This is a genomic window from Bacillus songklensis (genome assembly GCF_042649685.1).
Classification (GTDB): Bacteria; Bacillota; Bacilli; order Bacillales; family Bacillaceae_H; genus Bacillus_BA; species Bacillus_BA songklensis.
This window is the reverse complement of the sequence record NZ_JBHRZT010000052.1, coordinates 343,815-401,485: the sequence shown is the minus strand read 5'-3', so window position 1 is coordinate 401,485 and position 57,671 is coordinate 343,815. Positions and strand designations below refer to the sequence as shown.

Below are 57,671 nucleotides of genomic sequence, written 5' to 3'. Positions count from 1 at the left end.
GCGTCTCCTACAAAGGCTGATCATAAAATGCCCAATAAACAGCCTGTCCTCCCCATTACCTTCATCAGTGACGGACAGCTATTAAAGGAAAACTTAAAAGAAAGCGGGTTTGATGAAACATGGCTGCAAAAAGAGCTGCACAAAAAAGGAATCCGTAACTACTCCCAGGTCATGTACGCCGAATGGGAGGATGGAGATTCCTTGCATGTAGAGAAATATTAGAGAGGATTTACCCATAGGGGGGCAGTTTGCTTCACTTCCAAAACAGCTGCACGGCATACGCACTAATCGCTGTTCAAAACAACAATAATGCCGTGCATCTCGCAAACTATATGTATGAATGTTTCTTTGCTGTATCCTTCAGGCTGTTCACGAAGGATACTTTTTATTTTCCCAAGATTCCTACTAAATCGTTTCATTGATTAACCGGCCTTTTCCGGTCAGTTGCGCAAACATTTCTTCTACTTTTTCCCTTGTGTAAGCTTTTCGCTTCGATAACGTTTTTTCCACTTTTACACCATGATCGCGAGCAAAGTCAAAAGGTGTATGCGGACTGTTTAACTTAGACTCGATTTTTGTCTTCATGACACTTGAAAACTTTTGATATTGATGCTTAACAGGAACCGTTCGATTAGCATATTGAGTATATTGTTCATGATGAATCGGTAAGATATAACCCATGTTTTTCTCCTCCTTTATGCTCTCTTCAACTTCTTTACCTTTTATATCTTGATTTTCAAACAATTTTTCGAGGTCTTTTACTATAAGATACGTTTTGATATGATAGTTTTTGACTGTTTAACGAAAAAATTTTTACGTTCATGATAGGGAAAACCACTTTTATCTCTCAATTTTTCACATTTTGTCTACTCAATAGAGGAAAGGAGGGGGACATCATTGATGAAACATGCAGTATATAAAAAGAAGAAAATAGATTTGGCTCTTCTTGGACGCGAGCAATACCAATTTATCTATGAAACCGGTCTAAGGGGAGAGGTAACCTGTGAACAGTGTGGTGAACAGGTGCGTTTATACCTGGGTATTGAACAGCCTCCTCATTTTTATCATGCGACAATTCCGCATATTCGAATAGAATGTGAAGGACATGAGGTTACGGAAATACGTTCGCAAACGGATATGAATACGCAAGAGGAGTATGTGGAACGAAACGGATTTCGTCTTCCTAAATCACGTAACATTCAGGCGCAATCTCATAAAAATTCCATGCAATGGAAAAATTCAATTTCCATTGAGCTTCTTCCTTCTTTTAAAAAGCGGGTTTTTACGACAATGCCCGATACGTCTTCCTATATCCAATCTCTTCAAGAAAGAGGGATTACGTTAGATACCCATCAGTGGGAAGCGGTCACCACCACAGAAGGACCGCTGCTTATTTTAGCGGGTGCGGGAAGCGGAAAAACGAGAGTGTTGACCGCCCGTACCGCTTATATGATTCAAGAACAACAAATTGATCCCGGTTCTATTATGCTTGTGACCTTTACAGCCAAAGCAGCAAAAGAAATGAAACAGCGTTTGCTTCATTATCCATTTATGTCGGGAGCCATTATCAAAAAGCTCATTGCAGGTACCTTCCATAGTATTTTTTATAAAATGATCGCCCATTTCCAGCCGCAGGTTTGGAACATGGACCGTCTTCTTAAATGGGAGTGGCAAAAAGAACAAATCGTCAAAGAAGCAGGCCGAGAGCTGCATTTGGAGGAGCGTGAGTTTGCTTATGATCAGGCTCTGCAGCAAATCAGCTATTGGAAAAATACATTGACAGGTGTACGCGATGTAAGACCTTCCAGTCAGTGGGAAGAACAAGTCCATTATTTATACAAGCATTATGAAGAGAGAAAACGAAAAGAAAAGATGTTTGATTTTGATGACATGCTGTATGGATGCTATACGATGTTAAAAGAGAACCCTTCTCTTCTTGCACGCTATCAAGAACGGCTGGGTTATTTCTTGATCGATGAATTTCAGGATATTAATAAGGTGCAATATGAAATCATGAAAATGCTGAGTGCGGAATCGAAAAATTTATGCGCAGTCGGGGACGATGATCAATCCATCTATGCGTTCCGCGGTAGTGATCCCTCATTTATTTTAAATTTTGAACACGACTTTCCCGGCACAAAGGTCGTCACATTAAGTGAAAACTACCGTTCTGCTCATAACATTGTGGCTTCCGCCAATAAAGTCATTGCCGGCAACAAAGAACGGCGGAACAAAAAAATGTTCGCCCAATTCGATAATAATGCTTATCCTATCGTGTTCTTCCCTTACGATGAAGAGGAAGAGGCAACGATGATCGTAACGGATATTAAACAAAAGATTCAGCAAGGTGCCCACCCTTCTGATTTTGCGATTTTATACAGAACCCATTCCGCTTCACGGGCCGTGTTTGAACGATTGACACAGTCGAATTTACCGTTTACAGTCGAACAAGATGCTGAATCTTTTTATCAACGCCGCATGGTGCGCAGCATGCTGGCCTTCCTGCGGCTAAGCATCAACCCAAATGACACGAAAGCCATTCAGGATTTACTTATGTCGCTATTTTTGAAACAATCAGCCTTAAACGATATAAAAGCCTTGAGCATTTTGAATGACGTCTCCCTTGTTGAGGCACTAAAGTTTCTCGAGAACTTGCAGCCGTTTCAACAGAAAAAGCTCAAGAAGATTGTTCCGCTGTTTGCCTCTCTTCAAAATTTATCACCGCTTACGGCACTCGAAACGATCGAAAAAGACATGGGCTTTGACGATTTTGTGAAAAAGCGCGGCAACGAAGGAAACATCATGGAAAAAGGATCAGATGATGTACGCGACTTGAAAGTGGTAGCCAAAAAATTTCAGACGGTGACAGAGCTTTTAGACCATGCAGACCATATGACGGCCATGAATAAAGAAATGAAACAGCTCAGCAGGCAGTTTCATGATAGTGTACAACTTTCCACGATCCATCGAGCAAAAGGATTGGAATATAAACATGTATACGTGTTAAGCTGTGTCGATGGAGGCCTGCCTCATGATTATGCACTCGAAGCTTATCGCAACGAGGATGAAGCCCCTCTTGAGGAGGAACGGCGCTTATTATATGTCGCCATGACGCGTGCCCAGCAGTCCTTATACTTATCCGTTTTGGAAACAAGGCGCGGCAAAACCGCGTATCCGTCCCGGTTTATTAAGCCGTTTTTGTCCAAATCGCTTAAACGCCCAGTTGTCACAACATAAGTTCGCTAAATCGCTTTATGAAATAAAAGCCATCAGCAGAAGGAACTGCTGATGGCTGTTTGGAAAACAGATTTATTTGTTATTCAACATTTTAGCAATTGTGCCAAAGTCCAGTGAATCTCCATTTTTTGTAATGGCTTTAACAATTTTATCTTCTTTTTCCTGCGACACCCGCTTTTTGGCGATTTCAGATACACGTTTTACAATACCGCGTACCGTATTTTCATCTTTGAAGTTGGCATGTTGTAAAGAGTTCGCCAGATCCAAAATGTCTTTCATATTGACACCTGTTTTTTTCTCAATGTTTTTAAATAAGTTGTTATCCATGGTGACACCCTCCTTTTTTGCTTATATATCGTATGTGCTCACCCCTGAACTGGTGATACATTTACTTGCATTTCTATTCCCCTATGTCCAAAAATGAGAAAAGCAAAATGAGCCAAGTTGCCGCTAAGAATGCTCATGTCCTGTGAGCAACGTCGACGCTTGAACACCCTATTCTGCGAAAATAACCGCAGGAGCTGAATCGCACAGCTGACTAACAAAGAAAGTACGAATGACAAGCACTCGTACTCTTTAGCTCGTTCTACACTTCAGGAGGGAATGATTCCAGGGTATTAGCAAACGAAAGCTGCACCAACGATAATCAGTAAAATGAACAATACTACGATTAACGCAAAACCACTTCCATAACCAGTGCCACCGTAACCGTAAGGACCATAACCGTATCCGCAATATCCGTAACCCATGCTTTTGCACCTCCTCTAACCTTCTTCTCTAATACAATATGATAAAGTCCCTCTAATGGTATGGGCGCATGCATATTTCTTCCGCATATTTCTCTTATCCCGGAAGACCAATTCGCCCCATTACCATCAATCAAACGGATCAGGCAGATCAAAATCATCGACATTTGGAATCATTTTTTCTTGATCTTCCAGTCGCTCCAGCTCCTTCGAAATCCTTCGAAAATTTTGTTCCTCCTGCTTCATAAGCTCCCTATGCTTTCCCATGATGTGAGTTTCAATAAATTTTTCAAATTCGTTCCCAAACCTCGGCATCCTCATCACCTCTCTTACAATCTATTCCCTTTTGAAAAAACAGTGCTTATACTTCAGAAAAGCGGAGCGAGCCAAGTTACGGCTAAGAACGCTCACGTCCTGTGACCAACGTCGACGCTTGAACATCCTGTTCTTCGAAAATGACCGTAGAGGCTGGCTCGTACAGCCGGACAATTTCAACGTGTAATGTATATTTTTTATAGACAAAAAAGACCCGCCGGAACAAAAAACCGGCAGGTCCTTTTTTATGCGATGAAAAATAAAAGTACAATCGCAATGATAAAACGATAAATGGCAAATGGAATAAGTTTTAGACGTGACACAAGCTTTAAAAATGAAACAATGGCAATAAGCGCAACGACAAACGCCGTAATCATTCCCGTTAAAAAGACAGGCAGCAAGTCCATTGTTAAGAAGTGGGCACTTTTATATAAATCCAATGCCGTCGCTCCAAACATAATCGGCACGGCCACAATAAAGGAAAACTCTGCGGCTACCGAATGGGAAGCACGGACAAACAATCCGCCCGAAATCGTTGAACCAGAACGGGAAAATCCAGGCCATAAAGCCAGGCATTGAAACAACCCGATGACAAATGCCTGCTTATATGTAAGCTGATCCAAGGTCACGGTTGCAGGAGTCGTTTTACGGCTGTACAACTCTGCTACAAGCATTAAAATACCCCCGACAATCAATGCATAAATAACGGTTGTGGGGCCAAACAGCTTTTCTTTGATATCACTCTGAAACAACACTCCCAATACACCCGCAGGCAAAATCCCAATGATAATGTGAAAAATGTTCAGCTTGTTTCGAGCTTTTCCTTCACGGAAATCAATCGTTGACCAAAGACGTTTCCAAAAAAAGACGACGACTGCTAAAATGGATCCCAGCTGTATGACAACTTCAAACGTCGCCGCTATTTCAGGAGTAATCGGCCCCTGACGAAAATGTAAAAAGTGATCTGCCAAAATTAAATGCCCTGTTGATGACACAGGAAGAAACTCCGTTAAACCTTCTACTAATCCTAAAATAAATGCTTTAATCATTACAAGAATATCAATCATATGATCTTCCCCAATTTAAATGATAGTTTGACTTAAACATCTTAGCTTATAAAATAGAAAATGACAAGTTTCATTTATATAACAAAACCGTCACAAAGCAGAAGAATCATTTATAATGGGAGATACTAATCGTACCTTTTAATATGACATTCATCTTGTTCATAACAGAACTGTTTGCTGCTGTTATGAAAGAATTGGTACAAAAGGCACAATAAAAAACAAGGAAGGACAGCTGGTTAAATTCAGCTGTCCTTCCTTATGGGATAGTAGACACCCTCAACGTAATTATTCCGGTTGTGTTAAAAAGGGAGTCAACGTTTTTAATATGTTCCTTACTTTACGCGCTTGTTTCTCAAAGACAAAGCTTCGCTCTCCCTTGAAGTTGAGGGACAGCCACTCCAGCTCTGCCTCGCACTTTTTTAATGAAATGAGCAAAAGCTGGGCATCTTTCACTTCCGGAAGCGGCAACTGGTCATCGTATAAATCGAGAAACAGTTCTCCCTTGCTGTCAATCTGCGCTAAAAATACATCACTGATGCCATAGCCCTTTTGTTCGATGGTCGTTTTTAACCATTGCCTTGTGTAACCCGACTTCTGCAGCGGCTCATCCAAGATTTCCCCATCCATAATGACTGTCTGCGGCTCTTTTTCACGTGTATACTTTGTAAATAATTGTTCGACTGTTACGGGCTGCTTCTCCGTTTTCAACAATACGCTCAAGTCTCCGTTTGCTTCTAAAGTAGCAAATTCCACATCGGCCAAACGGAAGACATCTTTTTTACGAAGCTGCTCAAGCAGCTCATCTATTGTATACTTTTCTTTTCTTAAATTCTTCTCCAGCACACGGCCATCTTGAATGAATATCGTTGAATTCCCTTCCACAAAGTTACGAAATCCTTTACTTTTTAGGGAAATCTGAGCGATAATGAGCGGAACCATTGTCCATACTAAAATACTTGTCATACCGTTTATTATATTCAGTTCAATATCCATCGAAAGTGTACCGGCAATGTCTCCAACTGTAATGCCGACAATATATTCAAAAAAAGACAACTTGGACAGTTGCTTTTTCCCTAGCAGCTTTGTAATGACAAATAGTCCGGCAATGAGTGATACTGAACGAATTGCGATTTGCATCCATTCCGACATAGCATAACTCCTTGTTCTTAATGAAAACGTACCCCTCTTGTAAGTTCATGTTCCAATTCAAGCAGCTGCTTTTTTAATTCCTGTATGATGTCTTCCGTCTCCGTTACCGCTTCATGAAAAGCCGCCTTTGTGTCGTCTCCATCGGCTTGTAAGTCGTATTGCTGAAGCATGGCATGAATATTTTTTACATTTACAAAACATTGTTTCACCTGTCCAAACATCGTCATTCTTATTCATCCTTTCGGTTTAAACAGCAGTGCGCCCAAAAACCCAAACACAATGGCGGCTGAAATTCCCGAGCTCGTTACTTCGAACATACCCGTCAATACACCGACAAGGCCATGCTTCTCCGCTTCCTGCAAGGCGCCATGAACAAGAGAATTTCCAAAACTTGTGATAGGAACAGTCGCTCCAGCCCCCGCAAATGCGATGAGAGGCTCATATAATCCAAACCCATCCAATATGGCACCTGCTACCACAAGACCAGCAAGCATATGGGCAGGTGTTAATTTAAACACATCCAATAAGAGCTGGCCGATGACACAAATGAGCCCGCCAACGACAAATGCCCAAAAAAATGTAGCCGCCATGTTACATCCCTCCTGCTTCAATTGATACAGCATGTGCAATACATGGAATCGTTTCTTTCTGCTGAAACGAAAGCGGAGATAATAAGGCGCCCGTCGCAACGACTAACAAACGCTGAATCTCCCCTTTTTTCATTTTGTTGAGCAAATGTCCATACAAGACCGTTGCTGAACAGCCCGCGCCGCTTGCTCCTGCTAAAACAGGCTGACCCTCTCTATAAATCATCAAACCGCAGTCCTGGTATTTCTCTTCACTTACCGGATACCCTTTCTCGTTTAAAAGCTCAAGGGAGACTTCCCGTCCAATTTTTCCTAAATCCCCGGTTACGATAAGATCATAATAATCCGGGGACACTCCTCGATCATGCAAGTGGGTAATAATTGTATCTACCGCTGCAGGCGCCATCGCTCCTCCCATGTTAAAAGGGTCGGATAGTCCCATATCCACCACACGCCCGATGGTGGCACTTGTGACAACAGGACCCAAACCTTGCTGGGCCACAACCGCAACCCCTGCTCCGGTTACTGTCCACTGAGCGGTCGGAGGCTTTTGCCCTCCGTATTCGGTTGGATAGCGAAATTGCTTTTCTACCGCTGCGTTATGACTGGATGCTCCGGTGAGAATGCGTTTTGCTCCCTGGTAATTGACCAAGAAAGAACCAAGAGCAAGTCCTTCCATGGACGTCGAACAGGCACCAAAAAGCCCCAAGTAAGGAATTTGATTAGTCCGAGCAGCAAAACTCGATGGAGTTATTTGATTGACTAAATCCCCCGCCAGGAAAAATTGAATGTCCTCTTTTTTGAGTGCAGCTTTTGTCAAAGCTTTATCCACTGCATTTTCGAGCAACATCTGGTGCGCTTGCTCATATGAATCTTTTCCCAACCATAAATCTTCATGTAAAATGTCAAAATCATCCGCAATGTTTCCATTAGCTTCAAATGGCCCTCCTGCGGTTCCTGTTGAAATAATCACTGGTTTTTGCTGAAATACCCATGTTTGTTGTCCTTTTAACATCACAAACCGCCCCATTGAGTTAAAATCGTTTTAACAAGTGCTATAACAAATGCTGAGAATACACCGAATATAATAACTGTACCGGCCAGTTTAAAGATATTTCCTCCCACTCCAAGTACGAACCCTTCTGTTCTATGTTCGATAGCGGCCGAAATGACCGCATTTCCGAAACCCGTGACCGGAACGGCACTGCCCGCTCCTGCAAATTGCGCCAGGCGGTCATACACCCCAAATCCCGTTAAGAGCATGGAGATAAAGACCATTGTCGCTACGGTTGGATTTCCGGCCGTTTGTTCTGTAAAATTAAAGAAGTACATATACGCATAGGAAATGGCTTGCCCGATCACACAAATAAGGCCGCCTACCCAAAAAGCGCGAATACAATTTTTTAAAACAGGACGTTTCGTTTCATACTTTTGCTGCAATTGTTGGTATTGTTGTTGTGTAGGTGTAAATTGACTGTCTTTGTTCATCGCTCTACCTCTTTATGTTTGTTCATCTTTTAGCTTTTTCAGATTCAAAATCTTTTTTTTCATCTCTCGTTCGGATAAATCCTTCTCTTTGCGTGCAATCTTTTGGGCTTCCCAAAAGATTTTCAAATCACCCGACGCGACGATCGTATAGTTTGGGAATTCTTTTTCCAGCTTTTTGTTCACTTCACCTTCAATCTTCTTGGAACGAAAACGTTTAAGCTGTTTGATTTGATATGCCACTAGTAAATGCTTTTCCCCTTTAACAGCGACTACATCCCTGATTTCCGGAAAGGACGTCCTCATTTTCTCTTCTGCCTTTGTTTCAATTCGTTGATGATTTTGATGGGAAGCATTAATTTGCAGGACATTCTTTGGGGCTAAACTTTCAGCTTCTTGCTGACAGCCGTACAATAAAAGGGACGCTGACACTGCCCACATCACTGATCTTTTCATGAAAAACGCATCCTTTTCTTTAAATGATCCTTCTTCTTTTATGTTGTACATTGTCTGCCATTTTATGAGCGGGAAACAAAAGAACATGCAAGGCGATTAAAAGGAGGTTTATTGATAAGATGGATTCGCCTTTTGTACGTCTCATTTTCAAAACGGTCTAATATCAGAAAAGTGGAACGGGCCAAGTTACCGCTAAAAACGCTCACGCCCTGTGACCAACGCCGGCGTTTGAACATCCTGTTCTTCGAAAACTCAGGAAGAGCCAGGGGCCGCAGCTGGACAACTTTAACACGAAATTTATGCTTTTCTATACGTTAAAAAATCGTTTTTCCTCTTACCATCATGATTGGGAGGAGAAACGATTGTTTCTGTTTTTTCTTATATCATTTTTACCGTTTTATACTGAAGCAGTTTAGATGAATGAGAGTCCTCTTAGAATTCTCATCCATCTAAACTCCCATTCTTTTTAGCGCTTCGGCAGTTTTGAGCTGCAGCCGCAGCCTCTTGATTGAGCTTTTCTTGGAGCGGGATACGATTGATACACAGTTGGATGGGATGGTGACTTTTTTTGGAAATGTTTTCTTTTTTTAGGTTTATCCTCAGATACGTTTGATGAATGTTTAGAGGAATCATGGGAAGTCATGTAAGTTCCACCTCTTTTCTAAAAAACGACACCCTACTCCATCATATTCACATCCTGGCAGGTACGTGCTCTATTATCTGTACTATTAATGAATATGAGTACTTTATTTATGAGGATGATGACGTTTGCTAATTGCATTTTGTTCCTGTAATACCCTCATGAACCAGGAGTCATTCCCAGCTCGATTTCTATTCCTATGATGGTTCTCTTGTTCGAATACAGTCTCTTTGACTAAAGTCTCCTCCACTTGTGCCCTTGTTTTTTCCACCTCTTCTATTTCTTTGTTTCTCCTTCCATCTTTAATAGCGGAGACATCATTGATAAATGATTTCAGGAGATCGATTTGCTCTAGAAGTTCAACCTTTTCTTGTTTATGTCTTTCCAATGATTCCTTCATTTCTTCAATCAATTCTTGTTCTCTCCATTCTCTTTGCTGGAATTCCAAACACCTGTCTCGATAAAAGGAAAGTTGGGATTTTAAGGCGGCAATATATTTCTTCAAACTTTCTTCACTCAGTTTTTTATCACTCACATGCCTCACTCCTTTCGGATTCTATCATTAGCTTATGAAGGAAAATTCCCCATGTGACAGCTAACATTTTGTCAATGCTTGAATATGATATGACTAAGCTTTTTTCCTTTTGTTCAGTGCCCTGCTTGTCGGTTACGGGCTAAGAAATTCCGCTCCTGTCACGGCACATAAATAATAGTCATTCATACAATATATTAGTCCGATACCTAGATTTAGGGCTCAGAACAAGGACAATTATGATTAGGAGGTAAAACCATGCATGATCTAGAAAATCTTTGTATCCGCGTGCCTAAAGTTTATGATTGGGTAAACCGTCAAGTCGATTTACCTTTAATGAGCTTCATAGGCAACAGAGGTTTAGCTAAGCTAAATTTCGATTGTGAAGGAGCCTCAGGCTCAAAAGATGATCCATGTAAAGTTCTTGGCAAGCATACTGTTGCAAGGTGTTTCTTAAGTGATTCCGAAGGAAATCCTATCGACTCTCTTACATCTCCTGCGGTTGATATCGAAGAAATTGCTCAGCCAGATGGCCGTTTAAGCGTTACTTCCACTTTACCAAACGGTGAAAGAGTAACTCTTCAAAAAGTAAAAGTATTAGTAAAAGGATTCATTGTCATCGAAGTGTCTGATGCACATGGAGATACTTGTATCTCTGATCCTCAGCCATTTGCTGTAGCTCAAACGTTCTTCTTGTGTGCCCCTCCAGGAACCGAAGTAGTCGGTCATATCACATTCTTTGAATGCGATTCACACTTAATTTGTGACAATTATGAATTCCAGCAATTAGATGTCTCACTTACATTCTGCTTAGATGTTCAAATGGAGGCAACTGTAAAAGTAGAAGTGGAGGGACGCTTCTGCCGCCCTCGCCAAGAGCTTCCAATCAACATTTGCGATGTTCGTCAAATCCCTCCACAATGTCCGGATGTATTCCCTGGAGAAGACGACGATTTCTAAGATCTTCACTTATAGAGGAGAACTTTCTCCTCTATTTTTTATTATTTTCTTTCCGTTTCTATGCCTGTTCCATTCCACTTTCCTTTCATATTTGTTAACCAAATTTCCCCTGAACGGTTTGCGGCATTTTAGGTAATCGAATCAACCATCACTTAAAAAGGACAAAAAAACCCCCTTCATAACCTGAGAGAAAGGAAATGAAAGGTTGGCTTTTGGTAAGTTTATTGTTGGATGGTCGGTGTTTTGAGTCGCTTCTGTTGAAGAACATACATGAGGGAGGGGATGAGTAAAAATAAGCTGTAGGCAAAAGACATCCATATTGTAAAAGACATCATTTGGTCGTGGGCTAATCGGGAAAACAAAGCAGAGTGGTTCCATAAGGAGAATGTGTCAAGAAAAAGTCCTACTGCCGAACCGGCAATGCCGCATTTTAAAACAGCCTTTTTCGACCGATCTATTTTTATATAGAAAAACACAGCGAGAAAAATAAGAAGTGCCGTCACCGCTTCTAATGCGACAAATATCAAGAAAAATCGGGGAGAGCTAGTTGCTACTAAAACATAAGGACCGGCATAAACAAAAAACAAGGTTGCTCCTGCCCAAATGATCATGGACCAAGCAATCACTAGAAACCACTCTAGTAAAACTTTCATTTCGTTATTCTCCCTTCTCTTTTTGTAGATAATGGACTAAAGCTTCAACCGCTTCATACGTTCGTTCCGGAGAAAAATCAGGATTCATTAATGCCTGCAGCGCCAAGCCGTCTATAAGTGCATTCATTAAGGTTCCCCAGTCCCGGAATGAAATGCCTTTGATTGGAGACCTTTTCCATGATTCACTTAGCTGATTTGTTAAAACTTCATTTTCTTCCTGAAGGAGCTTTCCGATTCGTTCCCTAATCTTATCCTGGGTTAAACCGGCCGCTACGAGAGAGAAGAATAAAGAGTGATATATAGCGTCTTTTGTGCACCTTGCTTTAGCACCATTCAAGGCTTTTTCCAGCCTTTGATCCGTTGGTGACTGCTGAACGTTCTGCCATGATTCTTGACAAACGTCCTCAACAATTTGCAGCAGCAGCTGCTCTTTTGTACGAAAATGATAATAGACGGTTCCTTGTGTTACCTTTGCTCCTTCAGCTACCGCTTTTAACGTCAGTTTGTCGATTCCCTTTTCAGCAATACACTTCTTCGCCGATTGAATGAGTTCTTTCTTAGAAACCACACCGGGTTTTGCCAATCCTTTCCCCCCTTTCAGTTAGTTATTTAACTAACTGAACTTTATTATATATCCTTTTTTTGGTAAACACAATCCCATTTTCTTCATACATATAAGTAGGCAGAAAGGAGACTGAATAATGAAAAATAACTCCATTCCTCCGTCAGACAATATCCTTCAACTAAAACAAAAACTGATTTACTATAAATCAGAACTCAACCATTATGAGCAAAAAATAAAACACTATGAAAAAGCCTTGCAACAGGAAAAAGAAAATACAGCTTTCTGGCGTGATAAACATACTTCTATGATTGATTATTGGGAAAAAGAGGTCGATACCGAAGAGTTAGAACGAAAAATCAATTTATTAACAAACGAGCTGACAGAACAAAAGCTCATGAATAAGCATCTTAAGAAAAAGATGGCCCACCAAGAGCCACCAAAGCCCATCATTCAGATAAAAGAAAGACAGTTTGCCAAAAGTGATCTCATCGCTTTCTTTATGTATTCAGTTGTCATTCCGGCTGAAAAAGAAGAAGACACAGTAATTGTCGGGAATGCGGTCATCAAAAATCAAACGGACAAAGAACTCCATTCGCCGCTGCTTTGCTTAAAAATCACACCTCCTTTAAGTGCGAATTTAAGCGGAAAGATTGCCGGAGCTGGTAAAATGAATGCCGACTCCTTGTATGAGCAAGAATCTGGTGCCGAACAATGGGAATATGCTCATCCCAATTGGAAAGAAAAGATTCGAAAAGACGGGGAGTACTGGTTGAAGCCCATTCATACCACTGTTCTTCAACCAAATCGTATACTATCGTTTGATTCCTTTCAAATTGGTATTCATCAAGGTGACCATCTTCCCTCGTTTTTAATGGAGGGCTATCTTTATACAAATGAATGGCGTGACGGGGTTCCATTCTTAAATAAATTAGTGGTAAACTTTTCGCCATGACACGTTTACTTTATGTTTCGTCCGGTCATAGACGGATTTATACTTTTTTTGATAAGTGGATTGTTCAGTCATGCCATAATCTAAGTATTCCTATTAAAGTTGTTCCCCCCTTGCAAAGCATGGAGATTCTTAAGCAAACTATCTCTACGTTCCAGCCTGATACAATGCTCACCATGATTGGGGATCGATTCTCTCTTGAGAAGCTTCATTATATTCAAAAACAAGGGATTAAAACATTGGTATGGTTGACTGAAGATCCTTATTATATTGATTGCACCAAAACATATGCTCCTTGGTATGATTATATTTTTACCATCGAGAAACAGGCCGTTTCTGTGTATGAAGAACTCGGCCATCATCGCGTATACTACCTCCCGCTCGGAACAAATGATGGGGTGTTCCACTCAAGAAATATGGCCCCAAAATACGATATTTCTCTTATCGGCTTTCCTTACAGGAACCGAATCGCTCTCATTGAGCGTATTTTAAAAGACACCCCTTTTACCGTTGCTGTTGTAGGGCGCTGGAAAGGTATGATTAAAAACACACCCCGTCTTTATCTTTTTAACGGTTGGTTCCCTCCATATAAAACGGCTCATTTTTATAACGGTTCAAAAGTGAATTTAAATACACTTCGGGATGCAAAAGAAGAAATGAATGAGAATTCCTTGAATATTCCAAATGGCAGCATCAATAATCGAACCTTTGACATCGCTGCCTGTGAGGCTTTTCAAATCGTTCAACATTCTGAAGGAATCACGCCATTCTTCGAGCCTGACCGGGACATTGTCACCTTTCACGATGAAGAAGATTTATTGAAAAAGCTTTTTTACTATATGGATCTTGATCAAGAAAGGAACGCTATTGCCAGGAGAGCGGCTGACAAAACCAAACACTATCATACCTTCTTACATCGGCTTGCTTATATGATAGAAACGGTTCAAAGTGATCTCCATTAAGCATATGACTAACCGCCCAGCCAAAAAACGCGGCTGGCTCAAAAGCCTCTGGGGAAGGACAATCATCTATTTTTTCCTAAAAACTCCTCTCCATCATACCCAAATTGATTTTTCAGCTTCTTTCAACATTCTTCTATGCGCGCCTTTCTGTTCTCTCATCTTGAACGAGATTACAAGAGTTCCCTAAAAAAATTGACATGGGCGTTTTTTGCCCATGTCAATTTTTTATGCGGGTTTATTTACTCGTGGAAATCTGCCCCCCCCCGTATAAAACAAATTATATTGATGCGCTAATTTCATATATTGCCGTTCATTATCAATGTTATGAAGAGGGTGATACACTTCGATTCCGTCAAACCCCATTTTTAACAATTCTTCAATGATAGCTTGGTTAGAAATGACCGCTGGATGGGCTAATACTGCTGCTCCGCCACTGCTTCCTCTATTCCAGCCATTGTATCGTGGTCGGTAATGGCAATCGTCCTTTTTCCCAATTGCTTCATTTTATGTACAACTTCTCTCAGTGATAGTGCTCCATCCGAAGCCGTCGTATGCATATGTAAATCATAGGCACCGCCTTTTACTGCTTGGCGAATATCCATATCAATTCTCCCCTTAGACGATTGCATTTTGTGTGGATTGAACACTTCCACACGTTTTTAGTCTATTGTAAATGATGCAATGGCAGAAGAAAAGCTTCGAAGTTGACCTGCAAACATCAAAAAGACTGCTTGCAGATCAACCTCATCACAAAGCCTCATGTATATACTCGTTTAAAGCTTCTTTCCAGGAACGCATTTGAAAATCGGCATTTCCTCCTAAAGCAGAATAGGCAGGTCTTCTAGCGGGAAGTTTACCTGGCTCGGATGGAACGGGAACCACTAAACTTTGGTCAACCCCTGCTTTTTTATAAATGTATTGGGCAAGTTCAAACCAGCTGCAGCAGCCTTCATTCGAAATATGATAGATTCCGTATGGATACTTTGTAACAGTCGTTAACGTTTCAGCCAGATCTTGGATATTAGTAGGAGAGCCGAATTGATCATTAATCACCCGAATTTCTTCTTCTTGTTTTGCCTTTTCCAATACCATGTTAACAAAATTGTGACTGGATTTCCCATACAGCCAGGATGTTCGGATCACATAGCTTTCCGGATGGACAAGCAGTACAAAACGCTCTCCAAGCCGTTTACTCTCCCCGTACACATTAATTGGATTGGGTTTATCCTTTTCTAGATAAGGCGACTTTTTCATACCGTCAAATACATGGCCTGTACTTATATAAACAAGATCGGCAAAAGCCTCTTTGGCTGCCTTTGCAATGTTTAAAGTACCGAAGCTGTTGATTTCAAAAGCTCTTTCATATTCATCTTCACAAACGTCTACATCTGTATAGGCTGCGCAATGAAAAATGCAAGCCGGTTTTAACTTGTGTAAAAGATTATGCACATTTTCTTTATTGGTGACATCGAGTTCCTTTTTTGTAAGTGCATACACTTCATAACATTCTCGTAATCGTGAAACAAGCTCTTTTCCCAGCCGGCCGCTTGCCCCCGTGACCATTACACTCATGCTTTTCCCCTGCCTTTGGTATGTCTTTGATGGTTTTGTGATATCAAGCAATAACGAATTTCTTTTCCCCTAAGCTATGCTGGCTGTGAACTTATTCAAGCAAAGCTTCATTCCAAACGGGACTCAAGAATACCCGCTACGCCTGCGATCGCAAGGATCGTGACAACAGGCAACGTAAGATGAGGAATATAGACAAATCCAAGATAAAGGAAAATGGCACACCACATCCCCGTACACCAATAACAGCTGAGTAATTCTCCAATCCACTTGCGTATCCCTGTTCCGCGGACGTTCAAATACGTCACAACGCTTCCATCTTCTTGTGTTTCTTCCACCACTTCATGAAAAGGCTTACGTAAAAACAAGGTAATCTTGTCAAAGACAATGAGTCTTGTTAAACGAAATGTCGCTAGAACAAACAAGATAAGCTCAAACCATGTCATATCCATTTTTGCACCACCCTTTGGTTTGTAGGCAAAACAAACGAATAAAAAGGATGATATCAGCCTTATCTGCTATACAATATGTTCTCCACCCTTTTTCTGAAACTCGTTCATTGAATTTCTTTCATGACCGTTGGTGTTTTCCAACATAAAAAAGCTAACGCAATGATTAAACATCGTGTTAGCTTTCAACTCAGTTTTATCATCTCTCAAATTTTGATAATGGCAATTTGTGTGACGGCTTGCAGCGGAACCGAAACGGGTTCCTTTTGAGGCGGAGTGATGATGGAAAGCTTTTCTGGATTCACTTCAATGATCGTTCCCCGATACGTTTTTTCTTTTGTCATCACATCACAAATAGGCTGGGACATGTGTTTGGGAAACTGCACGAGAAATGAAGCCTTTTCTTTAATTGACATCTCCTGGAACATTTTATGAGGCTTTTTCGGCTCCTCTTTTTCGAATTCCTCTTCTTTCACGGAAGAAATAATAGAAAAATTGGGTTCCTCTTTTGTTTCCGGCTTCTTGCTTACGGTCTCCCCCGGCACTTCTTCTTGTTGATCCTTTTTAGCATTAGAACTAAAAAAGGACTGCATCGGCCGCGTCGACTGTTTAATGTCCGGCTGTACAATATACATTAACGGGGCATTTGCTTCCGTTTTTGTTCTTGAGCTTTTCATTGAAGCATCCCTCCATAGATCAGATAGCACTCTCTTAAAAATGTATGCCCCTTATACAGCAAACTTGTTCTTTTTTTTACTTTTATAGAAATAAATGCATCTATTACAAAAAAAGTCGGCCGGTCACTGATCCAGCATATTATCTCCAAAAGGCCTTAACAATCACGGAGCACGATGAACCGATTATTTTAAAAGATGGACAGCTGCACACAGGAACACGTCCTGCTCTTCATCAATGATTATGTTTCATAAAAGAATCGTTCCTTTCTGGTTTGGGTCGTTGTGGCGGCTTCCCTTACACCAGTTTGGACCGATTCTTTTATTTTTTTACACCAAATAAAAAAAAGCTTGACCCAAAAGGCACGTTACGTACCTTTCGGGTCAGCTCCCTGTTTTTAGCGTGCGATAATGTGGAATCCGGAATCCACGTGGATATTTTCACCCGTAATGCCGCGGGCAAAATCACTGAATAAGAAGACAGCTGTGTCTCCCACTTCTTCCGGAGTTGTTGTACGACGAAGAGGTGAACGCTCTTCAATTTCTTTTAAAATCGAATTGAAGTCACTGATGCCTTTAGCGGAAAGAGTACGGATCGGTCCAGCTGAAATTGAGTTTACACGAATACCATATTTTCCTAAATCAGCCGCTAAATACTTTACACTTGCGTCAAGCGATGCTTTCGCTACCCCCATTACATTATAGTTAGTAACAACACGCTCTCCGCCAAGATACGTCAACGTAACAATGCTTCCCCCTTCTGCCATTAAATCTTTACTTGCTTTTGCCACAGCCGTTAAAGAATAAGAACTAATGTTATGAGCAAGCAAGAACCCTTCACGGTTCGTATTCATATACTCACCTTGCAGTTCTTCTTTGTTTGCAAATGCGATGCAGTGAGCGATTCCATGAATAACGCCTACTTCTTCTTTAATGGTCGCAAAACATTTTTCAATGTCCTCGTCACTTGTCACATCACAAGGAAGCACAAGCGAATCTTCGCGTTCTAAGCTTTCAGCAAGATCACGTACACTCTTTTCTAAACGCTCTCCGACGTATGTAAAAATCAATCTCGCCCCTGCTTCATGAAGAGAACGGGCAATCCCCCAAGCGATGCTGCGTTTATTTGCCACTCCCATTACCACATATGTGCGGTTTTCCAAGGATAAACTTTTCATTTTTTCATACCCTCCTATTTAACACAAGTTATTAGTACCTAGTCTTAAAACTAGTATATCATAAATAGTCTACAGTTTGTAAAGATTAATTCGCAGCAATCATCTTAAATAAAAAAGGAGCTATGTCTCATAAGCTCCCAATAAGTCTTCAATCAATCATAAAACTTGATTTCTATTGAAAGGACCCGTCACTGAATCCGTTGATTTTGCCGGATTTTCATGATGGGTCCTTTCAGGAGGATAAGTCAAAAGGGATGCTTTTTATCTCTTTTGACTTATCCTCTTTAGCATTCTTCACAAAACTCCATTGCCCTTCTTAATTCACTTACATATTCCTGGGAACCAGTCACAATAAGCTTATCGCCGAGCTGCAGCTCCGTATCTCCATGCGGAACGATGGAGTCTTTCCCGCGGAAAATTCGTACAAAGATAATGTCTCCGGTAAATGGGAAATTTCGTAAAGCTAAGCCGTCATATTTGCTGTTTTCAAGATCAATCTCATAAAGAGCGCTGTCTTGATTCGTTAAAATATTGATGACTTTTGGTGATTCAATTAAAGCCTTCATCAGTGCTTTCGTCGATAAGAGAACCGAAAAGACTTCGATATTGGCTTCTCTTAGCCGCTCTTCTAACTCGGGTGTTTCCACACGGGCAATAACGCGTTCTATTCCATACTCCTTTGCCGCCAAGGCAATGGCGGCATTTCGCTTTTCTTCACCTGATGTAATAACAAGAACGTCCGTATCAAATGCACCATTTTTCTTTAATAAATCAAGTTCATAGCTTTCAATTTCTTTAATATGAAAAACCGGGTCTGCAATCACTTCTTCTACTTTGTCCTGCTTTGGATGAAAAATGGTGTAGTCATACATTTTTTCATTCAATTCACGGACAACCGGCAGGGTAAACTGATTGGCCCCGATAAAGTTCACTGTAATTTTCGTATCCTCGGCCGTTTTTTTCGGGAAGAGTTTTTTAAATACAATTGGAGTAATAATACAGCTTATGATTGCTACTAAAATAAGAGCACCTGACATTTGGGCATCAATGACACCCAGCTTTTCGCCAATTGTGGCTGCGGCAATCACAAGTGAAAGAGTCGATGTTAACAAGAAGCCAGAAGCAAGCACAGTTTTCGTATCATACCAAGCTTTCAATATCATGGCCGGGATTGCTTTTGATATGAATAGTGCGAGAAGCAATAATGGAATTAAAATAAGAATCCTGTCATCCGTAAATAGTGACCAGACATCCAACTTGACTCCGACCATTACAAAAAAGATAGGGATAAGAAAGCCGTAGCCAAATGAGTCCAGTTTATGAACCAAATCGGGATTAGGAGATAATAAAGACACAAGTACGCCCGCAAGGAACGCACCTAAAATGTTCTCAGCTCCAATGGATTCCGAAACCGCTACTAACACGATAATGAGGGTAAACACAGCCCGCGTACCAATTTGGATCGTTCCTTTCGACATCGTCTCAAGGAATGAACGGTGCTTAAATGATTTACCGAAAAAGTAGATGATGACACCTGCCCCAAATAAAATGAGAAGCAGCCATGTGTTCCCGCCGCCTTTTTCATATAAAGAAGCAAAAACAGCGAGTAAGATCATGGTGACAAGGTCAGCGATAACGGCTACAAGCAAAATGATCTGTCCAATCGTACTTTTCATGATTTGCGCTTCTTTAAGAGTTGGCACTACAACGCCAAGTGAAATGGTCGAAATGATTAATGTCATTAAAAAGGCATTATCAATAAATCCTGTCCAAACAAAAAGATAAGAAAGGAAAAGAGAAATAGCAAAAACAGCCAAAAAAATCAGCGTTGATATCGTAAACGGATTAGGGGCATTGTTTCCATTGGGGAGTTTTTCTTTTTTCTTGCTCCCTGCAAAAGCGGAAAAGTCAATTTCCAATCCACTCAAAAACATTAAAAAGATAAAGCCAAGCGTTGACAATGTTTCCAGCCACATATCTTGCTCTACAAGATTCAAACCGCTTTGTCCAATAATCAATCCCATAATGATTTCCGCCACTACGACAGGAATGACTCTCAACCTGAGACGGTGCAGCAAAATAGGGGTCAAAAAGGCAACAATAATTACAATCAGCAGTGATGTCACTGAAGCATGATGTTCCATACTAATCCCCTCCTTTATCTCAATACTACTGTAGATAACTCATGAATAATGTCGCTAAACCAAAATAAATTAAAATGCTAATAATATCATTAATCGTGGTAATAAACGGACCAGACGCAACAGCAGGGTCAATGTTCAATCGGTGCATAATGAGCGGGACAAGCGAACCGGCCAGTGTTGCGACAGTCAAGGTCGCAAAGATGGAAGCTCCTACAAGCAAACCGAGAAAAACATCTCCATGCCATATATATACGACACCTGTAACGAGAATTCCGCACGTACCACCGGTAATAAGACCGGTTCCCGCTTCTCGTGCAATTAGCTTCCATTTACTTTCGTTTCCTACCTCCCCTGTTGCGAGACCACGGATTGCAACAGCCAATGCCTGTGTTCCTGTATTTCCTGCCATTCCTGCAATAAGGGGAATAAACACAGCCAGAATCGCCACCTTATTTAAGGTTTCCTCGAATCTTCCGATCAGGCTTGCTGTCAGCATTCCCAAGAACAATAAAATGATAAGCCACGGCAACCGCTTGCGTGCAGCATTGAACGGCCCCTTGTCGACGGCATCGACATCACTTATTGCCGCCAGCTTGGAATAATCGTCAGATGCTTCTTCATCAATAACGTCGATGACATCATCTACTGTGATGATTCCAAGCAAGTGATTTTGAAAATCGACAACAGGCAGAGCCAGAAAGTTATAGTCCCTCATGGTTTGGGCTACCTCTTCCTGGTCTTGTGCAACTGACGCGGAAACTACTCGGTCATACATAATGTCTGAAATCATGGTCTCATCATCAGATACAATCAAATCACGAAGGGACACAACCCCTACCAGCTTTTTTTCATCGTCAATTACATACACATAATAAATCGTCTCTGCTTCCAGGGCTTCTCTCTTCAAGATTCGCATGGCAGATCGTACGGTTTGATTCGCTTGAATAGAGATGAACTCCGTTGTCATGATACTGCCAGCTGTATACTCTTCGTAATGAAGCAGTTCTTTAATCTCCTGGGCTGCCTCATCATCCATAATCGTTAAATAGCTGGCTGCCTGCTCCTTATCAAGTTCATTTAAGACGTCCACTGCATCGTCAGCATACATATGTGAAAGCATGTCAGCGGCAAAGGAGGGGTGCATTTCCGCTAATAATTGCTGATAATCTTCCTCCGGCACTTCTAACGTTTCAAATATATATGCTACTTCACTAGGAGATAAAAACCGGTAAAGCTGAAGCCGTTGATTCTCATCTAACTCGGCATAAAACTTAGCTTGGTCGTAGGAATGGAGGACGAGAAACTCTTCACGAAACTCCTCGATCTTTTCTTCTATCAGCAATTCTAATAATCTTTGTTCTGTTTCTTCCCGCAACTCTTTTTGCTCTGAACGGCCCATTTTTCACCACCTCAATTCGAAACTCATTTAACTTTATTATGAACCGGAAACAAAACGCAACTAATACACATAATTCTTAACAAACATGTAAAGTTAAGCGCTTTAGTGTCCGTCATGTTTATCAAACTTTAAAATAATTTTAGCTAATTTAAATCCTTAAAAGCATGATAATCAACATGATTATTGCCAAAGCCTCTCTACAATATATAGCTTTACAATCAACTTCAGCGTTTCCCGGTGGGATGATAGGGGAAAACAGGTTTTGCGTGGCCCTATCGTTCTTGTCACCGTCATACATGATAAACACTTGATATAATTGGAGTTGTTACGGTGAACAATACAGAAAGGCGAAGTTTTAATTTTTACCCGAATGGCAAAAAGATAAACCTGAAAGTTTCAACTATAGTTTGTACAAATAAGTGACTATTTTATCTTTTAGAAAGGACGATACAGATGAAGTTCGATGTCATTGGAGATATACATGGTTGTTATAAAGAGTTCGTACAGTTAACGGAAAAGCTGGGGTATGTATGGGACAAAGGATTTCCGCAACATCCGCAGGGCCGCCAATTGGCATTTGTAGGCGATTTGACAGACCGGGGGCCGCGTTCTCTAGACGTCATTCGCATTGTACATAAACTTGTCATCCAACAAAAAGATGCCTACTACTGTCCAGGCAATCACTGTAATAAGCTTTACCGTTTCTTTCTCGGGAATAAGGTACAAATTACACATGGATTGGAAACAACCGTTGCGGAATACCAAGCCCTCTCACCAAGAGAACAAAAAGCTATTCGTCACCAGTTTATAGAACTTTATGAAAAGTCCCCTCTTTATTGGCAGCTGGATCAAAATAGACTAGTCGTAGCCCATGCCGGCATTCGAGAGGACTATATCGGAAAAAATAGCAAGAAGGTCCAAACATTTGTCTTATACGGAGACATTACAGGTGAATCCCATCCAGACGGCTCTCCCGTTCGCCGTGATTGGGCCCAATATTATAAAGGGGATGCCATAATTGTTTATGGTCATACTCCCGTCAAAGAACCAAGAAAAGTGAACAATACAATCAATATCGATACCGGGGCCGTGTTCGGAGGGGCTTTAACCGGTTTTCGCTACCCTGAAAGCGAGACAATCTCCGTTCCGTCTTCCATGCCCTATGTGCCGGAAAAATTCCGATCATTTGAGGATTCATAATGTATACAATCTTTTTTGAATGTAAAACGATTGCGGCGCTCTCCCCGCTGCACTTTATATAAAGAAAAAATTCCGATGCACAGGACGTGCCAGCAAAGGCGCTGCGACAGGACGTCGCGGTTTTAGCCTTTGTTCTTTCCCTGATGGTTACGGGCTCTTATGGACAGTTACTTTTCCTCGATCCTCACCCGGGCTTACTGGCCGTTAAAGCGGGACAAACAAAAGAACCGGGATTTTTCCCGGTTCCATTGCTTTCACTCTATTATTTTCTTCATGTCCCCCGGAACTTCCGCCGTAAAGAAAAATTCCTTTTGAAGGATCGGATGGTAAAAGTGCAGTTCATGGCTATGGAGAGCTTGACGTTCAATTTTATCCCTTTTCCCCCCGTACAGCTCATCTCCTAAAAGAGGATGACCCAAATATGACATATGAACACGAATTTGATGTGTCCTGCCTGTCTCAAGCTTTAGCGCTACATATGTAAAATCCTCTGATCGTTGTAACACTTTATAATGTGTCACGGCATGCTGTCCATCTTCTCTTACTTCCCGTTCAATAATGCTCTCGCTTTTTCGCCCAATCGGTGCATCCACCGTTCCTTTATCAAAGGCAAGGGTTCCATGGACTATTGCCCGATATGTACGCTGGATCGTATGGCGTTGCTGCTCTTTTGAGAATAAGTAGTGCACGTAACGGTACTTGGCGACAATCAAAAGGCCTGATGTGTCCCGATCGAGCCGATTCACTAAATGGATGGTCGAAGCAATACCTTGCTGTTCATAATAATAGAGAAGGGCATGACTCATCGACCCTGTCGGATGCTCTCGGGATGGAATGCTTGATAAAAATGGGGGTTTATTGATGACTAAAATGTAGTCATCTTCATACACAATCTCAAGAGGGATGTTCTCCCCTGTCAATCCTTCACTTGGGATTTCAGGAGGAAATAAAACAGATAGCATATCCCCTTGCTTCAGTGAATAACGAACGGTCACATGCCCGCCATTCACTAAAATATCCCCCCCATTAAACTTAATATCTGTGAGCGCTGTCTTTGAAATATGATGTTTCTTTAAAAATTCCCGTACTAAAACTCCTTCATCCTTCTCAGTAATGGACCATGTCAATGTAAATTGCTCACTCATTCATTCCGTTCCTTTCAATATGGCTGTGTTAAAGCTTTGGTGTTGATTTTTGGCTGATTTGAATGAAACGAAAATAGTAGAAATCAACATCGCTCTTTAACAAAGTCCCCAATATAAAGGTATTGTCTCTCACACTTACCGTGAGACAGTCTTTTGCTCTTCTCTTATTTATACTCTTAATCGCAGACGAACGAATCTCTTACCCTTTGCCAGAAGGGAAATGCACGGAAACGGGCGAAGCGAATTTTTTCATTCGCAACACGGAATTGAATAGATTTAACATCTTTATGTAAAAGAGTAAGGTGGTCAACTGTAATTTGGAAGTCCACATCATTGATTGGCTTTAACATGCATGTATGATGGGACGGTAAAACAAGAGGGGAGCCAATCGTCCGGAATACCCGGTTGTTAATGGAAGCCATTTCTGCGACCTGGAGAACCTCCAACGAAGGATGCAAAATAGCGCCTCCAAGTGATTTATTATACGCTGTACTCCCAGAAGGCGTTGAAATACATAAACCGTCCCCCCGGAATGTTTCAAATAGCTGTCCCTTAATCTCCAAATTCATGACAAGCGACCCTTCAACGCTTTTTACCGTACATTCGTTCAAGGCCAAGTAACGTGATTCCCGACTGCCGTTTATATACCGAATAATCACTTCTAATAACGGATATTCCACTACCTGATAAGGTGTTTTAGCAATAGCAATCACCAATTTTTCAATTTCCTCCGGAACCCAATCTGCATAAAACCCTAAGTGACCAGTATGCACTCCAACAAAAGCCGTTTTATCAAGACGCTTGCGGTAGCGGTGAAATGCATATAAAAGAGTTCCGTCCCCTCCTACTGATATAACGATATCAGGTTGATTTTCATCGTACTCTAACTGGAAATCCAGCAAGTAGGTACGCATCTTTTGCATTAACATATTGGAGGTTTGATCACCTTTTGATGTAATCGCAAATTTCATCTTTTTCACCCCATCCCTTTTTTTCGGCGTACAGGACATGCTGACGAAGAAACAGTGATAAGACGTCGCCTTTATAACCTTTAGTCCTTTAGCCGTCTTGCACTTGGTTTCTTTTCCCTATTATTCATCCGGGTTATCTTGTTTTCGTGAGAAGATGACTTGGGCTTCTTGAATTTCTCCACGAATTTGTGACATCTCTTCGTCTAACAGAAACGCGGCTTCTGCTGCACGCTGCAAGCGCTCTTTGATATCTTGGGGAAATTTTCCGCTGTATTTATAATTTAATGAGTGTTCGATGGTTGCCCAAAAGTTCATCGCCAATGTTCGAATCTGAATTTCAACTAAAATGTTTTTTTCTCCCTTGATAGTTTGAACCGGATATCGAATGACGACGTGATAAGAGCGGTAGCCGCTTTCTTTTTTTCGCGTAATATAATCTCTCTCTTCGACAATTTCAAAATCCGTACGTTGACGAAGTAATAATACGACCGTTTTAATGTCATCAACAAATTGACACATCATTCGCAATCCGGCTATATCCTGCATTTCCTCTTCCAATTTATCAAGCGGGATGCCTTTCCTCGCAGCTTTATCCAAAATGCTTGGAATAGGTTTCACTCTTCCCGTCACAAACTCAATTGGCGAGTGCATCGATTGCATTTCAAACTGTGAACGCATCCCCTTCAGCTTCACCTTCAGCTCGTCTACCGCCTGTTTATAAGGAGCCAAAAATAAATCCCAATGCTGTACCATTGATAACATGTCCCCCAATCTGCCAGTACTAACGAAGCGAACTTTTTATCTTTTTTTATAATTCGCTTTTGCGAGTTAAGAAAACCTCTTCGACCTTTGAAACCATATGCTCGCCGTAGTTGGCGTTTCCTTCAATGTTCTCAATTAAATATGTAAGCTCACTCAAGAATCCGTCTAACTTTACAGTTCGGTCATTCAGCTTTAAGCATACATCGTAGTTATTTTCAAGCGCCCCCTTCAAGTTACCCCAAATATTAACAGGTATGCTAACATAAACAAACTCATCGTTAATGTCGATAATATAAATAAATGACACATTATCAGAATCGGTAATCATTTGAGCAGTATCACGAATTTCCTTCCCTTCTGTCTTAAATGGTTGTGCAATCAGGTATAATTGTTGCTGCTCAATATAACTTTCTAGCACTTCAATTCGTTTTTGCATATATAAACTCCTTCCAACAAACCAATTCGTTTTTATTTTAACATAAGGACTGTTTCTTTGATAAAGCGAAACTTCCATGAGAGGGAGTTCTTTTCCCTCTCATGGTTAGTTGAACTTATCGGGTACTTACGGACGGTTATTCTTCCCGATTACTCTCCATGCTTATCGTCCGGGCTCATCGCTCCTTAAAACGGGATAGCCATTGCTAGTCAAACAAGTTCATGGAATAATAAGAAAAGCGCAAGCGCCTTGGTCAGCCCTGACAAGTGCTGGCCGACTAAAAGCGCCACGTCCTGTGGCAACGTCGGCACTAGTATATCCTGTACGTCGGAGGTCTGGCAGGTGAAGTTGTTCTTTGACTTCATCAGCTGGAACGAAACGGCTCGAGGGGCTGGGCGCTGGAGCCAGACACTCTCGTAAACCAACATTTTTATACTTGCTCACCCTTTGAAAAAAGATAAAGAAGAAAGGACTGCCTCCATGAAACAGGAAGTAGAAATCGAATTTAAAAATTTATTGACCGAAGAAGAATTTCACACACTCACTTCTCATTTCTCCCTCGGAGAAGATGATTTTATGACACAAGAAAATCACTATTTTGATACAACTGATTTTCAATTAAAAACCCACGGTTCTGCCCTAAGGATTCGTAAAAAGGGAGATACATATGTCCTAACCTTAAAACAGCCGCATGAAAACGGACTGTTGGAATCCCACCAGCCTTTATCCTTTCAAGAAGCAGACTATTTAATAAACGGAAAGGGAACAGTAGCAGGCGACATCGCAGAACTAATTAAACGGCTCGGCGTGGATGTCACGAAACTCTTTTATTTCGGTACCCTCACTACAAAAAGGGCACAGCTTTTTTATAAAGACGGGCTTCTTGTGTTGGATCATAGTTTTTATTTAAACCGAGATGATTATGAGCTGGAATTTGAAGCAAAGAATTTTCAGCTTGGCCAACAGCAATTCAAGGAATTGCTGCAACAATTTCATATTCCAATACGGCAAACAGACAATAAGATCCGTCGATTCTATCAACTGAAATATTCACAAATAAGCGAGGAGTAAACATGGATGTTCAATCTTTAAAAACATTACTCGAATTACAAGCGTTGCGCAACTTTTCGACTACATCCGTTACGCAAACCGACACAACGGCCTCTTTATTTCAGGACGTATTAGAGCAATTCATCGCCGACCAGAACCAGCCGGCCAGGAAAGAAACTTCCTTGTCGCTTCCTTTTTCTCCTTCCCCCCTTCCCATCAAACAGGGGGCATTTATACCGAACACGGAAAAGCTGATTTCCTCTGCACCAGGAAACAGAGCATCTTCAAGCATAGATAGAATAATTGAAAAGGCGGCTCAAACGTATAACCTGGATCCAAAACTTCTCAAATCAGTGATTCGTCAAGAATCAAATTTCAATCCAAAGGCAAAAAGCCATGTCGGAGCGATAGGACTGATGCAGTTAATGCCAAGTACCGCTCGTGCACTTGGGGTAGACGATCCTTATGACCCGATGCAGAATGTGCTTGGCGGAGCCAAATATTTACGACAGATGCTCGATAAGTATGATGATAACCTCCATCTAGCCCTGGCGGCGTATAATGCAGGTCCAGGAAACGTAGACAAATACGGAGGGATCCCTCCTTTTAAAGAAACAGAACGATATGTCCAAAAAATCACCGATACGTACTTTGCTTAATGATCTTTTAGTTTCATCCTTTTGATCTCCTGACTTTTATTATGAAGGAATCAAAAGGATGATTTTTGGATTGAAAAACTGCGCACATACACATGCTAACATTGGATATATCTCCTCCTCCTCCCATAAAGGTTTCATAAGCGGATAGTTTGAGATATTACCTTGACGTTGATACAATAAACGTAAATTCAAGAAACTGATTGAAAAGACCGGTTATGAAAAACCCACTAAAATCATGTTTTTTATAAACGGTCCTTACAGCAGAAAAAATTTTGCCACCTATTTTTACACTTATAAGAAATCACACTACACAATTAACCAAAAAGACAAATGATGAATCGCCAATCAACAAAAAGGTATTCATTGTTGTCGTGAACAATAGGTTTAAAGGAGTTATAAACATGACGAATCAAATACACACGCCCTATGAGGCTATCGGTGGTGAGGAGATGTTAGCCAAGCTCGTGGATGCGTTTTACAACCGGGTAGGAAATCATCCTGAACTGGCTCCTATTTTTCCCGACGATTTAACGGAAACAGCTCGAAAACAAAAGCAATTTCTCACTCAATATTTGGGCGGTCCCGCCATTTATACAGAAGAACACGGACATCCCATGCTGCGTGCCCGTCATCTGCCCTTTCCTATCACACCATCCAGAGCCAAAGCTTGGCTGCACTGTATGAGTCAAGCAATGGACGAAGTGGGACTTGAAGGTGACATTCGAACTCAATTTTTCCAACGTCTTGTATTAACAGCTCAGCATATGATTAATACACCGGGAGATCAAGATGAGGAAGGAAGTTAACCTTGAGCGTTCAAGATTTCTATTCTGATCCATCTTATTCTTTATCACAGCTTTGTCAAGGATCCAATAAAAAACCGTTGGAAATTTATTTCTTCATTGATCCTTTGTGCCCTGAATGTTGGGCTCTTGAACCGATTGTCAAAAAACTTCAAATTGAGTACGGGCAATTTTTCACTTTAAAACATGTACTGAGCGGCCGCTTGGCAACCTTAAATGTGAGTCCGAAGCAAAAGTTCGAAAATATGGCCCGTGTATGGGAACGAGCAGCCAGCCGTTCCGGGATGTCATGTGATGGAAATCTTTGGCTTGAAAGCCCCATTTCCTCTCCATACTCTGCTTCTATCGCCATTAAGGCGGCAGGATTACAAGGAAAGAGACAAGGAATCCGATTTCTGCGCAAAGTGCAGGAAGTCGTATTTCTGGAAAAACAAAATATATCCGATGTAAGTGTGTTAATGCAATGTGCCCAAGAGGTTGGGTTGGATACGAATGAATTTTATAAGGATTTACATTCTGAAAGTGCCACAAAAGCCTTTCAATGTGATGTTAAAATTACAGCGGAAATGGACGTTCAGGAAATGCCTACTCTCGTCTTCTTTAATGAAAATGTCGAAGAGGAAGGAATTAAAATCACGGGATGCTACCCATATGAAATGTATGTACAAATTCTTCATGAAATGTTAGCAGATCGTCCTGAACCATCACCTCTGCCTCCATTAAATATGTTTTTGCGATACTTTAAATTTGTGGCAACAAAAGAAGTCGCGGTTGTCTACAATGTTTCGACAAAAGAAGCGGAACGGGAATTGAAGAAACTGCAACTGCAGCAAAAAGTAGAGCAAGTGCCGGTAAAGTATGGAACCTTCTGGAGATATATCGGCGAGTAAATATAAAAAAACTCCTTAATGTCAGGAACCTTGAAAGACAAAGACAGACGCGCAGTTACCCATATACTTTTTGAATAAACAAAAAAGACCCGGAAAACCGGGTCTTTTTCGTTTGTCTTAAGACAACAAGGGGATGGGAGAAATTTTTCACGGTCAAACAAAGGGGTATATGTTTGTTTTGTGATAAACTTCACCTTAATAATATAGCAAATTATGTCGACTTTTGACAAGTGCTTTTTTTCAAATTCACAATTTCGTCAAATTCTATTCATATTTTTCCTCTTCTTCTCATAGGACATATTAAAAGGAAGAATATCCAGAATGTCGAATAATGTTATTTTTTGAAAGGAGTATAGGAATGAATTTGCACCTGTTAATTTTGAGCAGTATCAGTGTTATCGCTTCTTTTCTTTTTCATCTACTCGGCTTAATGAATTTAGCCCCCCTCATTATTACGACACCTCTTCTGTTCTTTACCATTTTTATTTTCTTAATGCTTCTCAACAATCATAGACGATTTCGCGGATTCAAATGAAAAAGCCATGGATGCCCATGGCTTTTCGCTTATTTTGCTGCCAAACCGTTCATTAATAAATAAATCGTGGCATTCATTTCTTTATGATCATCCCAATCAGCATCTGTCATGATCATAAAACGTGCCAGTAAAAACCCGATAACCGTTGTCATCGTCATGCGAATAACCGTGCCGGATGGAACATCAGCAATTTCTCCATTCTCTTGAAAGTGTTCGACGATTCTCTTGAACTTTTCTAATACATTTTCGGTAAAAATGACTTGAATCTGTGACTTTATTTCATCGTGAAAGGCCAGTTCCTGCAGAAAAATCTTTATTATCGGAAGATGTTTTTTAACAAACTCATAACGATTTTCCATCAAGGCATAAACGAATTCTTCATACGAACCGTATTCGTTTTCAAATACTTTTTTGACAAAATCTTTTGTTAAAAAAGGGGCCACTACTTTCGTTAAGGTTGGGGTAACGATTGCTAACAGCAAATCTTTTTTCGTTTTATAGTGCCTAAAGATCGTGCCTTCAGCCACCCCTGCTTTCTTGGCAATCTCACTTGTAGAAGTAGCCGCATATCCTTTTTGAGAAAAAATTCCAATTGCCGCTTCTAAAATTTTTGCTTGCTTTTCACTCAGTTTGATCTCTTCGTCATTAATTCTCAATAATTCTTCCAGCCAACGTTCATTCATAAAACTAGCTCCTTATAATTTCCGATGTTTTTTTAGCGCCAATATATTAAGTACCATAAACAGCGCAGAGAATCCAAGTAAAACATATACATCGGGTGCAAAATACTCCCAGCCGTTGCCGCGAATCATAATCTCCCTAAGCGCATCGGCCCCATATGTCAATGGCATAATCACACTGAGTGAGCGGAGCCATTGCGACATGGTATCCAAGTTAAATAATCCTGAAAAGAAGATTTGCGGCACAATCACAAGCGGGATGAATTGAATCATTTGCAGTTCATTATGTGCAAATGACGATAAGAGCGTTCCAAGCGTAAGAGCAGTCATAGCCAATAAAACGGTAATCAACAACACAAATAAAAAAGAGCCCTCCATCACCATTCCGAGGATATGAATAGAGAACCATGAGATAAGCGTGGCTTGAAAAATCGTAAACACGCCAAATCCAACAACATAACCACCGACTATTTCCCATCTCCTAAGCGGGGTAGCCAAAAGACGCTGCAGCGTTCCGCCTGTTCGCTCCCTTAGAAAGGATACACCGGCAATTAGAAAAACAAAAAAGAAGATAAAAAAACCAATCAGGACAGGTCCAAAATGATCGAACAAGGCCATATCTTCTGAACCATGAAGATACGTCGTTTCCATTTTGGGCTGCTGAGTTCTCCCCTCTGCCTTCCCAAAAGCTTTTTGTACAGTAAGTAAAACGGATTTATTTACCGCCGGATCGCTTCCTTCCAGGGTAATATCTGGTCTTTTCATCTCTATATCAACAAAAGCATCGGCTTTTTGCTCTTTTAATTGTTCTATTGCCTCCTCTTTTGTCTCAATGGTCACTTTTGCCTGTTCTTTAAAGGCTTCTTCCGCTATCTGTGCAGCTTTTGGAGAAAGAATGATGGTTGGTTCATACTCATCGCTATTAAATACTAGATTCATGAGAAAAAGAACGAATAACGGGGCAATGAGCAAAAGTCCCAGCGTCCTCTTATCGCGAAAAAACTGCCGAATGATTCGAATCACAATCGCTTTGATCCTCATTTCTGCTCACCTCCAAATACTAAGAAAGCTTCTTCAATGCTGCTTGAACCCGTTTGCCGTTTCAACTCCGATGGCGATCCAACAGCGATTAGCTTTCCATCTCGAATCATTCCGAGGCGCTGACATTTATCTGCCTCATCCATCACATGTGTGGTAACAATAATAGCCGTTCCTTCCTTTCGTAAGTGTTCCAACTCTGTCCAAATGGATTTTCGCAAAACGGGATCAATTCCTACCGTCGGCTCATCCAATACTAGAACTTCCGGTTCATGAAGCAAGGCAATGGCTAACGATAATCGGCGTCTCATCCCTCCTGAATACTGATGAACCGGGACCTTTATATACTCCGCTAAATTTACGAGCCCCATCGTCTGTTGAATTCGCTCCTTTCGCTTCTGCCCCTTTAATCCATAGATGGAAGCAAAAAACTGGAGGTTCTCAAGCGCGGTTAATTCCATGTAAAGGGCATCGGCCTGGGCCATAAAACCAATATGTTTCATCACTTCAAGGTTAGGCATGTTTTCCCCTAATACTTGTATGCTCCCTTGTGACGGTATATCGATACCGGCTATCATTTTTACCAACGTTGTCTTCCCGGCTCCTGACGGCCCAAGCAAGCCTAATATTTCTCCTTTTTTAAGATGCAAGTCAATATCTTCAAGTACTCGTTTTTTCCCAAACTTCTTTGATACATGCTGTACATCTACTAAATAATCGCTTGTCATACTCATCCTCCATTCTTAAAATGAGTGATTACTCACTTATCATATATGATTTCTTTTAAAATCAATAGTGAGTAATCACTCATTTACTAAAATAATTTCTCCCCTGCCTCTTCTCTATAAACATTTAATCAATATTTTGGCCATTGAAACACATATTCTAGAAGATTTGATTCATATTATCTTTGAGCCTTATGCTCTATTTGGAGGTATAAGGCTTAGATCAAAGAAGCGAGGTGTACAATTTTGAAAAAAGGGTTTCATGTTGCAAACCTTTCAGCGGCGGAAAAGGAAAAGCTGCAGAGATTTGAAGAGGAGTTCGGGAAAGTATTAATCGCCTGGGAAAAAGATGAGCTCGATAAACCCGCTAATACCAAAATGTAACTCAAAAAAGCGAAGGTGACTGTTCAATGCAATAAGAGGTTGGCAGACTAAGATCACGACGTCCTGTCCCAATGCCTGCCTTTGTACAGCCTGTACTTTGGAGCTTCTGACCGGGAAACCGTTCTTTGGTTTCAATGGCAGAACACAACTTATACTTTCATATACGAAAAAAGAGACACCGCTCATCCTTTGAAGGTGTCTCCTTTTCATTAAAGGTTTTATGCCTATTGTGATAAGGCTTCTTTTTCGTTATACTTCGCTCAATAATTTTTCCATTTCCGTGAGCTTTTCTTCAAAAACAGCCAGTGCTTCTTTAATAGGCTGTGATGTGGTCATATCCACCCCCGCTTTTTTCAAGACGTTAATCGGATAATCAGAACTTCCCGCTTTTAAGAAACCGATGTAACGCTCTACTGCAGGCTCCCCTTCCTCCAGAATTTGCTTGCTGAGCGCCGCGGCCGCACTAAAGCCTGTGGCATATTGATACACATAATAATTGTAATAGAAATGCGGAATACGTGCCCATTCCAAGCCAATTTCTTCATCAATGTAAAGGCCGTCGCCAAAGTATTTCTTATTTAACTCATAGTAAGTGTTCGTTAATAGTTCTGGTGTTAAAGGTTCTCCATTTTGTGCACGAACATGGATATCATGTTCAAACTCTGCAAACATTGTTTGACGAAACACGGTGCCCCGGAACCCTTCTAGGTAATGGTTCAACAAATATAAACGTTTTTTCGGATCATCGATTGTTTTCAATAAATAGTCATTCAATAACGCCTCATTACATGTTGATGCCACTTCTGCAACGAAAATCGAATAATCACCGTACGGATACGGCTGGGTTTTACGTGTATAATAGCTATGCACTGAGTGTCCGAACTCATGGGCTAATGTAAACAGGTTATTTACATTATCCTGCCAGTTCATTAAAATGTACGGGTGGGTACCATATGTTCCAGAAGAGTAAGCACCGCTTCTTTTCCCTTTGTTTTCATGGATGTCTACCCAACGGTTTTCAAATCCTTCATGCAATACGTTTAAATAATCCTCTCCAAGCGGCGTTAATCCTTTCAAAATGTACTCTTTTGCTTCTTCATACGTCACTTTCATTTTCACATCTTTCACAAGAGGCGTGTACAAATCATACATATGAAGCTCATCTAGACCTAACACTTTTTTGCGCAACTCAACATAGCGATGCAATAAGTGTAAACTCCCATTTACCGTTTTAACAAGATTATCATACACTTCTTCTGGAATGTTATTATTGCTTAAAGCGGCGTGACGTGCCGAATTATAATGGCGCACACGCGCATTAAAATTGTCTTTTTTAACCGTACCGCTTAATGTACTTGCAAATGTATTTTTAAATTTCCCGTATGTTTTATATACCGCCTTGAAGGCTTCCTCGCGCACACGGCGGTCTTCACTTTCTAAAAAGCGAATATAGCGGCCATGTGTAATCTCTACTTCTTCCCCATTTTCATCTTTAATGGATGGAAACTCCAAATCAGCATTGTTCAACATCCCAAACGTATTGCTTGAAGCGCCCAACACCTCAGAGGCCTGCGCTAACAATGTTTCTTCTTCAGTTGACAACACATGAGGACGCTGACGGTTCACTTCGTCCAATGCATGTTCATAAAGTTTCAGCTCTTCTTTTTCCTGTAAAAAGTTTTTCAATTGTTGTTCATCAATGGATAACAATTCAGGTGTCACAAACGAGAGAGAACTTGCCACTTGCGTGTATAATGTTTTGATTCGGTCGTTTAACCCTTGATAAAATGAATTGGTTGTATCCTGGTCATAACGCATATGGGCATATGTATATAAAATGCTCGCCCGTTTCGTTAGCTCATCTTGCGCTTGGAGCGCTTCATATAACATATCCGCTGACTCCCCAAGCTTCCCCTGGTATTTTGCCATATTCGGAATAAGGGCTTTTACCTCTTCAAATTCTTTTTCCCATTCATCATCCGTTGCAAAAATATCTTCTAATTTCCAAGTATCTTCTACTTTGATTTCACTGCGGGCAGGCAGTTTTTTTACGGCGGACTGTTCAGTCATTTCGCTTCCCTCCAATAATCGTTTGGTACATAATTTCGCTAAGCAAGCGGTGATTCCTTTTTTATTGTATGTGGTTGTCTCGAAAGCATTCCCATGCTTTCGAGACAACCACTTGAAATAAACCGGTATAAGATATAGAGCAAAATACAAAGATTTTTATCCCCCGGTTCATTTCAAGGAAAGAGCTATGCCTTTCAAAAACTTTTGGGGCAGTTCCATCTTTCCATTTTTTCCATCGTACAAATTTTCCAGGCGCTTGTCATTTCATTTGCTTTAGCTGCTCAATTAGTTGAGCATCCTCTAAAAAAGCATCACTTGTTGTTTTCGGCAAGGTATAGGGCCTTAGCAGCTGATATCTCTTCTCCTCTATTCTTTTCAGCATCCCTATATCACATAACCTTTCAATATACTCATTTAATGCCGCATATGGATCCTTCATTGGAATCAGGGGCAACTGGCGATATAAAATTTCCTTTTCTTTTATCCTCTTCGAGAAAGAAAAAGCAATCTCATTCCATGTTATCAGATTTCCCGATGTCCTTTTCGAGAACACATCGATCAACACATATGTTTGCCATATACATGCTGGTGTTTCAATTTGATAAAGCATAGGATGAGGAATACCGCCCTCCGAAGGAAAATGAGAAGGGGGAATCCCTTTTTCGTATAAGGTCTTTAAAAAGTGCTCATATCGCCTGTTTCGATAAAGCATGTATGAAAGGCGCCACTTTTTCTTCTTTTGGTTCCATGCATGAAAAAGAGTAGGTGATTTTTCAATTCCTTGTGGAAAGAAGTGATGAAGATTCACATATTGAAGAGGGATCATTTTCACAGAGGCAAATGCCATTTTAGAGGAAAAAGGATAAATGTGCTGTAGTTGGATAAGGTATTGGCTAAATGAACAATAATATAGAAGAAACGGGGCAAAGAAAGGGCTGATACGAAGAAAATTCCATTCAAAGGGAGATAACTCATAAAGGTAATAAGAGACACGTTTTAATCTTTTTGCACCTATAATCCAGATCGGTTTATATCCAGCCCGCTGGTAAGTCAGCGTCCTTTTACAAAGCTGCTCTGTTGAAATGGCTGCACATTGAAACTCGATAGGAATCTCTTCACTTTCTGTTTTTACCAATAAGTCGGGTCTCTGCCGAATGGAAATCAAATAAGGCTCAAGCTCGACCTTATAATCATTTTGGAAAGTCGTAAAAAGTTGCTGTTTCCCAACCAGATGATAATCACTTTCCCCTTTAGACTCTCCCTCACACGTTGTATGTCCCAAATGAGAAAAATGGGGGATTTTTTTATTTCCGATTTTCAGCTTTACTTCTTCTTTACAAATTGGACAATGAAACGTCTCTTCCTTTCTCATCTGCCGCAGCATTTGCCTTGATGGATAAGAGAGAACCGAAACATCCTGCCCTTCAGCGTTTTTCGCTATCAGCATGACACTCACTCCTTTTTTGATGTCATCATGTTAATTCGCGGTTGTTTCGTTTTTTCCTCTTATAAAAAAGTTCAGGACAAATGATTGTCCTAAACCTTCAATCCCTCCTAACGGTCGGGCCGGTAAATCATGGCGATTATCAAAGAAAAAACTACCCCTAAGGGCCCGATAAGTTAAACTGGCCATCAACAGTAGAGTAAAGGCACTGATTGGAGGCACCACCTTATAGTAAAGGAGATAATAATCGGGATGTCGATTCGAATAACCGATAGAAAAAAGCACGCTTTTCAAAGTCCTCTAAACGAATTGCCGCCGAATCCTCCAGGTCCTGCATAAATTCGTACACAAGCTTTTGTGTACTGGATGTACGATACAAGAAAGCATTTACTTCAAAGTTTAAATGAAAACTTCTCATGTCCATATTAGCGGTGCCAATGGATGCCAATTCTTTATCTACGATAACAATTTTACTATGCATAAACCCTTTTTCATATTCGTATATTTTGACACCGGCTTTTAACAGTTCCGGAAAATATGAGCGTGAAGCATAAAAGACAATGCGCTTATCAGGACGCTTGGGTACGAGAAGCCGCACATCAATACCGCTTAATGCTGCCACCTTAAGTGCCGTAAAAATGTCTTCATCAGGGATAAAATACGGAGACGCAATCCAAATAGATTCTTTTGCCGATGTTATCATGGAAAAGAACAAATGCTTGATCACTTGCCATTCACGATCCGGCCCTCCGGCAATCATTTGGACCCCGCCGCAATTTTCTGTATCAATATCGATTAAATCCGGTGACAAATACGTTTGTGTCAGTAATGTTTCTCCAGTCATATAGTACCAGTCTTGAAGGAAAATCAGCTGCAGCGAGCGAACCGCTTCTCCTCTGACTTTTAAATGCGTATCACGCCAAAATCCGAAATGGCGGCTATGTCCCAAATATTCATCGCCAATGTTCAATCCTCCGACAAATCCTATCGTACCATCAATGACAATGATTTTACGGTGATTACGAAAATTCACGGTATTGTTAAAGAAAGGAAGACGGACAGGCAAGAACGGAATCATTTCGACCCCTGCTTCCCGCAGCTCGTTGATATAGTGCTTAGACAAGTTCCAGCAGCCGACTGCATCATATAAAAAACGGACGTATATACCTTCTTGTACTTTCTTAATTAAGATTTCCTTGATTTGTTGCCCGAGATTATCATCACGCACAATGTAATATTCAAGATTAATGTGATGTCTCGCATGTTGAAGGGCTTCTAAAATCGCATCAAAGGTTTCATACCCATTTGTTAAAGCTTGTGTTTCAGAAGCAAATGAAACGGGGCTTTTTCCAAGGCGGTGAGCCAGACGGAACAAGTGGCGCTGGTGCTCTCCCATTTGTTCCAAATGTTCATCTAAAACATCACGGTCTCCTTCTATTTTCAACAATACTTGCTCATCAAGTTTTGCCTTTTTCTCAAACAAGCGCCTTTTTCGAACGTTTCGTCCAAACAGTAAATAGAAGAAAAATCCTACCACTGGAAAACCGCCTAACACGACCAGCCATGTCAACGTCTGAGTTGGGTGACGATTTTCCAGTGAAATCACAAACCCGATAAACACGACACTAATGGTAATTAAAATGCTTAACGCTCCCAGCCACTGGCCAGTCCAATAATTTCTGGTGAAAAATAAAAGAAGCATAATTCCTAATAAAAACAATAATAGCTGTAGTCGATTTTTCACATTCGATTCACCCATCTCCAAATTCTTTCCTCAAATTTTTGGCACCCTGTTATAGCTTAAGTCAATGTAATGAAAAGTCAGACATAAAAAGGGAGCTATATGAATCCACGTTCATTTTTTAATAGTACCTTTTGCTTTTTATCCATGTTCAATTATTTATGTAGATTTATATATTTACTGTCCCCATTTCTCCTTCGTACTTTTAATCCCTCCACATTCTATTTCTATTCACAATAAACTTTATGTTTATTTAAAGATTGTGTTAATTTTTTATAGGCGGGAAAGAGTGTTACTGATCTAGCCCTAAAACTTCATAAGATCATTTTTAATGCAATGGACCTTTTATGAAAAGTACCTGTTTTAAGCTTGCTCAGCGACGAAAAAGTTCTTTGCATTAGATGAGGCTGACTCAAAAGCCTCCCGATGACGGTAATCATCCATTTTTTCTGTGATGGGCCGTCACCGCCATGCTTGATTTTCCTGGATTTTTAATGACGGTCCATCGCAGGAGGGTGTCCCAAAAGTATGTTCTTTGTACTTTTGGGACACCCTCCTCTAAAAACAAACAAAGACCGATTTCAAAAATGAAATCGGCTTTTATTGTTGGGCAAAATATTGTTTAACCTGAGTCAGGGCATTTTCCTTCATGATTTCGTTTCCGTATTCCTGTAAACGATGAATCGTCACCGGCGACTCGTTTCCATACTCAAGCAAAATGCCCAAAATATTATCTAAGTCATGAGTCATCTCATGTTCTTCTTCTTCAAAAAACTCAACATATAAATAATAGCGTCCCTCGAACGAATACAATTGATTCCTTACATCCTCAAGCTCGAGTCGATGGCTAAGAGAGATCACATCTTCAAAATCACGGAAGCGAATGACAAATTGAAGGGAATCATCTTCTGTCTCTAGTTCTCCTTCGTTTTCCTGATTGAACTGCTGATCTAAAATGGATTCGATTCGCTCGTCAACCGGAATATCGATTTTTCTATCTTCCCCGATTGGCACTTCGAATTTCTGTCCATCTTTTGAAAGCTGCGCTCTTGTGACAATTACTTCAATTCCTTTTTCAAGCGCTTGTACTTGTATCCAAAGCGGTCCTTCTACCGCGAATTCTTCTTCTTGATGAATTTCATCCATCATTTCCCAAAACAGCTCTTCACTGCGTTCACGATTGAACCAAATTTCATTACGATCAAAACCGCGGTCTTCTATGTCAATATACGAAACATAAAATTTAACCGTATTCTCGTTAATGCGTTCAATATCCATTAAACTCTCTCCCTTCCTAAAAGTCGGTTAAGGTAATGCGTTGTGGATATTACCTCTACTGCTGAAGGGACTACTCTACCCTCATGTGTAAGCAATATTATACTCACTTTACCCAAAAGTAAAGCAATATACTCATCAGATACAAATTCTATAAGACTTCTCTGTACCTTGTACTTATATTTTATGATAAAATTCATAAGAAGGGAAATAAAAAATCGTTTTTTTAAATCGATACCTGCCATTTCCAAAAATAATCTTGTCTATGTTAGCATATTCTTAAAGTGAATATAAAAACCTAGACTGTAATATTTTAGGGGGATTTTACATTGGATTTAGAACTACTATCAGCCGTCCTGCTTATCATCGGGATTGACATCGTACTTGGAGGAGATAATGCAATCGTCATTGCCCTGGCAAGCCGTAATCTTCCTGAACAGCAGCGCAATAAAGCAATCTTTTTAGGGACAGGCTTAGCTATTGTCGTTCGTATTATATTGACTATTTTAGCTGTTTATTTACTGACTATCCCGTTCTTACAGCTTATTGGCGGACTTTTATTAATTATGATTGCTTTTAAGCTTCTTGTCGACGAAGAGGATGATACATCGAACATCAAAGCGGGAGCTACGTTGGGTGCCGCTGTCAAAACGATTGTATTTGCGGATATCGTCATGGGTCTTGATAATGTCATCGCTGTAGCCGGAGCAGCACATGGAAATATCCTTCTTGTTGTAATCGGATTACTTGTTTCTGTTCCTATTATCATATGGGGCAGTAAAATCATCTTGCACTTTATGGAAAGAGTCCCTTCATTAGTATATATCGGAGCTGGAATTTTAGCCTATACAGCAGGCAAAATGATTACTCATGAAAAGCGATTATTTTTCTTGCTTGAGCAATATCCTCCATTATTATATGCCGTGCCGATCATAACAGTCATCCTTGTATTAGTGAGCGGCTATATTGTCAATCGCGTACGTATGAAAGAGAGCTATCGCTAAGAAAAGCCGAGGCGGTTGTTCAATCACACAGGAAGTTGGCAGACGTGAAACGACTGTACAGCCTGGCTTTCGCAACTGGACCCTTTCAACGTGCAATTTAAATATTCTTATCCAGCAAAAAGCCTTGTCTTTATTGGACAAGGCTTTTTGCTGGACCATAGATGCTTAATTGCCTTTAAATATGAAAAAAGGGAGCGTTGATTGCTCCCTTTTTCATTAATTAGCATTGACTAATCGCTGTGCTTCACGCAATTGGAACGTACGAACTTTACGTGGTAAGAAACGGCGAATTTCGTCTTCGTTATATCCTACTTGAAGACGCTTTTCATCTATAATAATTGGTCGACGTAAAAGACCCGGATTTTGTTGAATTAATTCATATAAATCTTGCAGCGGCATCATATCAAGCTGTACATCTAGTTTTTGGAACGTTTTAGAACGGGTAGAAATAATCTCATCCGTTCCATCCTCAGTCATGCGCAAGATCTCTTTAATTTCATCAATAGAAAGAGGCTCTGAAAAAATATTACGTTCTGTATATGGAATGTCATTCTCTTCTAACCACGCTTTCGCTTTGCGACAAGAAGTACAACTAGGAGATGTATATAAAGTTACCATTTAAACCTTCACTCCTCTTTTAAATAAGTTCATAACATATCGAAAATAGGAACAGCATCATAATTGCTGTATACTACCATATATGCTTGATCAATGCGAATGAAAATCGATATTAGTTTATAATAAATTTAAATAAATAATATCTATTGCGTATTATACTACAAATTCAATCGGAATGATATATTTTTCTAAAAGTCAGAAAAAATTTATTTCTGCCTTCTATGTAATAAATTCTCAATATTTATGTACCACGGTTATACTACGAATAAACCTCTTATTTTGTTTCATAAATTTTTATTTTTTTTCGCTTCCCGAGACGAAGTATTCTTTCAATTCATTAAACGGGGTGACAACTATGAAAAAGCCTTTAACACCGCTCGCTCTCCTTTTATTAATCACCGCATGCGGACCGAAAGAGATCACGACTGAAGACCTGGAAAATAAAGAAATTCCTGTAAAGACCGAGAAGGTTCAACGGGAAGATTTAAGCAATACGGTAAAGCTTTCAGGTATCGCAATCCCGGCCAAACAAATTCCACTGTTCTCCCCTGCGCCTTTAACCGTTAAAAAAATACATAAAAAAGCGGGAGACACAGTCGAAAAAGGAGATTTGCTCCTTTCGCTGGATGAAAGCACAGGAGTCCAGCAGCTGAAGAGCGCCAAGAAAGCCGCCTCCTTCATTAACGAAGCGGTCGCCAAGGCGGAATCGGCACCCCAAGCTCTCAACAGCAAGAAAGACAGCCTTTACAAAAATCAACAAGAGCTCGATAAAGCACTAAAAGAAGCGGAGCAGCAATTAAATCAAGTACAAGCGGGAGAACTCGCTCCTTCTGATGTCCTCAAAGATAGTCTAGATATTGTATTAAAGCAAGCACGACTTGCCCAACAAACATTGACGCAATTTCAATCTGCCCAGAATATGCTGCCACAGTTGAAGCAACAACAGCAACAAGCCAATGAAGCCGTCAATCAGGCAGAAAAATTAGTACACGCGACGAGAATCACATCTCCTATCGATGGGATGGTATCTGAAGTAAGCGTTGTAGAGAATGGAATTACGCCTCCCAACACGCCTGTTGTCACCGTTATTGATCAAAGACAAATCAATTCGACCTTTCAAGTAAATAGCTATGTTGTATCCCAACTCAACAAGGGAAATAAAGGAATAGTAACATTTGATGGAGTAGAACAAGAATTTCAAGCACAAATTACCAGTGTTTCACCGACAGCCAATCCACAAACAGGCTTGTTTACCGTACAAATTCCCATTTCCAATGAAAAGCAGTTCATTAAAGGAGGAATGAAAGCTACGGCAACGGTTACCGTCCGTTCTTTAAAAGATGTACTCGCAATCCCCTCCAGTGCGGTTTTATATGAAAAAAATGAGCCATATGTATTTACTGTGGAAAATAAAAAGGCAGTCAAAACACCTGTTTCATTAGGATTTGAAAGCGATGGGGTATTTCAAGTGTTAGAAGGCTTGGAAAATGGGGATAAAATCGTTGTTGATGGACAAGAACGCTTAAAAAACGGAGATGCGATTCAAGAAAGAAAGAGTGAATAAATGATGAAAATCATCAAACTTTCTGTCGTCAGACCCATTGCCATGGGAATGGTCATTTTATTAATCCTAATTCTTGGGGGCGTCAGTGTCAAAAATATGACCGTGGACTTGTTTCCTGAGCTTACTTTTCCTATAGCCGCCGTGACGGCTACTTATGAGGGAGCTGGTCCTCAAGAAATCGAAAACTTATTGGCAAAGCCACTTGAAAACGCCGTGGGGACAATTCCTAACGTGGAAAGCGTTACTTCCTTCTCAAGAAACGGAGGATTGCTCATTCTTGTTTCCTTCAACTGGGGAACAGATATGGATTTTGCCGCCTTAAAAATGAGGGAAAAAATTGATGCAGCACGTGAATTTTTGCCAAAGCAAGCACCTGCTCCACTAGTCATGCGTTTTGATCCGAGTGATTTACCTATCTTGCAATTGGCTGTCACTGCGGAAAATGAAAAGTTCTCCACTCTAAAAAGAATAGTAGAAGAGGACATTAAGCCGCGTCTTGATGGAATTGATGATGTAGCTTCTGTTTCAATCGAAGGCGGTGCCGATCATGAAATACAAGTGAATTTGGATCCGGAAAAGCTCGCTTCTTATGGCCTGACCACCCAACAGCTGCAGCAAATAATCGAATCTGAAAACATCAACTTGCCGGCAGGAAACATACGGGATCAAAATCAAAACCTGCCTATTCGTGTAACCGGACAATTTGAATCGATCGATGATGTAGCCTCCCTGCCAATACCGACCAACTCGGGTGTTTTATTATTAAAAAATATTGCGGATATTCAAGAAACAGATGAGGAAACAACCCAACTAAGTTATTTGAATGGAAAAGACGCAATTGGAATATCCATTTTAAAACAATCCGGCTCCAATACAATGGAGGTTGCCAAAAAAATTGAAAAGAAGCTGGATGAAACCAACAAGTTGTTACCGGACAATGTCAAAATAGATGTCATCTTTGATCAGAGCCGATTTATTAATCAGTCGATTTCTGCTGTCTCATCTAATATGCTTGTTGGGAGCGGACTTGCAGCGGGCATTTTATATTTATTTTTACGAAACATTCGAAGTACACTTATCATCAGTTTCGCGATTCCATTGTCCATTGTGACGACTTTTGTATTTATGTATTTCAGCGGTCAAACATTAAACTTGTTGACGCTTGGAGGACTGGCATTGGGAATCGGGATGATGGTCGATAATGCCATTGTCATTTTAGAAAATATTTATCGATCACAACAGCTCGGGATGTCTTTAAAGGAAGCAGCGATTAAAGGGACAAAAGAAGTGGGGACAGCCATCATTGCTTCTACATTAACAACCGTCATTGTTTTTTTGCCCATTGTATTCGTAGAAGGATTGGCTGCCCAATTATTTAAACCGCTTGCCTTTGTCGTTTCTTTTTCGCTTCTTGCTTCATTATTTACCGCTCTCATTATCGTACCGCTGTTGTCATCGTTGTTTTTAAAAGTCCAAGAAAAGAAAGAAACATCAGGGACGATATTTGAAACTATAGTAAGGCGATATAAAGCATTGCTTGTTACAGTCCTAAACCATCCGAAAAAGACCATCATGATTGTAGTCAGTGTCCTCCTTCTATCATTGACAGGAATTCCTTTTATCGGGACAGAATTTTTACCTGCACAGGATCAAGGTTTTGTGTCCATCACGGCTAAACTGCCTGAAGGAAGTTCCTTGGATGCCACCTATAAAAAAACGGAAGAAATCAATAACGAAATCAAAGGTATTAAGGAAGTTGATTTACTTTATGTCAAAGTGGGCGGAGCCGCTAACTTTTCCTTTGGAGCAGGCTCCCAAACGAATCAAGCCAACTACAGTATTTTATTAAAGCCGGCCGGAGAACGCTCCCGCTCCGATCTTGAAGTGGCAGAAGAAATTCGCAAGAAACTGAAAAATATCCCCAATATTGAGGCAACTGTTTCGGCAAGTAATTCCGGTTTTTCAACTAGTCCCATCTCTCTTAGTATCACGGGACCTGATTTGAAGGTACTTGAACAAATTGCTAACGAGACTGTGGCGCTCATCTCAAAAATCGACGGGGTGCGTGAGCCAAAATCCAATTACGAAACAGAAAATCCAGAGATTGTTGTAGATATTGATCGTGAAAAAGCAGCTCAATATGGAATTGGCAGTGCTCAAGTTACTTCTTCCATCAACGATGCAACAAAAGGGGTCGTCGCCAGCAGACTTGCACGTAACGGAGAAGAACTGGACATTCGCCTTCTAGTGGAAGGGCGCTTTACATCTTCTATCTCCAGTTTGCAAAACTTGCTGATTAAATCACCGACTGGAGCCACCGTCCCTTTACAAGCAGTTGCCGACATTTCCAGGGGACAAGGCCCTTCCCAAATCGTAAGAACGAATCGATTGCGTGAAATTACAGTACAAGCAGACATTTTAAATCGGGATCTAGGAACGGTGACAGAAGAAATCGATGAGGCCTTAAAAGAGAACATTTCGCTGCCGAACAACCGATATAAAATTACATTCGGCGGTCAAAACGAACAGATGAACGATGCTTTCTATAAACTGTCACTCGCCTTGGCTCTTGCCGTGGTGCTTGTCTATATGGTCATGGCCGGTCAATTCGAATCATTTCTCTATCCGTTTATTATTATGTTTTCTGTTCCATTAACCATTATCGGTGTTGTGTTGGGACTGTTAATTACAGGAGAACCGCTTGGGGTCGGTTCTTTAGTGGGGCTCCTTATTTTGACAGGGATTGTCGTAAATAATGCCATTGTGTTGATCGATTATTTACAGCAATTGAAACAAGAAGGATATGAATTGAAAGAAGCCATCTTAATTGCGGGACCGACAAGGCTACGGCCGATTTTAATGACAACATTAACGACCATTCTAGGGCTCATTCCGTTAACGCTTGGATTCGGGGAAGGAACGGAAGTGCAACAGCCGATGGCGATTGTCATCGTCTTTGGATTGAGTTTGGCGACACTCATTACCCTCATCTTTATCCCAGCCGTTTATTATTTAGTTGAAAGAAGAAGGCAGGAAAAGAGGCTGATTGAGGAGACATAAAGAACATGTCTCCTCAATCAGCCTCCTAAAAATGAACCGTCATTTGGAATTCCTTAAAATTCGAAGGTTCCATAACCATTCATTTTAGTGAAAAGTCTTTCTTCATTTTTTAATTACAGAAACAGCTCAAAGCCTTCTCTAAATATCAGCCAATATATCCCCTTCATCACGGCTTTCATCGAGCGTCAAAACCTTCTCCACAGGCTGGTAAGATTCCCCGTACCATTTCCTATCCTTATATGTGTGAATCATTTCGTATGTTCTTTTCATCCCCTCGAAGATGTTCTCTTCACTCTCTTCCGTTGGCGACCAATATAAAATTTCCATTTGATTAATTTCGTTTGTCGCTAGCGAGCGCCGACGATAGCCGATGGACCGGGCATGTTCAAAGCCTTCTCGTTTATAAAAACGCAATCTTTTTTCCGTATCACTATCCTCATAATCAACTGGCTCCACTTCCAGAATGATCGGTTTGCCTTTTTCCTTAAGTTTCTCGATTAATTGATGACCAAGTCCCTGCCCTCTTGATTGTTTGGACACAAATAAATAATCAATGAATACAAAATCATCCGTTTCGACATACATCAATACATGATAGGGACCTTCATCTTTATGGTAAATATCTCCTCGTTCTCTTAAGAGTGCTTCAATATGCTCCTTCGATTTCATCTCTTCAATCGGAAAATATTGACTCAGTTTTTCGTACCAGCTCATTTCTTCCTCCTCAAAAGGTTTATTTAAAAAGAGGCCAGGGAAAAGAAAACATAACTCCATTTTTACTATCTCCCATCGCTCTTTTTCTAACGCACAGCATACGCACTTTTTCTTTACCCCTAATTTGACACAGTAAAACCTTTTTTTCTGAATAATTAAAAATTAACTCCTTTTTTTGCCTGCTCATTTCACTTACAATAAAGGTAAACAAACAGATGGGGTTGATAAAATGGGAGCATTTGCGTTCGATTTTGTTTTACTGGCTATTTTGATCATTGGTATTACAGCATTGATGGGCGCTATACTGAATGGAATCGGGGAAAATATTTTTGGGGGAAAACAGAAAAATAAGTTTTTTGACCGTTCTGCCCGCACTCAGGCAGGATGGAAACAAGTGGGGGGAAGAAAGTAGAGAAAATTACTCTTAATGGGCCGTCAACCGAAACCCTTGGTATTACTGAGTTTACATAACGGTCTATTTTGAGGGGGGTGACTCAAAATCCTCCTCTTGAGTCACCTTCTTCTTCCCATTACTTAGATTGTGCCTTTTCTTCTTTCTCATCTGAAGAAATTAAATCTTTAGTAGAGTTTTTAAATTCTCTTAACGTACTGCCAAAAGCACGTCCAATTTCAGGCAGCTTGGATGGACCAAATATGATTAAGGCAATAATTAGAATTAGGATTAATCCAGGTACACCGATATTTTGAAACATGGTATCCACTCCTTTCAGCATATGTAAATGTGTTCCTTTTAGCCGGATCATTAATTCACCTGACCGGCCTTTTAATGAAAGTCTCCTAAATCAGTGAATTCCATGGTCTTTTTGATGAATATCCCCCATTCGCATGCCTCCTGGGTACTTTATTCAACGGAAGGCAGCCTTTAATCCATTCATATTAATTCTTTACCTTTTCTCGTTTTTTCTCCATTTGCTTTTCATGGGCGCGGCTATGTGCACGGTTGCGGTCTTCTTCTACTTCACTTGAAATCGCAATACCCTGCGGAACCTCATTGGCCGCTACTTCTATCAGCCCCTTGCCGTCTTTTTTGTAAACAAATGAAGCTCTCGTAGAAATGGCGGCACCTGGCTCTGTAACAAATGGAACAACAAGATAATCGGCTTGCCATTGTTCCGGTGTGACTGTACAGCGGACATAACCACGGTAATCGTTAAAGAATTTGAGATTTGGATTTCGACCTAAGATGCGGTCAGTATCTGCTCTCTTATCGGCTCCGTTGCCGCCGGAAGTAATAGAAGTTCCCACAAACTCTGCCCCTATGATTTTAGAGTTTGGATTATTAAAGTCAGTCATTACATTTGATGCCCAGTTTGCATGAACATCTCCGGTAAGAACAATCATATTATTGATGTTTTTGCTGTCAGCAAAGTCTGTGATGCGCTGGCGTGCGGCCGGATAGCCGTCCCAGGAATCCATGCTGTATGTAGGTGTTGTATCTGTTCCAAACTTCCGCTGTGCAAAGAAAATTTGTTGGGCGAGTACATTCCAGTGAGACTTTGAATTACCGAGATTGCTAAGCAACCATGCCTCCTGCTCTTTTCCAAGAGTGGTGCGGTTTGGATTTAGGGATTCTGCCGTATGTGCTTTCGTCCCGTCACCATTCGCCTGATCATCACGGTATTGGCGGGTATCAAGCACATAGAAAGAAGCTAAATTACCATAAGAGAAATCGCGGTATAATTTCATATCAGCACCATGCGGCAAAGATGTTCTGCGGAGCGGCATGTGCTCGTAATAAGCTTGATAGGCAGCCGCGCGGCGTTTGATAAATGCTTCAACAGACTGACCCTTTTCAGGAATGACATTTGCATAGTTATTTTCGACTTCATGGTCGTCCCATGTTACTACCCACGGAAACGCAGCATGGGCAGCCTTCAGATTCGCATCTGAACGATATTGCGCATGACGGTTTCGGTAATCTTCAAGCGTAATAATTTCCGGACTGCTATGGGTACGAACATTACCGGTTGAGGCAACATATTCATTCGGTCCATATTCATAAATATAGTCACCTAAATGGAAGACGAGGTCGAGTTCTTCTTTAGCCATATGCTCATAAGCCGTATAGTAACCGTGTTCATATTGCTGACAGGAAGCAAAGGCAAATGTCATGCTGGCGATGTTTGCACCGTTTGCTGGAAGTGTTTTTGTTTTTCCTACCGAGCTTAGTTCATAGCCGCATTTAAATCGGTAATAATAAATCTGGTTCGCTTCTAATCCATCTACTTCTACATGAACAGAATGTGCAAGCTCCGGTGTTGCTAATTCAGTTCCCCGTTGTACAACTTGATTAAAATGTTCGTCTTTAGCAATCTCCCATTGAACCGGTACCGTGTGTTGCGGCATTCCTCCGCCATTAAGCGGATCTGGTGCCAGTCTTGTCCACAATACAACACTGTCGGAAAGCGGATCGCCGGAGGCAACACCAAGCGTAAACGGATAGTTTTGAAAACTCGGGGCAGCTTTAACCGCAGATGTCCCCACTCCCATTGACTGGGCGATCGCCAAGCCAAGCGAAAGTCCGGCAATTTTACCGGCTCCCTGAAGAAAGCTGCGGCGATCAAACCTGTTATTTTGAAAGCTATCCTTATTCAATTTCTTAATCCATTCATCCAATGGTCTTTCATCAACCATTTTTTTTCCCCCTCATGAATCAAATATTTACTCCATAGCCCATTATAAGTACGCTTTGTTAATCGATTGTAAATACATGTAAAGGTAAAAATATACACCGAGAGAAAGTAGGAATTTTTTAACAGGACTTTTAAAGTAACAGAAAATGGAGTTATATGAATCCACATAACCTTTTGAGTCTATTCAGGATGCTCAAACAAAGAAACATAAACAGGATAACAAGCGATAGATGATGTTACCGGTCATTCTTCTATTTGCGCCTTTCTGTTTTTTCATCTTGAATGAGCTTACAAAGGTCTTCGTATAAGCGGCTGGCAAGAGCCCGTAAGGGAGATTGGCAGCCGCTTATGCATAAATCATTTGACATAAATCCTTTTTATTTATGTCAAATGATTTATGTGGATTTATATATAAGAACTGAATGAAAGAGAGGCTCGCATTCTTTTGAACATTGACAAAATATCCTAAAATTTATGGTTCTTATGCCCTGATTTTCTTAATATTTTCTTTAAAGAAATGTAACAAAACAAAAAGTTTCCGCTTCTGATATAAAAATCAGATAATAGAGACATAGAACCAGCATGACCTGTTAAAGAACATGCGATGATACCTGGATGACCAGGCTTGATAGAGTTGTTGCACCTAAGCCTCATAACAACGGAATTGAGCCTTTCCACAAATTTTTTATATAATTTTATGAATTTTAACAATAGTATTTAACTATGAAACCAATTATAATTCTATTAACTCACTAAAGCACTACCGTAAAATAGATATAAAAAAACGACCTCCTGCGAGATCGTTTTTCTTTTATTTCTTATTCTCGGCCTTGTACTGGGCAAATTCAGCTTCCGAGCATGAGACAAAATGCCCTGGTGTTATTTCGCGTAATACCGGCTCTTCACCAGCATAATTATGAATACTTGGATCATAGATTTGACGAACACGAGTACGCTCTGAATCTGGATCCGGTTGCGGAATGGCTGAAAGCAGCGCCTTTGTATAAGGGTGAATCGGGTTACGATACAATTCATCGCTTTCCGCTAGTTCCACAATATGACCACGATACATAACACCGATACGATCACTAATATATTTCACCATTGATAAATCATGGGCGATGAATAAATACGTGAGTCCTCTCTCGCGCTGGAGCATCTTCATTAAGTTAACAACCTGCGCTTGAATGGAAACATCAAGGGCCGAAATTGGTTCATCAGCGATGATGAAATCAGGCTCAACCGCTAATGCCCGTGCAATTCCGATACGCTGACGCTGACCGCCAGAGAACTCATGCGGATAGCGGTTTGCATGTTCACGGTTTAAGCCTACTGTTTCTAGAAGTTCGTATACTCGACCCATACGCTCTTCTTTCGATTTGGCAAGACCGTGAATATCAATCCCCTCTGCGATAATGTCAGCCACTGTCATACGGGGGTTTAACGATGCATAAGGATCCTGGAAAATCATTTGCATTTTGCGATTGAACTTTTTGCGATCCGCTTTTGATTTTTTTCCATGGACATTTTCACCGTCAAAAATCACTTCTCCGGAAGTAGCATTATACAAGCCAATGATGGTACGGCCTGTCGTGGATTTACCGCAGCCTGACTCTCCTACAAGACCGAGAGTTTCTCCCTTGAAGATGTCGAAGGTCAGACCATCTACCGCTTTAATAACATTGCCTTTTCCGGTATTAAAGTGTTGCTTTAAATCTCTGATTTCAAGTAACTTTTGGCGTTCTGCCATCTTATTCACCGTCCTTTGCCAAAACAGGTTTCGCATAAGAAGTTGCCAACTGACGCATACGGCGTTTTACTGATTCCGGCGGTTCTACCTTTGGAGCATCAGGGTGCAGCAGCCATGTTTTAGCATAATGTGTATCTGATACTCTAAACATTGGCGGTTCTTGCTCAAAGTCGATTTTCATCGCATACGGGTTACGCGGCGCAAACGCATCGCCTTTTGGAGGATTTGTTAAGTCAGGAGGCGAGCCAGGGATTGCCGCAAGCTCTTCTTTTGTATCATGATCCAGACTAGGCATAGACGCCAATAATCCCCATGTGTAAGGATGTTTAGGGTTATAGAAAATTTCATCGACTGTTCCCATTTCAACTATTTGTCCTGCATACATCACGGCTACGCGATCCGCGACATTTGCAACAACACCTAAATCATGTGTGATGAAAATAATGGACGTGCCCATTTTTTTCTGAAGCTCTTTCATTAACTCAAGAATTTGTGCTTGAATCGTTACATCCAAAGCAGTTGTCGGCTCATCCGCAATTAACAGCTTCGGATTGGAAGCGAGCGCAATCGCGATCATAACCCGTTGTCTCATACCGCCTGAAAATTCATGAGGATATTGATTCACACGCTTTTCCGCCATTGGGATTCCAACTAATTTCAATAATTCTATTGCACGATCTTTGGCACTTGCCTTAGACATATTTTGATGTTTAATCAGCACCTCCATAATTTGCTGTCCAACCTTCATCGTCGGGTTTAACGATGTCATCGGATCCTGGAAAATCATCCCGATATCTTTACCGCGAATGTGTTCCATTTCTTTATCCGTCTTTTGCACAAGGTCCTGACCGTTGAAAATGATTTGACCATTCGTGATTTTACCAGGAGGCATTGGAATTAAGCGCATGATGGTTTGCGAAGTTACACTTTTTCCCGATCCAGATTCGCCCACAATCGCAAGTGTTTCTCCTTTATTCAAGTGAAAGTTTACACCGCGAACCGCTTTTACCTCTCCAGCATATGTTTGGAATGTAACTTCCAAATCATTGACTTGTAATAAACGCTCCATCTCTTTCTCACTCCCTTATTTACGCAATCTTGGATCTAATGCGTCACGTAAACCATCACCGATTACGTTAAATGCGAAAATTGTTAAACAGATAAATGTTGCCGGGAAGAATAAGCGCCATGGATAGTACTGCAATGCCGGCAAACCTTCAGATGCCATTGTTCCCCAGCTTGCTAATGGGGCAGGTACCCCTAATCCTAAATAACTCAAGAACGCTTCAGTAAAGATGGCATTTGGAATGGTCAATGTCATCGTAACTAGAATAGGACCCATTGCATTTGGAATTAAGTGTTTAAATAAAATTCGCTTTGTATCTGCCCCCAGTGTTTGGGATGCCAATACATACTCTTGGTTTTTCAACTGTAAAACTTGTCCGCGGACAATACGTGCCATGTTAATCCAGCCTGTAATGGTCATTGCTAAAATCATCGTTCCCAGACCTTGGTCCAGTACAACCATTAATAAGATAACAAGCAATAAATAGGGTACGCCCCATAAAATGTCGGCAAAGCGCATCATTGCTTCATCCGTGCGACCGCCGCGGTAGCCGGCAATGCTTCCCCATATAACCCCGATAAATAAGTCGATGAGTGCCGCTGATAAACCGATGAATAAGGAGATGCGGGCACCCACCCAAGTACGGGCAAATACATCCCGGCCCAATTCATCTGTACCAAACCAGTGCTTTTCCGAAGGTGCCTGGTTAGAACTCATCAAATCATTGGTTGCATAATCAAACTTAGTCATCATGGGACCAAAAATCGCCATAAAGACGAGCAAGACAAGCAGTACAACACCAAACATCGCTAATTTGTTCTCACGAAAACGCATTGTAACGTCTTTCCAAAATGAAAGACTGGGCTTTGAAATTCTTTCTGCTTCCTTAAGATCAATCGTTGCGGGCTGAAACATTTCTTTTGAAATTCGCTGCATCTGTTACTCTCCTTTCTTTCCGCCTGCTAGCTTAATTCGTGGATCAATCAATCCGTATGCGATGTCTACAAGCAGAATACATAAAAGCAACAAAATACTGTAAAACACCGTTACACCCATGATTGTTGTATAGTCACGGTTTGAAATACTTAAAACGAAATGAGATCCTAATCCGGGAATCCCGAAAATTTTCTCGATAACGAAACTACCTGTTAAAACGCCGGCAGCTAAAGGACCAAGATAAGAGACAACAGGCAGCATTGCATTGCGGACCGCATGTTTAACCGTAATAACCGGTCTGCTTAGCCCTTTTGCTTTAGCTGTTTTAATATAATCATTGCTTAACACTTCAAGCATGCTCGAACGCGTTAGCCGGGCGATAAACGCCATTGGCGTTGAAGCAAGAGCCAGGGCCGGCAAAACCGTATGAGCCCATGATTCCCAGCGTGCAACCGGGAACAAACCTAGTTTCATAGCTAAAAAGTATTGCAGGGCAGCCGCCATAATAAAGCTGGGTACCGAAATTCCGAGAACCGCAATAATCATAGCCGTATAATCTTGCCATTTGTTATGATTCAATGCTGCAATTACGCCCAGTAAGATGCCAATGGCAACCGCTAGAAGAATTGCTTCCATACCTAACATAAAGGATACAGGGAAGCCATCGTTAATTAAGTCATTGACTGTTTGTCCTTTATATTTAAATGATGGGCCGAAATCCCACTGAGCGATTGAAACAAGATAGTCGCCATATTGCTGATACCAAGGTTGATCCAATCCGTAATATGCATTCAAGTTTTTCTCGATTTCCGGCGGCAGCTGTTTCTCTGAGGTAAAAGGCCCTCCCGGAGCTGCTCTCATTAAGAAAAACGTTGCTGTAATAATTAAGAATAACGAGAGAAGCATATACAGCAAACGTTTACCAATGTATTTAAGCATAAATAACACCCCCATAATTTAACAAATGTAGCTTATCAGAAAGAAAAGTATATGGGGATTTCCCCATATACCTTTCCTTAGTTAATCAGTGTGTTTTTTAAATATTATAGGTATTTATTTTATTCAAAATAAGCCCATTTGAATTGAACATCACCAAGACCAGATACTACTACACCTTTTAAGTTGTCTACTTGTACCCAAGCATTTGTATAGAAGTAGATTGGAATGATTGGCATATCTCTAATTAAGATTTCTTCAGCTTTTTTCAACATTTCTTCACGTTTTTGAGGATCTTGTTGTTTTGCTGAATCAAGCAACAACTGTTTGTATTCTGGATCTTCCCAGTTTGTATCATTATTTCCGCCTTCTTTTTCACGGTAAAGCTCTAAGAAGTTAATCGGATCATTAAAATCACCTAACCAGCCTAAACGACCGATTTGGTAGTTACCTTTGTGTAACTTGTCAATATAAACTGCCCATTCGGTATTCTCAAGCTTCACATTGATGCCTAAATTTTTCTTCCACATATCTTGAACTGCCTGTGCAATTTTCGCATGCTTGTCATCCGTGTTATAGGAAAGTTTGATTTCTGGCAATTCGGAAACATCTTTTAAGCCCATTTCATCAAGAGCTTTTTGCAAATATTCTTTTGCTTTTTTTACATCATTATCTTTAAAATAGCCTTTTTCGTTCTCAGGGAACATAGTTGGCGGTACGTTTGCCATCGCCGGAATTGAACCGTCTTTTGTAATGTTTTCAGTAATACCTTTACGATCGATTGCATAAGCTAATGCTTTGCGAAGATTTAGATTATCCATCGGCTTCGCTTCAGTGTTAATTTTATACCAATAAACACCTGCAATTGGTTGGATTTTTAACGTCTTATCGGATTGCAACTGTGGAATTGCTTCAACTGGCAATTGACCTGTCGGCATACCAGCCCAGTCTAACTCGCCGTTTTGATACATCGATAACTCGGTGTTATTTTCGTTAACCATTGCCATATCGATTTTCTCAAGTTTTACGCTGTCTTTATCCCAGTAGTTTTCGTTTTTCTCAAGGATGATTTTATTGTTATGCGCCCATTCAACCATTTTGAATGGTCCGTTAGAAGTATAGTTTTCACCGGCATTTGTATACCATTTTTCATTTGCTTGCGCAATTTTGCTGTTAACAGGGAAGTACGTATAGAATGCTGTTAACTCTAAGAAAAACGGAGTTGGGTTTTCAAGAGTTACCTCTAAAGTTTTATCGTCAACCACTTTAATGCCTACTTGATCAAGAGATCCTTTTTTCTCATTTGCTGCTTGTGCACCTTTAATATAGTAAAGCTGATAAGCATATTGAGATTCATGGGCTGGATCTAATGCCCATTTCCAAGCATATTCAAAGTCCTTTGCAGTTACAGGATCACCGTTAGACCATTTTGCATCTTGACGGATTTTAAATGTATACTTGGCACCATTTTCACTTACTTGTACATCTTCTGCCATCGCATTTTCAGGTTTCCCGTCTTTGTTGATACGAGTTAAGCCTTCAAAAGTTTGTAATAACACGTTAGAAGATACTGAATCGTTTGCCAATCCTGGATGTAATGAGAATGGCTCAGTCTTGATATTTACACGAAGTTCTTGCTTTGCAGCAGAATCGCCGCCTTTGCTTCCGCCTTCTTTTTCGCCTGGGCTTGCAGTCTCTTTATTGAAACCGCACGCAGACAAGAAAAGAGAGAATACTAGAAGCAAGCTGAACAAAGTTGCTAATCTTTTCCTCATTTCTTTACCCCCTAAAATAGTTGAGTTGTAACTTAAATAAACTTTTCACTTTCTTACACCCATTAACTTTTTCAATTAAAAAAACTATCTTTATTTGTAGAATTATCAGAAAATTTTATTTGATAGACTACTAAAAGAAAGTGATGCATAAAAAAGATCACCCTCTACACTTGATTCGACCACTGAATATGTTCTCCCGCTCTATAAACATATGTATCAAATGGAGAAGATATCTTTCTTATTACAAATATTACTTTTAAGTTTTTTCTGAAAAGTTAAGGAAGTGTAAATAATTTGTAAAAAATTTATTTGTTACTGTTTATTATAAATAGTTTAAAAATTTATTGCAATACTAATTCTTAGATGTATTTTCTAGTGAATTTCTAGTGAATTAGACCTGAATGTCTTCTCCACTTGCACAAAAATCCTTTTGTGATAGATATTGCAATAATATTTTGAAAAATATATCATATTTTGTCGATTTTGAAAATATATTTTTTTTGTATATTAATACTTTAATGTGATAATGTTGCATTTTCATTTTGCAGCGATATAATAAGATTTAGAAACCATTATAAAGAAGCAATGAAGAAGAAGAGTACATATGATGATGATTTCTCAGAGAGTTTGTGGATGGTGAAAACAAACATTCATCTGTATGGAATGGGCTTTGGAGCTTTCAAGTAAAATGCTTGAACGTGTTTTCGGCGTTAACGAAACTCATGCTTTTGCGCAGGCATGAACAGAGCGATTTTGAGATTAATTCAAAATAACTAGGGTGGTAACGCGGTCCATTCGTCCCTAAACTTTTTAGGAGACGAATGGACCTTTTATTTTCTAAACATTTTATTGAAATAAAAATGATGAAAGGATGATAATCATGCAAACGATTTTTTCTGGTATTCAGCCAAGCGGTACGATTACACTTGGAAACTACATTGGAGCGATGAAACAGTTTGTAGAGTTGCAAAATGATTACAACTGTTACTTTTGCATTGTTGATGAACACGCGATTACCGTTCCTCAAGACCGCTTACAACTTCGTAAAAACATTCGCAGTTTGGCGGCACTTTATGTAGCAGTAGGAATTGATCCTGCCAAATCTACATTGTTCATTCAATCCGAAGTTCCCGCTCATACAGAAGCGGGATGGTTGCTTCAATGCGTTGCTTATATTGGCGAACTTGAACGCATGACACAATTTAAAGATAAGTCAGCAGGCAAAGAAGCAGTATCCGCCGGTTTATTAACATACCCGCCATTAATGGCCGCTGATATTTTACTGTATGGTACAGATATCGTTCCTGTTGGAGAAGATCAAAAACAACATCTTGAGTTAACGCGCGACCTTGCGGAACGTTTTAACAAAAAATATAACGATATTTTTACAATCCCTGAAGTGCGTATTCCAAAAGTCGGCGCCCGTATCATGTCGCTGCAGGATCCAATGAAAAAGATGAGTAAATCCGATCCGAATCAAAAGGCGTTCATTACCATGCTTGATGATGCCAAAACAATTGAAAAGAAAATCAAGAGTGCCGTAACAGACTCAGAAGGAATTGTTCGCTTCGACAAGGAAAACAAGCCGGGTGTCTCCAACTTACTAGGTATCTACTCTATCCTTGGTAACAAATCGATAGAAGAAATTGAAGCAATGTATGAAGGGAAAGGCTACGGAGAGTTTAAAACGGATGTAGCAGAAGTAGTGGTAAATGCCCTTGCTCCAATTCAAGAGACTTATTATGAGCTGATTGATTCTACACAACTGGATGATATCTTAGATGAAGGTGCAGAACGTGCCAACCAAACGGCAAGCAAAATGCTCCGTAAAATGAAAAATGCAATGGGCTTAGGCCGTAAAAAATAAGAAGAAAGGGTTCGTTTATCCTTTCTTCTTAACTAAAAGCCTATATTAAAGAACAAGGTTGCCATTTACTATTTTGGGCCCATTCGTTCGAAATGTCCCTTTCCTTTAAATGAGCTCAAATTCAATAATAGGCTAACCTGGGTAATAAAAAAAGGGGGTGACTCAAAAGGAGAAAAATCGCCCCTTTTGAGTCACCCCACGCA

General features: G+C 40.5%; 57 protein-coding genes and 1 other annotated feature (1 of these 58 only partly in view). Of the genes, 16 read left to right on the top strand and 41 right to left on the bottom strand.

Features of this window, described 5'->3' with window-relative positions:
- On the top strand, positions 1 to 222 hold the 3' portion of the coding sequence (locus ACFOU2_RS13325) for a DUF421 domain-containing protein (protein ID WP_377916396.1). Its footprint begins 456 nt before the window's first position; 222 of the gene's 678 nt are visible here — the last part of the coding sequence; the start codon falls outside the window, past its left edge; its stop codon occupies positions 220 to 222.
- Between the two features lie 183 nt (positions 223 to 405).
- Here ACFOU2_RS13325 and ACFOU2_RS13320 read toward each other — a convergent pair whose 3' ends face one another.
- Complete coding sequence (locus ACFOU2_RS13320) at positions 406 to 681, bottom strand: hypothetical protein (RefSeq protein ID WP_377915895.1); 276 nt, start codon at positions 679 to 681, stop codon at positions 406 to 408.
- Positions 682 to 900: 219 nt separating this feature from the next.
- On the opposite strand from ACFOU2_RS13320, the gene ACFOU2_RS13315 reads away from it, so the two are divergent.
- On the top strand, positions 901 to 3,237 hold the full coding sequence (locus ACFOU2_RS13315) for an ATP-dependent helicase (protein WP_377915893.1): 2,337 nt from the start codon (positions 901 to 903) through the stop codon (positions 3,235 to 3,237).
- 72 nt (positions 3,238 to 3,309) lie between these two features.
- On the opposite strand, the gene ACFOU2_RS13310 is transcribed toward ACFOU2_RS13315, so the two are convergent.
- From ACFOU2_RS13310 to ACFOU2_RS13260, 11 genes are all read right to left on the bottom strand, one after another.
- Positions 3,310 to 3,564 (bottom strand): stage VI sporulation protein F, encoded by a 255-nt coding sequence (locus ACFOU2_RS13310; protein ID WP_377915891.1) that lies wholly within the window; start codon positions 3,562 to 3,564, stop codon positions 3,310 to 3,312.
- Positions 3,565 to 3,854: 290 nt separating this feature from the next.
- Positions 3,855 to 3,986, bottom strand: a complete 132-nt coding sequence (locus tag ACFOU2_RS13305; protein WP_377915889.1) for a YjcZ family sporulation protein — start codon at positions 3,984 to 3,986, stop codon at positions 3,855 to 3,857.
- A 126-nt stretch (positions 3,987 to 4,112) separates the two neighbouring features.
- A complete protein-coding gene (locus ACFOU2_RS13300; protein ID WP_377915887.1) occupies positions 4,113 to 4,298 on the bottom strand; it encodes a hypothetical protein in 186 nt (61 codons plus the stop codon).
- Positions 4,299 to 4,543: 245 nt separating this feature from the next.
- Positions 4,544 to 5,365, bottom strand: a complete 822-nt coding sequence (gene bacA, locus ACFOU2_RS13295) for an undecaprenyl-diphosphate phosphatase (protein WP_377915885.1) — start codon at positions 5,363 to 5,365, stop codon at positions 4,544 to 4,546.
- 285 nt (positions 5,366 to 5,650) lie between these two features.
- Complete coding sequence (locus tag ACFOU2_RS13290; protein ID WP_377915883.1) at positions 5,651 to 6,514, bottom strand: DUF421 domain-containing protein; 864 nt, start codon at positions 6,512 to 6,514, stop codon at positions 5,651 to 5,653.
- 17 nt (positions 6,515 to 6,531) lie between these two features.
- Positions 6,532 to 6,741, bottom strand: coding sequence for a DUF1657 domain-containing protein (locus tag ACFOU2_RS13285; RefSeq protein WP_377915881.1), 210 nt, complete (start codon positions 6,739 to 6,741; stop codon positions 6,532 to 6,534).
- A gap of 6 nt (positions 6,742 to 6,747) precedes the next feature.
- Positions 6,748 to 7,104, bottom strand: a complete 357-nt coding sequence (gene spoVAE / locus ACFOU2_RS13280; RefSeq protein ID WP_377915879.1) for a stage V sporulation protein AE — start codon at positions 7,102 to 7,104, stop codon at positions 6,748 to 6,750.
- Between the two features lies 1 nt (position 7,105).
- Positions 7,106 to 8,116, bottom strand: a complete 1,011-nt coding sequence (gene spoVAD, locus ACFOU2_RS13275; RefSeq protein ID WP_377915877.1) for a stage V sporulation protein AD — start codon at positions 8,114 to 8,116, stop codon at positions 7,106 to 7,108.
- Complete coding sequence (spoVAC, locus tag ACFOU2_RS13270; protein ID WP_377915875.1) at positions 8,116 to 8,589, bottom strand: stage V sporulation protein AC; 474 nt, start codon at positions 8,587 to 8,589, stop codon at positions 8,116 to 8,118. The genes spoVAD and spoVAC overlap by 1 nt, the downstream gene beginning before the upstream one ends.
- A gap of 12 nt (positions 8,590 to 8,601) precedes the next feature.
- Positions 8,602 to 9,042 carry a YhcN/YlaJ family sporulation lipoprotein gene (locus tag ACFOU2_RS13265; RefSeq protein ID WP_377915873.1) on the bottom strand — a complete coding sequence of 147 codons (441 nt, stop codon included), beginning with the start codon at positions 9,040 to 9,042 and terminating at the stop codon, positions 8,602 to 8,604.
- Positions 9,043 to 9,788: 746 nt separating this feature from the next.
- Positions 9,789 to 10,217, bottom strand: coding sequence for a hypothetical protein (locus ACFOU2_RS13260; protein ID WP_377915871.1), 429 nt, complete (start codon positions 10,215 to 10,217; stop codon positions 9,789 to 9,791).
- Positions 10,218 to 10,472: 255 nt separating this feature from the next.
- Here ACFOU2_RS13260 and ACFOU2_RS13255 point away from each other — a divergent pair, with 255 nt between their 5' ends.
- Positions 10,473 to 11,174, top strand: coding sequence for a BMQ_0737 family morphogenetic spore coat protein (locus tag ACFOU2_RS13255; protein ID WP_377915869.1), 702 nt, complete (start codon positions 10,473 to 10,475; stop codon positions 11,172 to 11,174).
- A 221-nt stretch (positions 11,175 to 11,395) separates the two neighbouring features.
- Here ACFOU2_RS13255 and ACFOU2_RS13250 read toward each other — a convergent pair whose 3' ends face one another.
- Both ACFOU2_RS13250 and ACFOU2_RS13245 read right to left on the bottom strand, forming a co-directional pair.
- Positions 11,396 to 11,827 carry a DUF5367 family protein gene (locus ACFOU2_RS13250; RefSeq protein ID WP_377915867.1) on the bottom strand — a complete coding sequence of 144 codons (432 nt, stop codon included), beginning with the start codon at positions 11,825 to 11,827 and terminating at the stop codon, positions 11,396 to 11,398.
- A 4-nt stretch (positions 11,828 to 11,831) separates the two neighbouring features.
- Positions 11,832 to 12,410, bottom strand: coding sequence for a TetR/AcrR family transcriptional regulator (locus ACFOU2_RS13245; protein WP_377915865.1), 579 nt, complete (start codon positions 12,408 to 12,410; stop codon positions 11,832 to 11,834).
- 118 nt (positions 12,411 to 12,528) lie between these two features.
- Here ACFOU2_RS13245 and ACFOU2_RS13240 point away from each other — a divergent pair, with 118 nt between their 5' ends.
- Positions 12,529 to 13,344 (top strand): hypothetical protein, encoded by an 816-nt coding sequence (locus ACFOU2_RS13240; protein WP_377915863.1) that lies wholly within the window; start codon positions 12,529 to 12,531, stop codon positions 13,342 to 13,344.
- 119 nt (positions 13,345 to 13,463) lie between these two features.
- The gene (locus ACFOU2_RS13235) at positions 13,464 to 14,303 is read left to right on the top strand and encodes a CgeB family protein (protein WP_377916394.1); all 840 of its coding nucleotides are present in this window, start codon (positions 13,464 to 13,466) and stop codon (positions 14,301 to 14,303) included.
- A gap of 413 nt (positions 14,304 to 14,716) precedes the next feature.
- Here the strand turns inward: ACFOU2_RS13235 and ACFOU2_RS13230 are convergent, their stop codons facing one another.
- From ACFOU2_RS13230 to mgtE, 7 genes are all read right to left on the bottom strand, one after another.
- Complete coding sequence (locus ACFOU2_RS13230; protein WP_377915861.1) at positions 14,717 to 14,905, bottom strand: PHP domain-containing protein; 189 nt, start codon at positions 14,903 to 14,905, stop codon at positions 14,717 to 14,719.
- Between the two features lie 145 nt (positions 14,906 to 15,050).
- The gene (rfbD, locus tag ACFOU2_RS13225; RefSeq protein WP_377915859.1) at positions 15,051 to 15,875 is read right to left on the bottom strand and encodes a dTDP-4-dehydrorhamnose reductase; all 825 of its coding nucleotides are present in this window, start codon (positions 15,873 to 15,875) and stop codon (positions 15,051 to 15,053) included.
- A 107-nt stretch (positions 15,876 to 15,982) separates the two neighbouring features.
- Positions 15,983 to 16,318: a DUF1360 domain-containing protein gene (locus ACFOU2_RS13220; RefSeq protein WP_377916392.1), complete on the bottom strand. Its 336-nt coding sequence runs from the start codon at positions 16,316 to 16,318 to the stop codon at positions 15,983 to 15,985.
- 209 nt (positions 16,319 to 16,527) lie between these two features.
- Positions 16,528 to 16,998 (bottom strand): CotO family spore coat protein, encoded by a 471-nt coding sequence (locus tag ACFOU2_RS13215; protein ID WP_377915857.1) that lies wholly within the window; start codon positions 16,996 to 16,998, stop codon positions 16,528 to 16,530.
- A gap of 395 nt (positions 16,999 to 17,393) precedes the next feature.
- On the bottom strand, positions 17,394 to 18,173 hold the full coding sequence (fabI, locus tag ACFOU2_RS13210; RefSeq protein WP_377915855.1) for an enoyl-ACP reductase FabI: 780 nt from the start codon (positions 18,171 to 18,173) through the stop codon (positions 17,394 to 17,396).
- A 284-nt stretch (positions 18,174 to 18,457) separates the two neighbouring features.
- Positions 18,458 to 20,317 carry a monovalent cation:proton antiporter family protein gene (locus tag ACFOU2_RS13205; protein ID WP_377915853.1) on the bottom strand — a complete coding sequence of 620 codons (1,860 nt, stop codon included), beginning with the start codon at positions 20,315 to 20,317 and terminating at the stop codon, positions 18,458 to 18,460.
- Between the two features lie 25 nt (positions 20,318 to 20,342).
- Positions 20,343 to 21,716: a magnesium transporter gene (gene mgtE, locus ACFOU2_RS13200; protein ID WP_377915851.1), complete on the bottom strand. Its 1,374-nt coding sequence runs from the start codon at positions 21,714 to 21,716 to the stop codon at positions 20,343 to 20,345.
- Positions 21,717 to 22,169: 453 nt separating this feature from the next.
- On the opposite strand from mgtE, the gene prpE reads away from it, so the two are divergent.
- Positions 22,170 to 22,916 (top strand): bis(5'-nucleosyl)-tetraphosphatase PrpE, encoded by a 747-nt coding sequence (gene prpE / locus ACFOU2_RS13195; RefSeq protein ID WP_377915849.1) that lies wholly within the window; start codon positions 22,170 to 22,172, stop codon positions 22,914 to 22,916.
- A 254-nt stretch (positions 22,917 to 23,170) separates the two neighbouring features.
- Here the strand turns inward: prpE and ACFOU2_RS13190 are convergent, their stop codons facing one another.
- The 4 genes from ACFOU2_RS13190 to ACFOU2_RS13175 form a co-directional block, all read right to left on the bottom strand.
- Complete coding sequence (locus ACFOU2_RS13190; RefSeq protein ID WP_377915848.1) at positions 23,171 to 24,061, bottom strand: RluA family pseudouridine synthase; 891 nt, start codon at positions 24,059 to 24,061, stop codon at positions 23,171 to 23,173.
- A gap of 176 nt (positions 24,062 to 24,237) precedes the next feature.
- Positions 24,238 to 25,032, bottom strand: coding sequence for an NAD kinase (locus ACFOU2_RS13185; protein WP_377915846.1), 795 nt, complete (start codon positions 25,030 to 25,032; stop codon positions 24,238 to 24,240).
- Between the two features lie 120 nt (positions 25,033 to 25,152).
- Positions 25,153 to 25,785: a GTP pyrophosphokinase gene (locus tag ACFOU2_RS13180; protein ID WP_377915844.1), complete on the bottom strand. Its 633-nt coding sequence runs from the start codon at positions 25,783 to 25,785 to the stop codon at positions 25,153 to 25,155.
- 55 nt (positions 25,786 to 25,840) lie between these two features.
- Positions 25,841 to 26,230 (bottom strand): UPF0738 family protein, encoded by a 390-nt coding sequence (locus tag ACFOU2_RS13175; protein WP_377915842.1) that lies wholly within the window; start codon positions 26,228 to 26,230, stop codon positions 25,841 to 25,843.
- Positions 26,231 to 26,710: 480 nt separating this feature from the next.
- Between ACFOU2_RS13175 and ACFOU2_RS13170 the strand changes: the two genes are divergently transcribed.
- The 4 genes from ACFOU2_RS13170 (at position 26,711) to ACFOU2_RS13155 (ending at position 29,632) form a co-directional block, all read left to right on the top strand.
- Positions 26,711 to 27,301 (top strand): CYTH domain-containing protein, encoded by a 591-nt coding sequence (locus tag ACFOU2_RS13170; protein ID WP_377915840.1) that lies wholly within the window; start codon positions 26,711 to 26,713, stop codon positions 27,299 to 27,301.
- Positions 27,302 to 27,303: 2 nt separating this feature from the next.
- Positions 27,304 to 27,939 (top strand): lytic transglycosylase domain-containing protein, encoded by a 636-nt coding sequence (locus tag ACFOU2_RS13165; RefSeq protein ID WP_377915838.1) that lies wholly within the window; start codon positions 27,304 to 27,306, stop codon positions 27,937 to 27,939.
- A gap of 401 nt (positions 27,940 to 28,340) precedes the next feature.
- Positions 28,341 to 28,745, top strand: a complete 405-nt coding sequence (locus ACFOU2_RS13160) for a globin domain-containing protein (protein WP_377915836.1) — start codon at positions 28,341 to 28,343, stop codon at positions 28,743 to 28,745.
- A gap of 2 nt (positions 28,746 to 28,747) precedes the next feature.
- Complete coding sequence (locus tag ACFOU2_RS13155; protein ID WP_377915834.1) at positions 28,748 to 29,632, top strand: ClpXP adapter SpxH family protein; 885 nt, start codon at positions 28,748 to 28,750, stop codon at positions 29,630 to 29,632.
- A gap of 564 nt (positions 29,633 to 30,196) precedes the next feature.
- Here ACFOU2_RS13155 and ACFOU2_RS13150 read toward each other — a convergent pair.
- The 3 genes from ACFOU2_RS13150 to ACFOU2_RS13140 are packed head-to-tail and all read right to left on the bottom strand — an operon-like array spanning position 30,197 to position 32,613.
- A complete protein-coding gene (locus ACFOU2_RS13150; protein WP_377915832.1) occupies positions 30,197 to 30,850 on the bottom strand; it encodes a TetR/AcrR family transcriptional regulator in 654 nt (217 codons plus the stop codon).
- A gap of 12 nt (positions 30,851 to 30,862) precedes the next feature.
- Positions 30,863 to 31,888, bottom strand: coding sequence for an ABC transporter permease (locus ACFOU2_RS13145; protein ID WP_377915831.1), 1,026 nt, complete (start codon positions 31,886 to 31,888; stop codon positions 30,863 to 30,865).
- A complete protein-coding gene (locus ACFOU2_RS13140; protein WP_377915830.1) occupies positions 31,885 to 32,613 on the bottom strand; it encodes an ABC transporter ATP-binding protein in 729 nt (242 codons plus the stop codon). Before ACFOU2_RS13140 ends, ACFOU2_RS13145 begins: the two co-directional genes overlap by 4 nt.
- 243 nt (positions 32,614 to 32,856) lie before the next feature.
- Here ACFOU2_RS13140 and ACFOU2_RS13135 point away from each other — a divergent pair, with 243 nt between their 5' ends.
- Positions 32,857 to 32,994, top strand: a complete 138-nt coding sequence (locus tag ACFOU2_RS13135; RefSeq protein ID WP_377915828.1) for a hypothetical protein — start codon at positions 32,857 to 32,859, stop codon at positions 32,992 to 32,994.
- A 249-nt stretch (positions 32,995 to 33,243) separates the two neighbouring features.
- On the opposite strand, the gene pepF is transcribed toward ACFOU2_RS13135, so the two are convergent.
- The 4 genes from pepF to mecA all read right to left on the bottom strand — a co-directional run bounded on the left by pepF (position 33,244) and on the right by mecA (position 39,527).
- Positions 33,244 to 35,064 (bottom strand): oligoendopeptidase F, encoded by a 1,821-nt coding sequence (gene pepF, locus ACFOU2_RS13130; RefSeq protein ID WP_377915826.1) that lies wholly within the window; start codon positions 35,062 to 35,064, stop codon positions 33,244 to 33,246.
- A 259-nt stretch (positions 35,065 to 35,323) separates the two neighbouring features.
- On the bottom strand, positions 35,324 to 36,511 hold the full coding sequence (locus tag ACFOU2_RS13125) for a competence protein CoiA (protein ID WP_377915824.1): 1,188 nt from the start codon (positions 36,509 to 36,511) through the stop codon (positions 35,324 to 35,326).
- Positions 36,512 to 36,734: 223 nt separating this feature from the next.
- Positions 36,735 to 38,252 carry a cardiolipin synthase gene (cls, locus tag ACFOU2_RS13120; protein WP_377915822.1) on the bottom strand — a complete coding sequence of 506 codons (1,518 nt, stop codon included), beginning with the start codon at positions 38,250 to 38,252 and terminating at the stop codon, positions 36,735 to 36,737.
- A gap of 597 nt (positions 38,253 to 38,849) precedes the next feature.
- Positions 38,850 to 39,527 carry an adaptor protein MecA gene (gene mecA, locus ACFOU2_RS13115; protein ID WP_377915820.1) on the bottom strand — a complete coding sequence of 226 codons (678 nt, stop codon included), beginning with the start codon at positions 39,525 to 39,527 and terminating at the stop codon, positions 38,850 to 38,852.
- A gap of 326 nt (positions 39,528 to 39,853) precedes the next feature.
- Here mecA and ACFOU2_RS13110 point away from each other — a divergent pair, with 326 nt between their 5' ends.
- Positions 39,854 to 40,528: a TerC family protein gene (locus ACFOU2_RS13110; protein WP_377915818.1), complete on the top strand. Its 675-nt coding sequence runs from the start codon at positions 39,854 to 39,856 to the stop codon at positions 40,526 to 40,528.
- A gap of 216 nt (positions 40,529 to 40,744) precedes the next feature.
- Here the strand turns inward: ACFOU2_RS13110 and spxA are convergent, their stop codons facing one another.
- Complete coding sequence (gene spxA / locus ACFOU2_RS13105) at positions 40,745 to 41,146, bottom strand: transcriptional regulator SpxA (protein ID WP_377915816.1); 402 nt, start codon at positions 41,144 to 41,146, stop codon at positions 40,745 to 40,747.
- Between the two features lie 355 nt (positions 41,147 to 41,501).
- Between spxA and ACFOU2_RS13100 the strand changes: the two genes are divergently transcribed.
- Positions 41,502 to 42,710 (top strand): efflux RND transporter periplasmic adaptor subunit, encoded by a 1,209-nt coding sequence (locus ACFOU2_RS13100; RefSeq protein WP_377915814.1) that lies wholly within the window; start codon positions 41,502 to 41,504, stop codon positions 42,708 to 42,710.
- 3 nt (positions 42,711 to 42,713) lie between these two features.
- Positions 42,714 to 45,770: an efflux RND transporter permease subunit gene (locus ACFOU2_RS13095; RefSeq protein WP_377915812.1), complete on the top strand. Its 3,057-nt coding sequence runs from the start codon at positions 42,714 to 42,716 to the stop codon at positions 45,768 to 45,770.
- Between the two features lie 138 nt (positions 45,771 to 45,908).
- Here ACFOU2_RS13095 and ACFOU2_RS13090 read toward each other — a convergent pair whose 3' ends face one another.
- Positions 45,909 to 46,484 (bottom strand): GNAT family N-acetyltransferase, encoded by a 576-nt coding sequence (locus tag ACFOU2_RS13090; RefSeq protein WP_377915810.1) that lies wholly within the window; start codon positions 46,482 to 46,484, stop codon positions 45,909 to 45,911.
- Positions 46,485 to 46,713: 229 nt separating this feature from the next.
- On the opposite strand from ACFOU2_RS13090, the gene ACFOU2_RS13085 reads away from it, so the two are divergent.
- Positions 46,714 to 46,896 (top strand): hypothetical protein, encoded by a 183-nt coding sequence (locus ACFOU2_RS13085; RefSeq protein ID WP_377915808.1) that lies wholly within the window; start codon positions 46,714 to 46,716, stop codon positions 46,894 to 46,896.
- 118 nt (positions 46,897 to 47,014) lie between these two features.
- On the opposite strand, the gene ACFOU2_RS13080 is transcribed toward ACFOU2_RS13085, so the two are convergent.
- From ACFOU2_RS13080 to ACFOU2_RS13050, 7 genes are all read right to left on the bottom strand, one after another.
- The gene (locus ACFOU2_RS13080) at positions 47,015 to 47,197 is read right to left on the bottom strand and encodes a twin-arginine translocase TatA/TatE family subunit (RefSeq protein WP_377915806.1); all 183 of its coding nucleotides are present in this window, start codon (positions 47,195 to 47,197) and stop codon (positions 47,015 to 47,017) included.
- 184 nt (positions 47,198 to 47,381) lie between these two features.
- Positions 47,382 to 49,139 (bottom strand): alkaline phosphatase D family protein, encoded by a 1,758-nt coding sequence (locus ACFOU2_RS13075; RefSeq protein WP_377915804.1) that lies wholly within the window; start codon positions 49,137 to 49,139, stop codon positions 47,382 to 47,384.
- An 810-nt stretch (positions 49,140 to 49,949) separates the two neighbouring features.
- Entirely contained in the window at positions 49,950 to 50,888 is a 939-nt protein-coding gene (locus ACFOU2_RS13070; RefSeq protein WP_377915802.1) for an ABC transporter ATP-binding protein, read from the bottom strand.
- 1 nt (position 50,889) lies between these two features.
- Positions 50,890 to 51,957, bottom strand: coding sequence for an ABC transporter ATP-binding protein (locus tag ACFOU2_RS13065; RefSeq protein ID WP_377915800.1), 1,068 nt, complete (start codon positions 51,955 to 51,957; stop codon positions 50,890 to 50,892).
- Between the two features lie 15 nt (positions 51,958 to 51,972).
- Positions 51,973 to 52,890: an ABC transporter permease gene (locus ACFOU2_RS13060; protein WP_377915798.1), complete on the bottom strand. Its 918-nt coding sequence runs from the start codon at positions 52,888 to 52,890 to the stop codon at positions 51,973 to 51,975.
- Positions 52,891 to 52,893: 3 nt separating this feature from the next.
- Positions 52,894 to 53,829: an ABC transporter permease gene (locus ACFOU2_RS13055; RefSeq protein WP_377915796.1), complete on the bottom strand. Its 936-nt coding sequence runs from the start codon at positions 53,827 to 53,829 to the stop codon at positions 52,894 to 52,896.
- A gap of 119 nt (positions 53,830 to 53,948) precedes the next feature.
- Positions 53,949 to 55,601, bottom strand: a complete 1,653-nt coding sequence (locus ACFOU2_RS13050; RefSeq protein WP_377915794.1) for a peptide ABC transporter substrate-binding protein — start codon at positions 55,599 to 55,601, stop codon at positions 53,949 to 53,951.
- A gap of 576 nt (positions 55,602 to 56,177) precedes the next feature.
- Positions 56,178 to 56,407, top strand: a binding site (T-box leader).
- Between the two features lie 71 nt (positions 56,408 to 56,478).
- On the opposite strand from ACFOU2_RS13050, the gene trpS reads away from it, so the two are divergent.
- The gene (gene trpS / locus ACFOU2_RS13045; RefSeq protein WP_377916390.1) at positions 56,479 to 57,468 is read left to right on the top strand and encodes a tryptophan--tRNA ligase; all 990 of its coding nucleotides are present in this window, start codon (positions 56,479 to 56,481) and stop codon (positions 57,466 to 57,468) included.
- Positions 57,469 to 57,671: the final 203 nt, after the last annotated feature.

Coding starts and splice junctions, on each gene's coding strand:
- ACFOU2_RS13320 (WP_377915895.1), bottom strand. CDS start 681: ATGGGTTATATCTTACCGATTCATCATGAACAATATACTCAATATGCT.
- ACFOU2_RS13315 (WP_377915893.1), top strand. CDS start 901: ATGAAACATGCAGTATATAAAAAGAAGAAAATAGATTTGGCTCTTCTT.
- ACFOU2_RS13310 (WP_377915891.1), bottom strand. CDS start 3,564: ATGGATAACAACTTATTTAAAAACATTGAGAAAAAAACAGGTGTCAAT.
- ACFOU2_RS13305 (WP_377915889.1), bottom strand. CDS start 3,986: ATGGGTTACGGATATTGCGGATACGGTTATGGTCCTTACGGTTACGGT.
- ACFOU2_RS13300 (WP_377915887.1), bottom strand. CDS start 4,298: ATGCCGAGGTTTGGGAACGAATTTGAAAAATTTATTGAAACTCACATC.
- bacA (WP_377915885.1), bottom strand. CDS start 5,365: ATGATTGATATTCTTGTAATGATTAAAGCATTTATTTTAGGATTAGTA.
- ACFOU2_RS13290 (WP_377915883.1), bottom strand. CDS start 6,514: ATGTCGGAATGGATGCAAATCGCAATTCGTTCAGTATCACTCATTGCC.
- ACFOU2_RS13285 (WP_377915881.1), bottom strand. CDS start 6,741: ATGACGATGTTTGGACAGGTGAAACAATGTTTTGTAAATGTAAAAAAT.
- spoVAE (WP_377915879.1), bottom strand. CDS start 7,104: ATGGCGGCTACATTTTTTTGGGCATTTGTCGTTGGCGGGCTCATTTGT.
- spoVAD (WP_377915877.1), bottom strand. CDS start 8,116: ATGTTAAAAGGACAACAAACATGGGTATTTCAGCAAAAACCAGTGATT.
- spoVAC (WP_377915875.1), bottom strand. CDS start 8,589: ATGAACAAAGACAGTCAATTTACACCTACACAACAACAATACCAACAA.
- ACFOU2_RS13265 (WP_377915873.1), bottom strand. CDS start 9,042: ATGAAAAGATCAGTGATGTGGGCAGTGTCAGCGTCCCTTTTATTGTAC.
- ACFOU2_RS13255 (WP_377915869.1), top strand. CDS start 10,473: ATGCATGATCTAGAAAATCTTTGTATCCGCGTGCCTAAAGTTTATGAT.
- ACFOU2_RS13250 (WP_377915867.1), bottom strand. CDS start 11,827: ATGAAAGTTTTACTAGAGTGGTTTCTAGTGATTGCTTGGTCCATGATC.
- ACFOU2_RS13240 (WP_377915863.1), top strand. CDS start 12,529: ATGAAAAATAACTCCATTCCTCCGTCAGACAATATCCTTCAACTAAAA.
- ACFOU2_RS13235 (WP_377916394.1), top strand. CDS start 13,464: ATGGAGATTCTTAAGCAAACTATCTCTACGTTCCAGCCTGATACAATG.
- ACFOU2_RS13230 (WP_377915861.1), bottom strand. CDS start 14,905: ATGGATATTCGCCAAGCAGTAAAAGGCGGTGCCTATGATTTACATATG.
- rfbD (WP_377915859.1), bottom strand. CDS start 15,875: ATGAGTGTAATGGTCACGGGGGCAAGCGGCCGGCTGGGAAAAGAGCTT.
- ACFOU2_RS13220 (WP_377916392.1), bottom strand. CDS start 16,318: ATGACATGGTTTGAGCTTATCTTGTTTGTTCTAGCGACATTTCGTTTA.
- ACFOU2_RS13215 (WP_377915857.1), bottom strand. CDS start 16,998: ATGAAAAGCTCAAGAACAAAAACGGAAGCAAATGCCCCGTTAATGTAT.
- fabI (WP_377915855.1), bottom strand. CDS start 18,173: ATGAAAAGTTTATCCTTGGAAAACCGCACATATGTGGTAATGGGAGTG.
- ACFOU2_RS13205 (WP_377915853.1), bottom strand. CDS start 20,317: ATGGAACATCATGCTTCAGTGACATCACTGCTGATTGTAATTATTGTT.
- mgtE (WP_377915851.1), bottom strand. CDS start 21,716: ATGGGCCGTTCAGAGCAAAAAGAGTTGCGGGAAGAAACAGAACAAAGA.
- prpE (WP_377915849.1), top strand. CDS start 22,170: ATGAAGTTCGATGTCATTGGAGATATACATGGTTGTTATAAAGAGTTC.
- ACFOU2_RS13190 (WP_377915848.1), bottom strand. CDS start 24,061: ATGAGTGAGCAATTTACATTGACATGGTCCATTACTGAGAAGGATGAA.
- ACFOU2_RS13185 (WP_377915846.1), bottom strand. CDS start 25,032: ATGAAATTTGCGATTACATCAAAAGGTGATCAAACCTCCAATATGTTA.
- ACFOU2_RS13180 (WP_377915844.1), bottom strand. CDS start 25,785: ATGGTACAGCATTGGGATTTATTTTTGGCTCCTTATAAACAGGCGGTA.
- ACFOU2_RS13175 (WP_377915842.1), bottom strand. CDS start 26,230: ATGCAAAAACGAATTGAAGTGCTAGAAAGTTATATTGAGCAGCAACAA.
- ACFOU2_RS13170 (WP_377915840.1), top strand. CDS start 26,711: ATGAAACAGGAAGTAGAAATCGAATTTAAAAATTTATTGACCGAAGAA.
- ACFOU2_RS13165 (WP_377915838.1), top strand. CDS start 27,304: ATGGATGTTCAATCTTTAAAAACATTACTCGAATTACAAGCGTTGCGC.
- ACFOU2_RS13160 (WP_377915836.1), top strand. CDS start 28,341: ATGACGAATCAAATACACACGCCCTATGAGGCTATCGGTGGTGAGGAG.
- ACFOU2_RS13150 (WP_377915832.1), bottom strand. CDS start 30,850: ATGAATGAACGTTGGCTGGAAGAATTATTGAGAATTAATGACGAAGAG.
- ACFOU2_RS13145 (WP_377915831.1), bottom strand. CDS start 31,888: ATGAGGATCAAAGCGATTGTGATTCGAATCATTCGGCAGTTTTTTCGC.
- ACFOU2_RS13140 (WP_377915830.1), bottom strand. CDS start 32,613: ATGACAAGCGATTATTTAGTAGATGTACAGCATGTATCAAAGAAGTTT.
- pepF (WP_377915826.1), bottom strand. CDS start 35,064: ATGACTGAACAGTCCGCCGTAAAAAAACTGCCTGCCCGCAGTGAAATC.
- ACFOU2_RS13125 (WP_377915824.1), bottom strand. CDS start 36,511: ATGCTGATAGCGAAAAACGCTGAAGGGCAGGATGTTTCGGTTCTCTCT.
- mecA (WP_377915820.1), bottom strand. CDS start 39,527: ATGGATATTGAACGCATTAACGAGAATACGGTTAAATTTTATGTTTCG.
- spxA (WP_377915816.1), bottom strand. CDS start 41,146: ATGGTAACTTTATATACATCTCCTAGTTGTACTTCTTGTCGCAAAGCG.
- ACFOU2_RS13100 (WP_377915814.1), top strand. CDS start 41,502: ATGAAAAAGCCTTTAACACCGCTCGCTCTCCTTTTATTAATCACCGCA.
- ACFOU2_RS13095 (WP_377915812.1), top strand. CDS start 42,714: ATGAAAATCATCAAACTTTCTGTCGTCAGACCCATTGCCATGGGAATG.
- ACFOU2_RS13090 (WP_377915810.1), bottom strand. CDS start 46,484: ATGAGCTGGTACGAAAAACTGAGTCAATATTTTCCGATTGAAGAGATG.
- ACFOU2_RS13085 (WP_377915808.1), top strand. CDS start 46,714: ATGGGAGCATTTGCGTTCGATTTTGTTTTACTGGCTATTTTGATCATT.
- ACFOU2_RS13080 (WP_377915806.1), bottom strand. CDS start 47,197: ATGTTTCAAAATATCGGTGTACCTGGATTAATCCTAATTCTAATTATT.
- ACFOU2_RS13075 (WP_377915804.1), bottom strand. CDS start 49,139: ATGGTTGATGAAAGACCATTGGATGAATGGATTAAGAAATTGAATAAG.
- ACFOU2_RS13070 (WP_377915802.1), bottom strand. CDS start 50,888: ATGGCAGAACGCCAAAAGTTACTTGAAATCAGAGATTTAAAGCAACAC.
- ACFOU2_RS13065 (WP_377915800.1), bottom strand. CDS start 51,957: ATGGAGCGTTTATTACAAGTCAATGATTTGGAAGTTACATTCCAAACA.
- ACFOU2_RS13060 (WP_377915798.1), bottom strand. CDS start 52,890: ATGCAGCGAATTTCAAAAGAAATGTTTCAGCCCGCAACGATTGATCTT.
- ACFOU2_RS13055 (WP_377915796.1), bottom strand. CDS start 53,829: ATGCTTAAATACATTGGTAAACGTTTGCTGTATATGCTTCTCTCGTTA.
- ACFOU2_RS13050 (WP_377915794.1), bottom strand. CDS start 55,601: ATGAGGAAAAGATTAGCAACTTTGTTCAGCTTGCTTCTAGTATTCTCT.